Source organism: Mammaliicoccus sp. K-M42 (genome assembly GCF_022386375.1).
GTDB lineage: Bacteria > Bacillota > Bacilli > Staphylococcales > Staphylococcaceae > Mammaliicoccus > Mammaliicoccus fleurettii.
Genome location: NZ_JAJNIS010000004.1, coordinates 57,672 through 115,342, shown reverse-complemented (window position 1 = coordinate 115,342; position 57,671 = coordinate 57,672). Strand labels below are relative to the sequence as shown.

Annotated in this window: 61 protein-coding genes, 1 other RNA gene, 1 pseudogene and 1 riboswitch (2 of these 64 cut by a window edge); of the genes and pseudogenes, 50 read left to right on the top strand and 13 right to left on the bottom strand. The window is 31.5% G+C overall.

All coding sequences use genetic code 11. The annotated features are described in order from the left end of the window. From LQ668_RS04270 to whiA, 6 genes are all read left to right on the top strand, one after another. Nucleotides 1–948, top strand: the 3' portion of a protein-coding gene (locus tag LQ668_RS04270) for a tetratricopeptide repeat protein (RefSeq protein WP_078357402.1). The gene continues 489 nt to the left of window position 1, outside the view; the window shows 948 of its 1,437 coding nt (coding positions 490–1,437); its start codon lies beyond the left edge, outside the window; it ends in the stop codon at nucleotides 946–948. Between the two features lie 63 nt (nucleotides 949–1,011). After that, complete coding sequence (gene trxB / locus LQ668_RS04265; protein WP_078357403.1) at nucleotides 1,012–1,959, top strand: thioredoxin-disulfide reductase; 948 nt, start codon at nucleotides 1,012–1,014, stop codon at nucleotides 1,957–1,959. A 640-nt stretch (nucleotides 1,960–2,599) separates the two neighbouring features. Beyond that, entirely contained in the window at nucleotides 2,600–3,505 is a 906-nt protein-coding gene (gene rapZ / locus LQ668_RS04260) for an RNase adapter RapZ (protein ID WP_078357404.1), read from the top strand. Further along, nucleotides 3,502–4,488 (top strand): gluconeogenesis factor YvcK family protein, encoded by a 987-nt coding sequence (locus LQ668_RS04255; RefSeq protein ID WP_078357405.1) that lies wholly within the window; start codon nucleotides 3,502–3,504, stop codon nucleotides 4,486–4,488. The genes rapZ and LQ668_RS04255 overlap by 4 nt, the downstream gene beginning before the upstream one ends. Nucleotides 4,489–4,615: 127 nt before the next feature. Then, nucleotides 4,616–4,765, top strand: a complete 150-nt coding sequence (locus LQ668_RS04250; protein WP_170167672.1) for a hypothetical protein — start codon at nucleotides 4,616–4,618, stop codon at nucleotides 4,763–4,765. A 133-nt stretch (nucleotides 4,766–4,898) separates the two neighbouring features. Continuing rightward, the gene (whiA, locus tag LQ668_RS04245) at nucleotides 4,899–5,840 is read left to right on the top strand and encodes a DNA-binding protein WhiA (RefSeq protein ID WP_078357406.1); all 942 of its coding nucleotides are present in this window, start codon (nucleotides 4,899–4,901) and stop codon (nucleotides 5,838–5,840) included. Nucleotides 5,841–6,028: 188 nt separating this feature from the next. On the opposite strand, the gene clpP is transcribed toward whiA, so the two are convergent. Further along, nucleotides 6,029–6,619, bottom strand: a complete 591-nt coding sequence (gene clpP, locus LQ668_RS04240) for an ATP-dependent Clp endopeptidase proteolytic subunit ClpP (RefSeq protein WP_078357407.1) — start codon at nucleotides 6,617–6,619, stop codon at nucleotides 6,029–6,031. 442 nt (nucleotides 6,620–7,061) lie between these two features. Between clpP and LQ668_RS04235 the strand changes: the two genes are divergently transcribed. The 14 genes from LQ668_RS04235 (at nucleotide 7,062) to fosB (ending at nucleotide 21,741) form a co-directional block, all read left to right on the top strand. Next, nucleotides 7,062–7,307, top strand: a complete 246-nt coding sequence (locus LQ668_RS04235; RefSeq protein ID WP_078357408.1) for a glutaredoxin family protein — start codon at nucleotides 7,062–7,064, stop codon at nucleotides 7,305–7,307. A gap of 150 nt (nucleotides 7,308–7,457) precedes the next feature. Next, a complete protein-coding gene (locus LQ668_RS04230) occupies nucleotides 7,458–8,474 on the top strand; it encodes a sugar-binding transcriptional regulator (protein ID WP_107508975.1) in 1,017 nt (338 codons plus the stop codon). Nucleotides 8,475–8,524: 50 nt separating this feature from the next. After that, nucleotides 8,525–9,535 (top strand): type I glyceraldehyde-3-phosphate dehydrogenase, encoded by a 1,011-nt coding sequence (gene gap, locus LQ668_RS04225; RefSeq protein WP_078357410.1) that lies wholly within the window; start codon nucleotides 8,525–8,527, stop codon nucleotides 9,533–9,535. Nucleotides 9,536–9,649: 114 nt separating this feature from the next. Further along, nucleotides 9,650–10,840, top strand: a complete 1,191-nt coding sequence (locus LQ668_RS04220; protein ID WP_107508974.1) for a phosphoglycerate kinase — start codon at nucleotides 9,650–9,652, stop codon at nucleotides 10,838–10,840. Between the two features lie 22 nt (nucleotides 10,841–10,862). Continuing rightward, on the top strand, nucleotides 10,863–11,624 hold the full coding sequence (gene tpiA, locus LQ668_RS04215; protein WP_078357412.1) for a triose-phosphate isomerase: 762 nt from the start codon (nucleotides 10,863–10,865) through the stop codon (nucleotides 11,622–11,624). Continuing rightward, nucleotides 11,624–13,156: a 2,3-bisphosphoglycerate-independent phosphoglycerate mutase gene (gene gpmI, locus LQ668_RS04210; protein ID WP_239775911.1), complete on the top strand. Its 1,533-nt coding sequence runs from the start codon at nucleotides 11,624–11,626 to the stop codon at nucleotides 13,154–13,156. Before tpiA ends, gpmI begins: the two co-directional genes overlap by 1 nt. Before the next feature lie 32 nt (nucleotides 13,157–13,188). Then, entirely contained in the window at nucleotides 13,189–14,493 is a 1,305-nt protein-coding gene (eno, locus tag LQ668_RS04205) for a phosphopyruvate hydratase (RefSeq protein ID WP_078357414.1), read from the top strand. Nucleotides 14,494–15,001: 508 nt separating this feature from the next. Continuing rightward, nucleotides 15,002–16,345, top strand: a complete 1,344-nt coding sequence (gene aroA / locus LQ668_RS04200) for a 3-phosphoshikimate 1-carboxyvinyltransferase (protein ID WP_119634270.1) — start codon at nucleotides 15,002–15,004, stop codon at nucleotides 16,343–16,345. Between the two features lie 69 nt (nucleotides 16,346–16,414). Then, nucleotides 16,415–16,648: a preprotein translocase subunit SecG gene (gene secG / locus LQ668_RS04195; RefSeq protein WP_078357416.1), complete on the top strand. Its 234-nt coding sequence runs from the start codon at nucleotides 16,415–16,417 to the stop codon at nucleotides 16,646–16,648. 89 nt (nucleotides 16,649–16,737) lie between these two features. Further along, a complete protein-coding gene (locus LQ668_RS04190) occupies nucleotides 16,738–17,478 on the top strand; it encodes an alpha/beta hydrolase (protein WP_078357417.1) in 741 nt (246 codons plus the stop codon). Nucleotides 17,479–17,512: 34 nt separating this feature from the next. Beyond that, the gene (gene rnr, locus LQ668_RS04185; RefSeq protein ID WP_119634271.1) at nucleotides 17,513–19,852 is read left to right on the top strand and encodes a ribonuclease R; all 2,340 of its coding nucleotides are present in this window, start codon (nucleotides 17,513–17,515) and stop codon (nucleotides 19,850–19,852) included. 16 nt (nucleotides 19,853–19,868) lie between these two features. After that, complete coding sequence (smpB, locus tag LQ668_RS04180; protein WP_239740931.1) at nucleotides 19,869–20,330, top strand: SsrA-binding protein SmpB; 462 nt, start codon at nucleotides 19,869–19,871, stop codon at nucleotides 20,328–20,330. Nucleotides 20,331–20,408: 78 nt separating this feature from the next. Then, nucleotides 20,409–20,766: a transfer-messenger RNA gene (gene ssrA, locus LQ668_RS04175) on the top strand. A 555-nt stretch (nucleotides 20,767–21,321) separates the two neighbouring features. After that, nucleotides 21,322–21,741 (top strand): FosB/FosD family fosfomycin resistance bacillithiol transferase, encoded by a 420-nt coding sequence (gene fosB / locus LQ668_RS04170; protein ID WP_078357748.1) that lies wholly within the window; start codon nucleotides 21,322–21,324, stop codon nucleotides 21,739–21,741. A gap of 47 nt (nucleotides 21,742–21,788) precedes the next feature. On the opposite strand, the gene LQ668_RS04165 is transcribed toward fosB, so the two are convergent. Next, nucleotides 21,789–22,277, bottom strand: a complete 489-nt coding sequence (locus tag LQ668_RS04165; protein WP_203153677.1) for a GrpB family protein — start codon at nucleotides 22,275–22,277, stop codon at nucleotides 21,789–21,791. A gap of 456 nt (nucleotides 22,278–22,733) precedes the next feature. Here LQ668_RS04165 and LQ668_RS04160 point away from each other — a divergent pair, with 456 nt between their 5' ends. Beyond that, the gene (locus LQ668_RS04160) at nucleotides 22,734–23,795 is read left to right on the top strand and encodes a DUF4352 domain-containing protein (RefSeq protein WP_237687755.1); all 1,062 of its coding nucleotides are present in this window, start codon (nucleotides 22,734–22,736) and stop codon (nucleotides 23,793–23,795) included. Nucleotides 23,796–23,987: 192 nt separating this feature from the next. On the opposite strand, the gene LQ668_RS04155 is transcribed toward LQ668_RS04160, so the two are convergent. Continuing rightward, complete coding sequence (locus LQ668_RS04155; RefSeq protein WP_239775910.1) at nucleotides 23,988–24,425, bottom strand: GNAT family N-acetyltransferase; 438 nt, start codon at nucleotides 24,423–24,425, stop codon at nucleotides 23,988–23,990. 1,074 nt (nucleotides 24,426–25,499) lie between these two features. Between LQ668_RS04155 and LQ668_RS04150 the strand changes: the two genes are divergently transcribed. Then, nucleotides 25,500–25,919, top strand: a complete 420-nt coding sequence (locus tag LQ668_RS04150; RefSeq protein WP_107508969.1) for an NUDIX domain-containing protein — start codon at nucleotides 25,500–25,502, stop codon at nucleotides 25,917–25,919. Nucleotides 25,920–26,194: 275 nt separating this feature from the next. Further along, nucleotides 26,195–26,875 carry a hypothetical protein gene (locus LQ668_RS04145; protein WP_107508968.1) on the top strand — a complete coding sequence of 227 codons (681 nt, stop codon included), beginning with the start codon at nucleotides 26,195–26,197 and terminating at the stop codon, nucleotides 26,873–26,875. 76 nt (nucleotides 26,876–26,951) lie between these two features. Here LQ668_RS04145 and LQ668_RS04140 read toward each other — a convergent pair whose 3' ends face one another. Next, entirely contained in the window at nucleotides 26,952–28,256 is a 1,305-nt protein-coding gene (locus LQ668_RS04140; RefSeq protein WP_107508967.1) for a TrkH family potassium uptake protein, read from the bottom strand. A gap of 534 nt (nucleotides 28,257–28,790) precedes the next feature. On the opposite strand from LQ668_RS04140, the gene LQ668_RS04135 reads away from it, so the two are divergent. From LQ668_RS04135 to LQ668_RS04115, 5 genes are all read left to right on the top strand, one after another. Further along, nucleotides 28,791–29,144 carry a hypothetical protein gene (locus LQ668_RS04135; protein WP_203153679.1) on the top strand — a complete coding sequence of 118 codons (354 nt, stop codon included), beginning with the start codon at nucleotides 28,791–28,793 and terminating at the stop codon, nucleotides 29,142–29,144. Between the two features lie 15 nt (nucleotides 29,145–29,159). Further along, the gene (locus LQ668_RS04130; RefSeq protein ID WP_157946484.1) at nucleotides 29,160–29,318 is read left to right on the top strand and encodes a hypothetical protein; all 159 of its coding nucleotides are present in this window, start codon (nucleotides 29,160–29,162) and stop codon (nucleotides 29,316–29,318) included. Nucleotides 29,319–29,468: 150 nt separating this feature from the next. Continuing rightward, nucleotides 29,469–30,440: a thermonuclease family protein gene (locus LQ668_RS04125; RefSeq protein WP_238418528.1), complete on the top strand. Its 972-nt coding sequence runs from the start codon at nucleotides 29,469–29,471 to the stop codon at nucleotides 30,438–30,440. A 164-nt stretch (nucleotides 30,441–30,604) separates the two neighbouring features. Beyond that, a complete protein-coding gene (locus tag LQ668_RS04120; protein WP_078357741.1) occupies nucleotides 30,605–31,198 on the top strand; it encodes a histidine phosphatase family protein in 594 nt (197 codons plus the stop codon). A 12-nt stretch (nucleotides 31,199–31,210) separates the two neighbouring features. Beyond that, nucleotides 31,211–31,678 (top strand): GNAT family N-acetyltransferase, encoded by a 468-nt coding sequence (locus LQ668_RS04115; RefSeq protein ID WP_239773104.1) that lies wholly within the window; start codon nucleotides 31,211–31,213, stop codon nucleotides 31,676–31,678. Nucleotides 31,679–31,769: 91 nt separating this feature from the next. On the opposite strand, the gene LQ668_RS04110 is transcribed toward LQ668_RS04115, so the two are convergent. From LQ668_RS04110 to LQ668_RS04100, 3 genes are all read right to left on the bottom strand, one after another. Then, a complete protein-coding gene (locus tag LQ668_RS04110; RefSeq protein WP_319024421.1) occupies nucleotides 31,770–32,750 on the bottom strand; it encodes a ketoacyl-ACP synthase III in 981 nt (326 codons plus the stop codon). A gap of 1,098 nt (nucleotides 32,751–33,848) precedes the next feature. Next, complete coding sequence (locus LQ668_RS04105) at nucleotides 33,849–34,097, bottom strand: GlsB/YeaQ/YmgE family stress response membrane protein (protein WP_078357738.1); 249 nt, start codon at nucleotides 34,095–34,097, stop codon at nucleotides 33,849–33,851. A 170-nt stretch (nucleotides 34,098–34,267) separates the two neighbouring features. Next, nucleotides 34,268–35,527, bottom strand: a complete 1,260-nt coding sequence (locus LQ668_RS04100) for a Y-family DNA polymerase (RefSeq protein ID WP_107508964.1) — start codon at nucleotides 35,525–35,527, stop codon at nucleotides 34,268–34,270. Nucleotides 35,528–35,772: 245 nt separating this feature from the next. Between LQ668_RS04100 and LQ668_RS04095 the strand changes: the two genes are divergently transcribed. Further along, complete coding sequence (locus LQ668_RS04095; RefSeq protein WP_107508963.1) at nucleotides 35,773–36,762, top strand: LysM peptidoglycan-binding domain-containing protein; 990 nt, start codon at nucleotides 35,773–35,775, stop codon at nucleotides 36,760–36,762. A gap of 140 nt (nucleotides 36,763–36,902) precedes the next feature. Here the strand turns inward: LQ668_RS04095 and LQ668_RS04090 are convergent, their stop codons facing one another. After that, entirely contained in the window at nucleotides 36,903–37,868 is a 966-nt protein-coding gene (locus LQ668_RS04090; RefSeq protein ID WP_107508962.1) for an arsenic resistance protein, read from the bottom strand. A 521-nt stretch (nucleotides 37,869–38,389) separates the two neighbouring features. On the opposite strand from LQ668_RS04090, the gene rpsN reads away from it, so the two are divergent. Then, nucleotides 38,390–38,659, top strand: coding sequence for a 30S ribosomal protein S14 (gene rpsN, locus LQ668_RS04085; RefSeq protein WP_078357734.1), 270 nt, complete (start codon nucleotides 38,390–38,392; stop codon nucleotides 38,657–38,659). A gap of 46 nt (nucleotides 38,660–38,705) precedes the next feature. After that, a complete protein-coding gene (locus LQ668_RS04080; RefSeq protein ID WP_218702665.1) occupies nucleotides 38,706–39,899 on the top strand; it encodes a GTP-binding protein in 1,194 nt (397 codons plus the stop codon). A 71-nt stretch (nucleotides 39,900–39,970) separates the two neighbouring features. Here LQ668_RS04080 and LQ668_RS04075 read toward each other — a convergent pair whose 3' ends face one another. After that, nucleotides 39,971–40,588 (bottom strand): LysE/ArgO family amino acid transporter, encoded by a 618-nt coding sequence (locus LQ668_RS04075; RefSeq protein ID WP_107508960.1) that lies wholly within the window; start codon nucleotides 40,586–40,588, stop codon nucleotides 39,971–39,973. 137 nt (nucleotides 40,589–40,725) lie between these two features. On the opposite strand from LQ668_RS04075, the gene LQ668_RS04070 reads away from it, so the two are divergent. The 8 genes and pseudogenes from LQ668_RS04070 (at nucleotide 40,726) to LQ668_RS04035 (ending at nucleotide 48,509) form a co-directional block, all read left to right on the top strand. Continuing rightward, a complete protein-coding gene (locus LQ668_RS04070) occupies nucleotides 40,726–42,129 on the top strand; it encodes an aminotransferase-like domain-containing protein (protein WP_115337686.1) in 1,404 nt (467 codons plus the stop codon). Between the two features lie 94 nt (nucleotides 42,130–42,223). After that, a complete protein-coding gene (locus LQ668_RS04065) occupies nucleotides 42,224–42,730 on the top strand; it encodes a GNAT family N-acetyltransferase (RefSeq protein ID WP_107508958.1) in 507 nt (168 codons plus the stop codon). A 12-nt stretch (nucleotides 42,731–42,742) separates the two neighbouring features. Beyond that, entirely contained in the window at nucleotides 42,743–43,258 is a 516-nt protein-coding gene (locus LQ668_RS04060; RefSeq protein WP_078357730.1) for a GNAT family N-acetyltransferase, read from the top strand. Between the two features lie 218 nt (nucleotides 43,259–43,476). Continuing rightward, nucleotides 43,477–43,977 (top strand): GNAT family N-acetyltransferase, encoded by a 501-nt coding sequence (locus LQ668_RS04055; protein WP_078357729.1) that lies wholly within the window; start codon nucleotides 43,477–43,479, stop codon nucleotides 43,975–43,977. Between the two features lie 125 nt (nucleotides 43,978–44,102). Next, nucleotides 44,103–44,642 (top strand): hypothetical protein, encoded by a 540-nt coding sequence (locus tag LQ668_RS04050; RefSeq protein ID WP_078357728.1) that lies wholly within the window; start codon nucleotides 44,103–44,105, stop codon nucleotides 44,640–44,642. 84 nt (nucleotides 44,643–44,726) lie between these two features. Continuing rightward, nucleotides 44,727–45,920: a DUF4352 domain-containing protein gene (locus LQ668_RS04045; RefSeq protein WP_208144058.1), complete on the top strand. Its 1,194-nt coding sequence runs from the start codon at nucleotides 44,727–44,729 to the stop codon at nucleotides 45,918–45,920. A 49-nt stretch (nucleotides 45,921–45,969) separates the two neighbouring features. Then, nucleotides 45,970–46,913 (top strand): annotated as a pseudogene (locus LQ668_RS04040) (nucleoside hydrolase). 192 nt (nucleotides 46,914–47,105) lie between these two features. Beyond that, entirely contained in the window at nucleotides 47,106–48,509 is a 1,404-nt protein-coding gene (locus tag LQ668_RS04035; protein WP_078357725.1) for an MFS transporter, read from the top strand. Nucleotides 48,510–48,554: 45 nt separating this feature from the next. Here the strand turns inward: LQ668_RS04035 and LQ668_RS04030 are convergent, their stop codons facing one another. Further along, the gene (locus tag LQ668_RS04030) at nucleotides 48,555–48,971 is read right to left on the bottom strand and encodes an organic hydroperoxide resistance protein (RefSeq protein WP_107509715.1); all 417 of its coding nucleotides are present in this window, start codon (nucleotides 48,969–48,971) and stop codon (nucleotides 48,555–48,557) included. A gap of 199 nt (nucleotides 48,972–49,170) precedes the next feature. Between LQ668_RS04030 and LQ668_RS04025 the strand changes: the two genes are divergently transcribed. Beyond that, nucleotides 49,171–49,353 carry a CsbD family protein gene (locus tag LQ668_RS04025; RefSeq protein WP_203153705.1) on the top strand — a complete coding sequence of 61 codons (183 nt, stop codon included), beginning with the start codon at nucleotides 49,171–49,173 and terminating at the stop codon, nucleotides 49,351–49,353. Between the two features lie 81 nt (nucleotides 49,354–49,434). On the opposite strand, the gene LQ668_RS04020 is transcribed toward LQ668_RS04025, so the two are convergent. Next, the gene (locus tag LQ668_RS04020) at nucleotides 49,435–50,238 is read right to left on the bottom strand and encodes a DUF4352 domain-containing protein (RefSeq protein WP_239775909.1); all 804 of its coding nucleotides are present in this window, start codon (nucleotides 50,236–50,238) and stop codon (nucleotides 49,435–49,437) included. Nucleotides 50,239–50,508: 270 nt separating this feature from the next. On the opposite strand from LQ668_RS04020, the gene LQ668_RS04015 reads away from it, so the two are divergent. The 3 genes from LQ668_RS04015 to LQ668_RS04005 all read left to right on the top strand — a co-directional run bounded on the left by LQ668_RS04015 (nucleotide 50,509) and on the right by LQ668_RS04005 (nucleotide 52,404). After that, nucleotides 50,509–50,922 (top strand): universal stress protein, encoded by a 414-nt coding sequence (locus tag LQ668_RS04015; RefSeq protein WP_107509713.1) that lies wholly within the window; start codon nucleotides 50,509–50,511, stop codon nucleotides 50,920–50,922. A 112-nt stretch (nucleotides 50,923–51,034) separates the two neighbouring features. Next, nucleotides 51,035–51,772 (top strand): type I 3-dehydroquinate dehydratase, encoded by a 738-nt coding sequence (gene aroD / locus LQ668_RS04010; RefSeq protein WP_203153707.1) that lies wholly within the window; start codon nucleotides 51,035–51,037, stop codon nucleotides 51,770–51,772. 92 nt (nucleotides 51,773–51,864) lie between these two features. Continuing rightward, nucleotides 51,865–52,404: a nitroreductase family protein gene (locus tag LQ668_RS04005; protein WP_078357719.1), complete on the top strand. Its 540-nt coding sequence runs from the start codon at nucleotides 51,865–51,867 to the stop codon at nucleotides 52,402–52,404. 176 nt (nucleotides 52,405–52,580) lie between these two features. Here LQ668_RS04005 and LQ668_RS04000 read toward each other — a convergent pair whose 3' ends face one another. Beyond that, nucleotides 52,581–52,901, bottom strand: coding sequence for a thioredoxin family protein (locus LQ668_RS04000; RefSeq protein ID WP_107509712.1), 321 nt, complete (start codon nucleotides 52,899–52,901; stop codon nucleotides 52,581–52,583). Between the two features lie 141 nt (nucleotides 52,902–53,042). Here LQ668_RS04000 and LQ668_RS03995 point away from each other — a divergent pair, with 141 nt between their 5' ends. The 7 genes from LQ668_RS03995 to LQ668_RS03965 all read left to right on the top strand — a co-directional run bounded on the left by LQ668_RS03995 (nucleotide 53,043) and on the right by LQ668_RS03965 (nucleotide 57,394). Continuing rightward, nucleotides 53,043–53,396, top strand: a complete 354-nt coding sequence (locus LQ668_RS03995) for an arsenate reductase family protein (protein ID WP_078357717.1) — start codon at nucleotides 53,043–53,045, stop codon at nucleotides 53,394–53,396. A 67-nt stretch (nucleotides 53,397–53,463) separates the two neighbouring features. Beyond that, entirely contained in the window at nucleotides 53,464–53,844 is a 381-nt protein-coding gene (gene gcvH, locus LQ668_RS03990; protein WP_078357716.1) for a glycine cleavage system protein GcvH, read from the top strand. 103 nt (nucleotides 53,845–53,947) lie between these two features. Continuing rightward, nucleotides 53,948–54,352, top strand: coding sequence for a toprim domain-containing protein (locus LQ668_RS03985; protein ID WP_078357715.1), 405 nt, complete (start codon nucleotides 53,948–53,950; stop codon nucleotides 54,350–54,352). Beyond that, nucleotides 54,309–54,632 carry a thioredoxin family protein gene (locus LQ668_RS03980; RefSeq protein ID WP_078357714.1) on the top strand — a complete coding sequence of 108 codons (324 nt, stop codon included), beginning with the start codon at nucleotides 54,309–54,311 and terminating at the stop codon, nucleotides 54,630–54,632. Before LQ668_RS03985 ends, LQ668_RS03980 begins: the two co-directional genes overlap by 44 nt. 29 nt (nucleotides 54,633–54,661) lie before the next feature. Beyond that, a riboswitch (SAM riboswitch) is annotated at nucleotides 54,662–54,768 on the top strand. Between the two features lie 77 nt (nucleotides 54,769–54,845). Further along, entirely contained in the window at nucleotides 54,846–55,871 is a 1,026-nt protein-coding gene (locus tag LQ668_RS03975) for a methionine ABC transporter ATP-binding protein (protein WP_107509711.1), read from the top strand. Next, nucleotides 55,864–56,559, top strand: a complete 696-nt coding sequence (locus tag LQ668_RS03970) for a methionine ABC transporter permease (protein WP_078357712.1) — start codon at nucleotides 55,864–55,866, stop codon at nucleotides 56,557–56,559. The genes LQ668_RS03975 and LQ668_RS03970 overlap by 8 nt, the downstream gene beginning before the upstream one ends. A gap of 13 nt (nucleotides 56,560–56,572) precedes the next feature. Beyond that, nucleotides 56,573–57,394 (top strand): MetQ/NlpA family ABC transporter substrate-binding protein, encoded by an 822-nt coding sequence (locus LQ668_RS03965; protein ID WP_119634326.1) that lies wholly within the window; start codon nucleotides 56,573–56,575, stop codon nucleotides 57,392–57,394. Nucleotides 57,395–57,479: 85 nt separating this feature from the next. Here the strand turns inward: LQ668_RS03965 and LQ668_RS03960 are convergent, their stop codons facing one another. After that, nucleotides 57,480–57,671 carry the 3' portion of a hypothetical protein gene (locus tag LQ668_RS03960; protein WP_107509710.1) on the bottom strand. 42 nt of this gene lie beyond the right edge of the window, so the window shows 192 of its 234 coding nt (coding positions 43–234); its start codon lies off the right edge, out of view; it ends in the stop codon at nucleotides 57,480–57,482.

The window sequence follows — 57,671 nt, the reverse complement described above, 5'->3', positions numbered from 1 at the left end:
ATAGAAAGACAACGTGCAACAATTCAAGAAGACAAACATATCATGAATTTAAAAGCGATGTCGATGCTTTATAATAATCAATATGAAGAGGCTGAAGCGTTACTTCAAACGATATTGGAAGATAATCCGTCAGATATATATGCTTTATGTCATATGACTTTATTGTTATACAATACGGAACAGTTAGAACGCTTTCAACAATATTTAAAGCAATTAAGTAAATTACATCCAATTAACGATGAGGAATCCTTCAAGTTAGGTGTTGTTCTAAGCTATTTAGGAAGACACAAGCCTTCAAATGAGTTGCTCGTTCCACTTTTGAAAAAAGCACAAGCTTCAATGCCACAACTTCATCATGCATTAAGTTATAACTACTACCATTTAGGCTTTGAAGAAGAAGCAAAAAGACATTGGCAAAAATTTGAAGATAGTGTACAATATCATAGTCAATTACCACCTTGGAAAATTGATGAACTTAAAGAAATGTTAGATAGCCATGTATTACCGTTATTAAAAGATGAAGACTACAGGTATAGATTGTATGGCATATTTTTAATAGGTCATATGAAGCACCGTGAACTTGTAATGTCACATGAATTATGGGAAGTCTTAGAAAGTCTACCTGACTATGAAAGGTTATATATAACATATACTTTTCAAAATCTGCATCTCAATAAATTAGGTTTTATTGATAAAGGTATGAAACTCATTGAACAATCAGAATATCAACATTATGGGAAAGAATTATTTGTATCATGGATTGAGCATGCTGAGATGTTAATAGCAGATAATGAATCAATAGAACAAGTTGATCATTATGTAGCAGCCTCAGTTTATATTTATTTGAAAATGTTAAATATAAAAGTAACAAAAAAAGAAATTAAAAATTCATTCAATATAACGACGTATCGCTTAAATAAAGCAATCGATGCTATAGTGAGCATATAGTTATACTTAATAAAAATATTGATGTACAATTTTACTGAATTAATAAGAGGAGGCAGTTTATAAATGACTACACAAGTAGATTATGATGTAATTATAGTTGGAGCAGGCCCTGCAGGAATGACAGCTGCTGTTTATGCTTCAAGAGCAAATTTATCAACTGTAATGATAGAACGCGGTATGCCAGGTGGACAAATGGCAAATACAGAAGATGTAGAAAACTTCCCAGGATTTGATTTAATTACAGGTCCAGATTTATCAACTAAAATGTTTACACATGCCCAAAAATTTGGTGCTAAATATGAATATGGGGACATAAAAAATATAGAAGATAAAGGTTCTTATAAAGTTGTTAATATGGGAGACAAATCATTAACAGCGCACGCTATCATTATTGCAACAGGTGCAGAATACAAAAAAATCGGCGTTCCAGGTGAACAAGAACTAGGTGGCCGTGGTGTAAGTTATTGTGCAGTATGTGACGGTGCATTCTTTAAAGGTAAGAACTTATATGTAATTGGTGGCGGAGACTCAGCAGTAGAAGAAGGTATATTCTTAACTAAATTCGCTGACAAAGTTACAATCGTTCATAGAAGAGATGAGTTAAGAGCTCAAAAAATCATTCAAGACCGTGCATTTAAAAATGAAAAAATTGATTTTATTTGGAATACAACATTAAAAACAATCAATGAAAAAGATGGTAAAGTAGGATCTGTTACTTTAGTTTCTACTGAAGATGGTACTGAAACAGAACATCAAGCTGATGGTGTGTTTATTTATATTGGTATGAAACCATTGACTAAACCATTTGAATCATTAGGTATATTGAATGAGAACGGTTATATTGAAACAAATGACGAAATGGAAACTAACGTACCTGGTGTATATGCAGCAGGCGATGTTCGTGAAAAAACATTACGTCAAATCGTTACAGCTACTGGTGATGGTAGTATTGCAGCACAAAATGCACAAGCATATATTGAATCACTTGAAGACGAAGAACAATTAATATAATTAATAAAGAGCAGGAATTCATTATTAAAATTGAATTCCTGCTTTTATTTTTTATGAAAATCATTGTGGCAACTATAGACTTTGTTGGCATTTTTTATGCGCATGCTTACACTTCTCTCGACTTGTGTGAATACAGATATCCATGTTTACACTTCTCTTCACTTATGTGAATATGGACATCTTTACTTACACTTCTACTGACTTGTGTGAATATAGATACCCTTACTTACACTTTTTTCAATTTGTGTAAATATATATACTTAAGATTAATTGCCTTTGACATAAATGTCCTAGTATTTTAATGATAATCATTTAGCTAGCTCTTAGAAAAAACTGTTTTCTATATAAAAATAAATATTTCCAACGATTTTGTAGTGCGGACGCCTGAGGGAAAAGTATGCGAGAGAGACTACAGGCTCGAGCCATACTCCTAGGCAAGCATGCACGAACAAAATCGTAAGATATGCTTATTTATTTTGAGTTAGGATTTAAATCCCAAACACTTTTTATGTATGATTTTTCTTTTACTTGATATAGTTTAAAAAGGCGGGTATAGATTTAAATAGACCATTTATTTAATGTTTTTTATAGCATTATCATGTAAGATTAAGATACATATGATAGTTAAAGGAGAAGTGCTATGCAACTTACCGACAAAAGTAATGTAAAAAATGAATTGCTTGTAGTTACTGGTATGTCTGGTGCGGGGAAATCTGTCGCATTACAAGCATTAGAAGATTTAGGATATTTTTGCGTTGATAATTTACCTCCAATTTTATTACAAAAGTTTGTTGATTTAATGGATCAAGGTAACCCTTCTTTATCAAAAGTGGCAATTGGAATTGATTTAAGAGGTAAAGATTTCTTTGGTGACTTAAGAAAAGAATTGGATTTTATACAAAGTGAAAAAAGAGTTATCGTAGATATTATATTTTTAGAAGCAAGTGATAAAAAATTAATTTCAAGATATAAAGAAACGAGAAGAACCCATCCTTTAAGTGAAAAGGGTAGCTTATTATCTGCTATTGAAGAAGAAAGAGATCTCTTGAATGATATTAAAGGTATAAGCAATTTCGTAATAGATACGACTGAAATGAAACCGAAAGCTTTGAAAGAAGAGTTGAATGCAACATTTGAAAAAGATCCTTCTACAACATTCCAAGTAAGGGTGTTAAGTTTCGGTTTCAAACACGGAATGCCGATTGATGCGGATATCGTATTTGATGTAAGATTTCTACCTAACCCATATTATGTACAAGAATTAAGACCGTTGACTGGATTAGATGACGAAGTTTATCAGTACGTTATGAAATGGAAAGAAACAAATACATTTTATAAAAAGTTTAGTGACCTATTAATGTTTATGTTGCCAGGCTACAAAAAAGAAGGTAAATCTCAATTAACAATTGCAATTGGTTGTACAGGTGGTCAACATAGATCTGTCGCACTTGCAAAACGTTTAGGAGAAGATATTAAAGAAAACTTTGACTATGCTGTGTATACGTCACATCGCGATGCACATATTGAAAGTAAAAAGAAAAAATGAAAAAATTAAAAGTTGTATTAATTGGAGGCGGAACAGGTCTTTCTGTTTTAGCGAGAGGACTGAAACAGTTTCCAATAGATATTACAGCCATCGTAACGGTTGCAGATGATGGTGGTAGTACAGGTAGAATTCGTGATGTGATGGATATACCTGCTCCTGGAGATATAAGAAATGTGCTGGCAGCTCTAAGTGACACTGAACCTATGTTAGAAGAACTTTTTCAACATCGTTTTGAAGAAGAAAAATTTGGTGGACATTCAATAGGAAATTTATTATTAGCAGCAATGACAAATATTACGGATGATTTTGGTCATGCAGTTAAAGAGTTAAGCAAAATATTAAATATTAAAGGCCAAGTCATTCCATCAACAACTAAAAGTGTTGTATTAAATGCAGTAATGTCTGATGGTGAAATTATAGTAGGGGAATCTAATATCCCTAAAACATCTAAAAAAATTGAAAAAGTCTTTTTAACACCTGAAGATATCGAACCAATGAAAGAAGCCATTGATGCAATAGAAGAAGCGGATTTAATCGTTATGGGACCAGGATCACTATATACAAGTATAATACCTAATTTGATTTTAGATAAAGTTAAAGACGCTATTATACATACTGATGCTGAAAGGTTATATGTATGTAATCTTATGACTCAAAAAGGTGAAACAACTGGATATTCAGTTAGTGACCACGTGAAAGCTATTCATGATCATGTTGGCCAAGAATTTATCGATTTTGTAATCTGTCAAAATGAACGCTTTAATAAAGATATTTTAATGAGATATGAAGAAGAAGATGCAAAGCAAGTTCATTTTGATGGAGATAAATTAAAAGAGATGGGTGTACAATGCATACACGACAATAATTTAGTGAGCATTACGCCTCATCAATATATTAGACATAATAATAAAGTGCTTGCTCAACTTATATACGAAATAGCTTTACGAGAAATTAGTACAATACAATATAAGATAGACAAATAAATTTGAAATATAGAGGGTAGGATAATGACATCTTTTTTTAGAATGAGATTTCTGTCCCGCGCTCTATATTTTTATATAGAAATAAAGTAGAATCAATGTAAGAGCTTTCAAAAAGAGGTGATCATTGATGAAGAATGTTCAAATCATGATGGTATTAATAGGTTGTATATTTCTGCTTATTGGTTTAATTGCAAATCAACAAATAGGTATAAGTTTCTTAATAATTGGTTTAATAATGTTGTTATTTGGTGTAATCAAAGAGGCTACAAAAAAATAATCAATTGTATAAGTTGAAAAACTTGATACGCCCGGCTATTCCATGTAAGATAAAATAGATACAAAACGTATGATATGTCTTTCGGCATATCATTATTTTTATGTACATATAAATTAAGAAAGGATGATCTGCTGTGAGCTTTGCTTCAGAAATGAAAAATGAATTAACAAGAATTGAAGTAGATGACTGTTGCGCAAAAGCAGAACTTTCAGCTTTGATTAGAATGAATGGGAATTTGAGTATTTCTAATCAACAATTTGTCATAAATGTACAAACTGAAAATGCAGCGATAGCACGCCGTATATTTTCGCTCATAAAAAAATGCTTCGGAGTGGAAGTAGAATTATTAGTAAGAAAGAAAATGAAACTTAAAAAAAATAATATATATATCAGTAGAATAAAAGTAAAAGCTAAAGAAATATTAGATGAGTTAGGTATACTACAAGAAGGTATGTTTAAACAAGAAATAGATAAAGATATTTTACAAAAAGATTGTTGTAAAAGAAGTTACTTAAGAGGTGCGTTTTTAGCAGGAGGATCGGTGAATAATCCAGAAACATCTTCTTATCACCTTGAAATTTTTTCATTATATGAAGAACATTCAGCGGATTTAACAGCATTAATGAATCAATATGGTTTAAACGCTAAACAGTTAGAACGTAAAAAAGGTTATATCAGTTATTTAAAAGAAGCAGAAAAAATAGCTGACTTTTTAAGCTTAATTGGCGGATATCAAGCATTACTTAAATTTGAAGATGTTAGAATTATTCGTGACATGAGAAATTCTGTAAATAGATTAGTTAATTGCGAAACAGCTAATTTAAATAAAACAGTAAGTGCTGCAATGAAACAAGTAGAAAGCATTAAACTTATAGATAAAGAAATTGGAATCGATAATTTACCGGATCGGTTACGAGAAGTAGCGAAATTAAGAATAGATAACCAAGATGTATCTATCAAAGAATTAGGAGAAATGGTGAGTACAGGAAAAATATCTAAATCAGGTATAAACCATAGACTACGTAAACTCAATGAAATGGCAGATAAAATTAGAAGCGGCGAAACAATAAAATAAGCTAATAAGAAAAAAGCCCAGACATAGTCGATTGCCTGGACTTTTTAATATAGAATTAATGACCTTAGCAAGATGTTAGTTAATCAGAATTTGCAAATTTTAAAAAGAGTCAAGACGTAGATTAATTTCGCCTAAACTACAAAAAAACACCCAAAACTTAAGTTTCGGGTGTTTTTTGTATATTAAATTTATTTCATATCTTCTGGATGCATTACATCATCGATTAAACCGTATTCTTTAGCTTCATCAGCTGTTAAGAAGTTATCACGATCTGTGTCTTTTTCAATTTTTTCAATTGGTTGTCCAGTTCTTTCAGATAAAATTTTGTTTAATTTTTCACGAGTACGTAAAATGTGACGAGCTGCGATTTCAATTTCTGTAGCTTGTCCTTGTGCGCCACCTAATGGTTGGTGAATCATCACTTCACTGTTAGGTAATGCGAAACGTTTACCTTTTGCACCAGCTGATAATAGGAATGAACCCATTGATGCTGCCATACCGATACAAATTGTTTGTACATCTGGTTTAATATGTTGAATTGTATCATAAATAGCAAAACCAGCTGTTACACTTCCGCCTGGTGAGTTAATATATAAATAAATGTCTTTCTCAGAATCTTGTGCTTGTAAAAATAACAATTGTGATACGATTGAGTTCGCTACATTGTCATCAATAGCTGATCCTAACATAATAATGCGGTCTTTCAATAAACGTGAGTAAATATCATAAGCGCGTTCCCCACGATTTGTTGTTTCTATAACTGTTGGTATTAAATTCATCAGTTAAATCCTCCTTTGAATATCTTAATGACCATATCATACACTATAAAGTCAAACATGGTCAAAATATATGACCTACTGATGAATATTATAACTTAAATAGCTGATTTATACACAGGAAATTTGCGACAAATGTTGTCAATGTTTGCATAAATGATATAATAGTTTCCGTAATCAACAAGCTGAGTGCAGTGAATTTGAGTGACTTGCATATTAAAATGTTCACATCTTTTTCGAATGATGTTTTCTGCTTGATTAGTGGTCATAATTCTTCACTCCTTATAGTTGATACTTCTATTATATTCGTAAGATGTTAAGTGATTATAAATTAATAATTAAGATTTATCTCTCCGTAGTGTAAAGGATAACACGCAAGATTCCGGTTCTTGAAATGGGCGTTCGATTCGTCTCGGGGAGGCTTATTATAACGAAGGATGATTTTATGGATATCAAATTTTATATTGGTTCAAATTGCGGTTTATGTGACGATGCAAAAATACAATTAGATTTTTTCAGAGATGAATATGATCATGAAATTAAAATTGTTACTATTAATATAGAAGAAGATGATACATTACATGAAAAATATATGCTTAGAGTACCAGTAGTTGAGTATAACGGTGTTGTCTTACAAGAAGGAAACGTGGATTTTGTTACATTGATTGAGGCGTATGATGAATTGAAATAAAGAGTAACGCATTTATCTTGCAATCTTATAGTCATAGGTGTATTATAAAACTGTAAACAGATATTATTTTTTTGACCCGCATGGGACGAAAAACGTCTAACCTAGGTTAGATTATGCCCATCTGTTAATCTTAGAGGAGGCGACTTGTTTATGGAAGATTTATTAAAGGTACAACATAGACTCGTTCCTGACTTGATTGACAAGATGTATCGACGCTTTAATATCTTATCGACGATTGAGAAGAAACAACCTATTGGTCGAAGATCGTTAAGTGATGTTATGAATATTACTGAACGGGTATTGAGAACTGAAATTGAAATGTTAAAACAACAAGATTTACTCAGCGTTCAATCAACAGGCATGAAATTGACCGAAACAGGTGAACAAATTCTTGCTTCGTTATCACATTATTTAACACTTTATTCTAGCTTTAATCATATTGAGGATGAAATATTTAATCGATATGGTGTGAAAGCACATATAGTGAGAGGTAATTCGGATTCAGATGAGATGGTTAAAGCAGAAATGGGTAATGTTACAGCAGAACTACTAGAACAGTCATTGTATGATCGAGCTTCAGTTTCAGTAACGGGTGGTTCAACAATGGCTAGAGTTAGTGAGTCATTACATCCATTGAATAAAGACATTTTGTTCACGCCAGCGCGTGGTGGTTTGGGAGAAAACGTAGTATTCCAGGCTAATACAATTTGTGCAAGTATGGCAAATCGAACAGGTGGGTCGTATAAGGTCTTGTATGTTCCTGACCAAGTAAGTGAAAGTTCGTATGAAACGTTGTTGACAGAACCTGCAGTAATAGAGGTGCTTGATGCAATACGTCATTCAGATTTTATAATTCACGGTATTGGTGATGCGCTGAAGATGGCACAAAGAAGAAAAACATCAGAAGAAGTATTAAGCCAATTGAAACATCATCATGCAGTCGGAGAAGCTTTTGGATATTATTTTAATTCCAAAGGTGAAGTCGTACATCGCGTTAAAACAATCGGTTTGCAACTAGAAGATTTAGCAACTAAGACAAATATTTTTGCAGTAGCAGGGGGTGCTTCTAAAGCAGAAGCTATTAAGGCTTATCTTGAGATAGCACCTAAGAATACTATCCTTATAACAGATGAAGGTGCTGCAAAAGCAATGATTAACTTGGAATAAAAGGTTTAATCGCCTTTTTGAAATAACAAATATAAAGGAGGCCATCAATAATGGCAACTAAAGTAGCAATTAATGGATTTGGCAGAATAGGTCGTTTAGCATTTAGAAGATTACAAGAAGTAGAAAACATCGAAGTAGTAGCAATCAACGATTTAACAGATGACGCAATGTTAGCTCATTTATTAAAATATGATTCTACACAAGGCCGTTTCAAAGACGAAGTAGAAGTTATCGAAGGCGGATTCCGCGTAAACGGTAAAGAAATCAAAACTTTCGAAAATCCTAACCCTAAAGAATTACCATGGGGCGATTTAGATATCGACGTAGTATTAGAATGTACTGGTTTCTTCGCTGACAAAGAAAAAGCTTCAGCTCACATCGATGCAGGTGCTAAAAAAGTATTAATTTCAGCTCCAGCTTCAGGCGATTTAAAAACTATCGTTTATAACGTTAACCATGACGAATTAGATGGTTCAGAAGAAATCGTTTCTGGTGCATCTTGTACAACTAACTGTTTAGCTCCAATGGCTAAAGTATTAAATGATCAATACGGTATCGTAGAAGGTTTAATGATGACTATCCACGCATACACTGGTGACCAAAATACTTTAGACGCTCCACATTCTAAAGGTGACTTCCGTCGTGCTCGTGCTGCGGCTCAAAACATCGTACCTAACTCAACTGGTGCTGCTAAAGCTATCGGCTTAGTAATTCCAGAATTAAAAGGTAAATTAGATGGATCAGCTCAACGTGTACCAGTAGCAACTGGTTCAGTAACTGAATTAACTGCAGTATTAGACAAAGAAGTTTCAGTAGAAGAAATCAATGCAGCAATGAAAAATGCTACAAATGATTCATTCGGTTACACTGAAGATGAAATCGTATCTTCTGATATCATTGGTATCACTTACGGTTCATTATTCGATGCAACTCAAACTCGTGTAATGACTGTTGGAGATCGTCAATTAGTTAAAACTGTATCTTGGTATGACAATGAAATGTCTTACACTTCACAATTAGTTCGTACTTTAGAATATTTAGCAGCTCAAGCTAACAAATAATTTAAATAAATGAACTAAATAGGTTATGCTTATAAGTAAGCGGGGAGCACATCGCTTCTCCGCTTATTTTTAATCATGTTGTATTTTCTATTATCTAGAGGAGGAAGACAAATCATGTCAAAGAAGAATGTTAAAGACGTAGATTTAAAAGGTAAAAAAGTACTTGTAAGAGCAGATTTTAATGTACCAATGAAAGATGGTGCAATTACAAACGACAACAGAATCGTTCAAGCGCTTCCTACAATAAAATACATTATCGAGCAAGGCGGTAAAGTAATTTTATTCTCACATTTAGGTAAAGTGAAAACTGAAGAAGACAAAAAAGAATTATCACTTAAACCAGTAGCAGAACGCTTAAGTGAACTATTAAATAAAGAAGTAACATTTGTACCAGAAACACGTGGAGAAAAATTAGAAAATGCTATCGATACATTAGCTGAAGGCGATGTATTAGTATTTGAAAATACACGTTTCGAAGATGTTGATGGTAAAAAAGAATCTAAAAATGATTCTGAGTTAGGTAAATATTGGGCTTCATTAGGTGACGTGTTCATTAATGATGCATTCGGTACAGCTCACCGTGAACATGCTTCAAATGTTGGTATCGCATCTAACATTGAAACAGCATCTGGTTTCTTAATGGATAAAGAAATCAAATTTATCGGTGGCGTTGTAAGTGAACCAGAACGTCCTTTAGTAGCAATTTTAGGTGGAGCGAAAGTTTCAGATAAAATTGGTGTAATTGAAAACTTATTAACTATTGCAGATAAAGTTATTATCGGTGGCGGAATGGCTTATACATTCTTCAAAGCTCAAGGTAAAGAAATAGGATTATCACTTTTAGAAGAAGATAAAGTTGATTTTGCTAAAGAATTACTTGAACGTGCTGGCGACAAAATTATCTTACCAATAGATTGTAAAGTAGCGAAAGAATTTTCAAATGACGCTGAAATTACGGTCGTTTCTGCTGATGAAATTCCAGCTGATCAAGAATCAATGGATATCGGTCCTAAATCAGTTGAATTGTTTAGTGAAGCATTAGAAGGTGCAAACACAGTAGTATGGAACGGACCTATGGGTGTGTTTGAATTAAGTAACTTTGCTAAAGGTACAATTGGTGTATGTAAAGCAATTGCTAGCTTAGAAAATGCAACAACAATTATCGGTGGTGGAGATTCTGCAGCAGCTGCTATGGACTTAGGATTTGCTGATGACTTTTCACACATTTCAACAGGTGGCGGAGCTTCTCTAGAATACTTAGAAGGTAAAGAACTACCTGGCATCGTAGCTATTTCTGAAAAATAATCATAAAAGGAGTTTTTATATCATGAGAAAACCAATTATCGCAGGTAACTGGAAAATGAATAAAACAGTTCAAGAAGCAAAAGATTTTGTTAATGAACTACCAGCATTACCAGATACTAACGAGGTAGATTCAGTAATTTGTGCACCAACTTTACAATTAGATGCACTTGTTAATTTAACTAAAGAAGGCGTAGCACAAGGCTTACAAATTGGTGCTCAAAATGCATACTTTGAAGATAATGGAGCATTCACTGGTGAAACTTCTCCAGCAGCACTTGAAGATTTAGGCGTTAAATATGTAGTATTAGGACATTCTGAACGTCGTGAATACTTCGGTGAAACTGACGAAGATGTTAATAAAAAAGCATTAGCAGTATTTTCTCATAATATGACACCAATCATTTGTGTTGGTGAAACATTAGAAGAAAGAGAAGCTGGTAAAGCTGAATCAGTAGTAGGCGGTCAGGTAGAAGCAGCACTTAAAGGATTTTCTAAAGATCAAGTAAAATCTACAGTAATCGCTTATGAACCTATTTGGGCAATTGGTACTGGTAAATCTTCTACTTCAGAAGATGCAAACCAAATGTGTGCACACGTACGTAACGTTGTAGCAGGAGCTTTCTCTCCAGAAGAAGCAGAGGCTTTACGTGTTCAATACGGCGGTAGTGTTAAACCAGAAAATATTAAAGAATATATGGCTCAATCAGATATCGATGGCGCATTAGTTGGCGGCGCTTCATTAAAAGTTGATTCATTCGTTGCATTATTAGAGGGTGCTAAATAATGGCTAAACAACCAACAGCGCTTATCATTCTTGACGGTTTTGCTAATCGTGAAGAAGAGCATGGTAATGCGGTAAAACAAGCCAACAAACCAAATTTTGATAGATATTACAACAAATATCCACATAATGAATTATCTGCATGTGGCTTAGATGTTGGTCTACCAGAAGGACAAATGGGTAATTCTGAAGTAGGTCATTTAAATATTGGTGCTGGTAGAGTCGTATACCAAAGTTTAACAAGAATAAATAAATCGATTGAAGATGGCGATTTCTTTGAAATTGAAGAATTAAAAGCAGCGATGAACCATGTCGTTAAAAATGATTCTACATTACATTTAATGGGTCTATTATCTGATGGCGGTGTACACAGCCACTATAAACATTTATTTGCACTTTTAGAATTAGCGAAAAAACAAGGCGTTAAAAAATTATATGTACACGGTTTTCTTGATGGACGTGACGTTGATCAAAAATCTGCTCTTAAATTTATTGAAGAAACAGAAGATAAATTTAAAGAAATAGGTATCGGTCAATTCGCTTCAATTTCTGGTCGTTATTATGCAATGGACAGAGATAATCGTTGGGATCGTGAAGAAAAAGCTTATGATGCTATGTCTAATGGTGAAGGTCCTGTCTTCAAAACTGCCATTGAAGGTGTAGAATCAAATTATAAAGAAGGTTTAACAGATGAATTCGTCGTGCCATTTATCGTTAAAGACGAAGAAAAAAATGTTGAAAACACTGGTGTTAACAGCCATGATTCAATGATATTCTTTAACTTCCGTCCTGATAGAGCGGCTCAACTTAGTCAAGTTTATACAAATGAAAAATTCGAAGGTTTCGAACTTAAACGTAAACTAGAAGATTTATACTTTGTAACATTCACAAACTACAGTGACGATGTATTCGCTGAAGTTGCATTTAAACCAGTTGATATTAAAAATACTATCGGTGAAGTTGCTGAAAAGCATAACTTAAACCAACTTAGAATTGCAGAAACTGAAAAATTCCCTCATGTAACATACTTTATGAGTGGTGGTAATCATTCAGAGTTTAAAGGTGAACGTCGCGTTCTTATCGACTCACCAAAAGTTGCAACTTATGACTTGAAACCTGAAATGAGTGCTTACGAAGTTAAAGATGCATTAATTGGTGAATTAGATAAAGGTGATTTAGATTTAATTATCTTAAACTTTGCTAATCCTGATATGGTAGGACATAGTGGTATGCTTGAACCTACTATCAAAGCAATTGAAGCAGTCGATGAATGTTTAGGTGAAGTAGTAGATAAGATTTTATCAATGAATGGTACAGCTATCATTACAGCAGACCATGGTAACTCTGATGAAGTGTTAACAGATAGTGAATCACCTATGACAACTCATACAACAAACCCTGTTCCTGTTATAGTTACAAAAGAAGGGGTAGAAGTTAGAAGTGGTGGTCGTCTTGCTGACTTAGCACCAACACTACTAGACATACTTGGAGTAGAACAACCAGAAGATATGACTGGAAAAACATTAATTAAATAATAATCAATTAACATTATAAAGGAGTTTTAATTATGCCAATTATTACAGATATTTATGCACGCGAAGTTTTAGATTCACGTGGTAATCCAACAGTAGAAGTAGAAGTATTAACTGAAAGTGGGGCTTTTGGTAGAGCATTAGTACCATCAGGAGCTTCAACAGGTGAATACGAAGCAGTAGAATTACGTGACGGAGACAAAGAACGTTATTTAGGTAAAGGTGTTCTTAAAGCTGTAGAAAACGTTAACGAAATCATTGCACCAGAAATTATTGAAGGTGAATTCTCAGTATTAGAACAAGTTTCTATCGATAAATTAATGATCGCTTTAGATGGTACACCTAACAAAGCTAAATTTGGTGCTAATGCTATCCTTGGTGTTTCTATGGCTGTAGCTCGTGCTGCATCTGATTTCTTAGGACAACCTTTATATAAATATCTTGGTGGATTCAATGGTGTTCAATTACCAGTTCCAATGATGAACATTGTAAACGGTGGTTCTCACTCAGACGCACCAATCGCATTCCAAGAATTCATGATTTTACCAGTTGGAGCTCCAACATTTAAAGAAGCTTTACGTTGGGGAGCAGAAATCTTCCATAACTTAGCTAAAATCTTAAAATCTCGTGGATTAGTAACTGCAGTAGGTGACGAAGGTGGTTTCGCTCCTAAATTTGAAGGTACTGAAGATGGCGTTGAAACAATATTAGAAGCTATTAAAGCTGTTGGTTTAGAGCCAGGTAAAGATGTATTCTTAGGATTTGACTGTGCAGCTTCAGAATTCTTCGAAAATGGCGTTTATGACTACGCTAAATTTGAAGGTGAAAACGGTGCTAAACGTTCTTCAGAAGAACAAGTAGACTTCTTAGAAGAATTAGTTAACAAATACCCAATTATCACTATTGAAGATGGTATGGACGAAAACGATTGGGACGGATGGAAAATCCTTACTGAACGTATCGGCGACCGTGTACAATTAGTAGGTGACGACTTATTCGTTACTAACACTGAAAAATTATCTGAAGGTATCGAAAAAGGTATCGGTAACTCAATCTTAATTAAAGTTAACCAAATCGGTACATTAACAGAAACATTCGAAGCAATCGAAATGGCTCAAAAAGCTGGTTACACTGCAGTAATCTCACACCGTTCAGGTGAAACAGAAGATACTACAATTTCTGATATCGCAGTAGCAACAAACGCTGGTCAAATCAAAACAGGTTCTTTATCAAGAACTGACCGTATTGCTAAATACAACCAATTATTACGTATCGAAGACGAATTATTTGAAACAGGTAAATTTGAAGGAATCAAAGCTTTCTATAACTTATCAAAATAATTGGCATATAAAATGATTTATAAAGAGCACAAAAGGTGTAGACTCACCTTTTGTGCTTTTTTATTTTGAATAAATAAAGTGAGGTAGCTCGTGAACTTATCAAGACGTGGCAGACATGATAAATAGAGAGGCTTAATATTGCAAGACATGGTAAACATGATAAATAGAGCCGTTGAATATTGCAAGACATGGCAAACATGATAAATAGAGAGGCTTAATATTGCAAGACATGGTAAACATGATAAATAGAACGGTTGAATATTGCAAGACGTGTCAAACATGATAAATAGAAGGCGTGAATTTATCAAGACGTGGCAAACATGATAAATAGAGAGGCTGAATATTGCAAGACTCGCACAACATGATAAATAGAGCCTTACTTCACTACACAAAAATACATTAACTCACGACATATTCTTTAACGCTTTAAACTAGCAATATTTTGTCGTTTCATTCCATATCAAAATGTTCTATAATAGAGACAATGAATTTTTTAGGAGGATCATAGATGACGATTAATTTAAAAAGTGCTAAATCACCATGGTCTAGTTTAGATGGAGTAGAAGCATTAACACTTCATCCTATCAACCAATCTTTTAATAAAGAAGTAATTATTCCAGGAAGTAAAAGTGTAACTAATCGTGCTTTTATATTAGCAGGATTTAGTAATGGCACTTCAAAATTATCTGGATACTTAAAAAGTGATGATACGTATTGGTGTATGGAATCATTGAAAAAATTAGGTGCTACTTTCAAATTTATCGAAGATGAGATTCATATAACAGGAATTAATCATGCAGAATTGCCAGATAAGCAGCAAATATTTATTGGTTCTGCTGGTACTACTGCGAGATTCTTACCAGGTATATTAGGTACACAAGAAAAAAGTGAAATTACAGTTACTTCAACTGAACAATTAGCAGTAAGACCTCATCAAACACTTCATGAAGCATTACAACAACTTGGAGTAGAGGTTAAATATCTTGAAGAAGAAGGTCAATTACCTATTACTATAAAAGGTACAGCGCAAACAGGTGGAAAAGTTTCAATTGCTGGTAACCAATCGAGTCAATTTATTAGTGGATTATTAATGGCTGCTCCTTTATTTAATCGTCCAACTGAAATAGAATTAACTACTAATATTGTTCAAAGTGCTTACGTTGATATAACAATTGAGATGATGCACCAATTTGGAATTAATGTTGATGTCTCAGATGACTATAAACATATGAAAGTTGAACAAGGTCAATATCAACCAGCTACATTACCTTTAGAAGCTGATTTATCAACTGCTTGTTATTTTATGGCGTTGGCTGCACTAAATAAATCAACAATTAAAATTAATCATTTAAACATGGAAAGTCATCAACCTGATTTAGAAGTTGTAGATATTCTTGAGAGAATGGGCGCAACTGTTGAAAAAGGTTCTGACTACGTCGTAATTTCTGGTCCTGAACAATTAAAAGGTCATTTAACGATAGATATGAATGCATGTTCTGACCAAGCCTTAACAATTGGTACGTTAGCTACTTTTGCTAATGGTCCAATTACGATTACAGGAGTTGAGCATATTCGTCATCATGAATGTAATCGTGTTTCAGCATTAACTGAAAGTCTTTCTAAATTAGGTATCGATGTAGTTGAACATCAAGATGGATGGACTATCACACCAGGTCAAATTGAAGCAGCGACTTTAGACACATTTGACGATCATCGAGTAGCTATGTCACTAAGTTTAGTTGGTACTAAAATTGATGGAGTTAAGTTGCTAGACCCATCATGTGTTTCTAAGACTTGTCCGACTTATTTTGAAATGTTAAAATCTTTAGGTATTTCAGTTGAGTATAATTAACGAAAACTTGAGTGAATAATGTAAATATGCTATAATTCTACTGTTATAATAGACAGGAGGACCGAGTCCATGCATACATTTTTAATCGTCTTATTAATCATCGTTTGTATTGCATTGATTACCGTCGTGTTACTTCAAGAAGGTAAAAGTACTGGATTATCTGGTGCAATTAGTGGCGGAGCAGAACAATTATTTGGAAAACAAAAACAACGTGGAGTAGATTTATTTTTACACAGAGTTACAATTATTTTATCAATTTTATTTTTCTTATTAATGTTAGCAATAACTTACTTTAAAATGTAGTGGTCCGACTGTCTTGTCGGACTTTTTTGTTTGTTTACAAGTAAAAAAACGATACAATAGAACTAGATTATGTTAAAGGAAGGTCGATCATGAGAATTCAATTACCTAAACCTTTCTTCTTTGAAGAAGGAAAGAGAGCAGTTCTACTTTTACATGGATTCACAGGTAATTCATCAGATGTTAGACAACTAGGACGATACTTACAGAAAAAAGGATATACATCATATGCACCACACTATGAAGGTCATGGTAGACCTCCCGAAGAGATATTAGAATCCAGCCCATATGTATGGTTTAAAGATTGTCTAGATGCCTATGATTTCTTGGAAGAAAAAGGTTATACTGAAATAGCAGTAGCCGGACTTTCACTAGGTGGCGTTTTTAGTTTAAAATTAAGTTTAAAAAGAGATGTAAAAGGTATTATAACAATGTGTTCCCCTATGTTTATAAAAACAGAAGGCACAATGTTTGAAGGTGTATTAGAATACGCTAGAGAATTTAAGAAGTATGAAGGAAAAACACCTGAACAAATTGAACAGGAAATGAAACATTTTCATCCAACAAATACTTTGACTGAATTGCAAGATACAATTCAAGGTGTAAGAGATCAAGTTGATGAAGTGTTTGATCCTTTATTTGTCGTTCAAGGTAGACAAGATGAAATGATTAATCCTGATTCAGCTAATATTATTTACAATGAATCATCATCAGATGATAAAAATATTAAATGGTATGAAGAATCTGGTCACGTTATAACAATCGGACAAGAAAAAGAAAAAGTATTCGAAGACGTGTATCAGTTCTTAGAATCATTAGATTGGTCCGAATAAGACATCATAATATAAACGAGAAAGGAGGCCCACTATGAATCTAAGAGAAGAAGTTGAAGAAATCATCAATGATAAAGAATACAGTCCAATGACAGTAAGTGAATTTCAAGACGTAATGGGACTCAATAATGCTGATTCATTTAAAGAATTAATTAAAGTTCTAGTTGATTTAGAACAAACGGGTCAACTAGAAAGAACAAAGACGGATAGATATAAGAAGACAAGAGATAAATCAGATCTTGTTAAAGGTACATTGAGTCAACATAAGAAAGGTTTTGCATTTTTAAGACCTGAAGATGATACAATCGAGGATATTTTCATACCACCTAACCAAATTAATAAAGCAATGGATGGTGATGAAGTATTAGTAGAAGTTGTGCCATCTCGTGGTGACCATAAAGGTAAAATAGAAGGAAGAGTTAAAGCAATTACAACTCGTAATATTACGCAAGTAGTAGGTACATATACTGAAGCTAAGCATTTTGGCTTCGTATTACCAGATGATAAGCGTATCACTCAAGATATCTTTATCCCTAAAGGTAAAAATCTTGGTGCGATTGAAGGTCATAAAGTATTAGTAGAAATAACTGAATATGCGGATGGTTCACATAATCCTGAAGGGCATGTGAAGGCGATTCTTGGTCATAAAAATGATCCAGGTGTTGATATATTATCTATAATTTATCAACATGGTATCAATATTGAGTTTCCTGATAGTGTTATTGCAGAAGCTAAAAATGTACCCGATCAAATTAAACCTGATGAAATAAAAGATAGACGTGATTTAAGAGACGAACTGACAATAACAATTGATGGTGCAGATGCTAAAGACTTAGATGATGCTGTATCTATTAAAGCGCTTGATAATGGTTTAACAGAGCTTACGGTTAGTATTGCTGACGTCAGTTATTATGTGACTGAAAATAGTGAATTAGATAATGAAGCTTACGATAGAGCAACAAGTGTTTATCTTGTAGATAGAGTTATTCCAATGATTCCACATAGATTGAGTAATGGTATATGTTCATTAAACCCTAATGAAGATAGATTAACTTTAAGCTGTAGAATGGAAATTAACCAACAAGGTGAAGTGGTAAGTCATGATATTTTTGAAAGTGTGATCCACTCTGATTATAGAATGACTTATACCGATGTAAATTCTATTATTGAAAATGAAGATCAAGATATCCGAAATCAATATGCTGAAATTACACCAATGCTTGATTTAGCTCAACAATTATCACAACAATTAATCGCTAAACGTAAAAGACGTGGTGAAATTGATTTTGATATTAAAGAAGCACAAGTATTAGTAGATGAAGATGGCATACCAACTGACATTAAAGTAAGAGAAAGAAATGATGCTGAAAGATTAATCGAAAGCTTTATGTTATCTGCTAACGAAACAATCGCTGAGCATTTTAGTAAACTTGAAGTACCATTTATCTATCGTGTCCATGAAAATCCTAAAGCAGAAAGATTAAATAAGTTCTTTGAATTTATTGCTAATTTTGGTCTTGCTGTTAAAGGATCAAGTGAAGATATTCATCCATCAACATTACAAAAAATTGTTCAAGAAGTTGCTGGCCAAAAAGAAGAAATGGTTATTTCTACATTAATGTTAAGAAGTATGCAACAAGCTAGATACAGTGAAGATAATTTAGGACACTTTGGTTTGTCAGCTGATTATTATACACATTTCACATCACCAATTAGAAGATATCCTGATTTAATCGTCCATAGATTAATACGTAAATATTTAATCGATAAGTCTATGAATAGTAAAAATATTAGACATTGGGAAGAAGTGTTACCTAATATAGCTGAACATACATCTAAACGTGAAAGAAGAGCAATTGATGCAGAACGCGATACAGACGACTTGAAGAAATCAGAATACATGATACAACATGTAGGAGAAGTATTCACAGGTATTATAAGTTCTGTTGCTAACTTTGGTATGTTCGTTGAATTAGAGAACACAATAGAAGGTATGGTACACATCTCTAACTTAACAGATGACTATTATAATTTTGATGAGAAGAACATGGCTATTATAGGTGAACGCCAAGCTAAAGTATTTAGAATTGGTGACAAAGTGGAAGTTAAAGTAATTAACGTTAACGTTGATGAAAGAATGATAGATTTCCAAGTTGTAGGTATGCCAATAGCTGAAAAAAATAGAGAACGATTGGCGAGAGAAAAAACAATCAAAGCCAAAAAACGTACTACATCTAAAGAAGGTGACAAGCCTAATCATCATAAAAAAGGCAGAGCAAAAGGTAAACAAGGCGGTAGACAAGATAACAAAGACAAAAAGCCTTATTACAAAGCTAAAAATGTAAAAAATAAAGCAAGAGGCAAGAAAAAATAGAAAGTAGGTGATGGATGTGCCAAAAGTTCAAAGCAAACCATTAGCGCAAAATCGTAAAGCAAGCCATGATTATACAATAGAAGATACGGTTGAAGCGGGAATTGTCCTTCAAGGTACTGAAATCAAATCCATTCGCCGAGGTAGTGCAAACTTAAAAGATTCATACGCACGTGTTTACAACGGAGAAATGTACGTATACAACATGCATATTGCACCGTACGAAGAAGGAAATAGATTTAACCATGATCCATTGAGAAATCGTAAATTACTTTTAAAAAGAAAAGAAATCGATAAACTCTTTGGTATTACAAGAGAAAAAGGGTATGCATTAATACCACTTAAGCTCTACATTAAACACGGTTACTGTAAAGTGCTTTTAGGAGTAGCAAAAGGTAAGCGTGACTATGATAAACGACATGCATTGAAAGAAAAAGAAGCAAAACGTGACGTTGAAAGAGCAATGAAACAAAGATATTAAATAATTTTATTGATAAATCAATAAAAAATTGTTAAGATTAAATATACTTCTGCTAAAAAGAAGTATATTTCTTATTGAGGGGACGTTACGGATTCGACAGGGGTCCCCGAGCTTATGAAGCGTGTCGGAGGGTTGTCTTCGTCATCAACACAACAGTTATAATAACTGGCAAACAACAAAACTTAGCAGTAGCTGCGTAATAGCACTCTGCATCACCTAACAGCATCGCCTATGTGCTGTTAACGTGATTCAACTTTAAGTAGGATACGCTCGTCACTGCCGTTTGAAGTCTGACGAGAAGAGATTAATCAAACTAGCGTTGTAATAGGGTGTCAGCCCCCTGATACAACGCGAAACAATAAAGACTTGACTACACACGTAGAAACATTTGTATCAGGATCTCTGGACGCGGGTTCAACTCCCGCCGTCTCCATTATATAGCCCTCAGCCCTAGTGGTTGAGGGCTTTTTATTTTCGTTACCACAGTATTGCCACAGATGTGCCACAGTACCTAAAAAAATACACCCTATATCATTTGATTAAGAGTGTATCAATTATAAATATTTTACTATTTCTTTTTGCGTACTAGGCTGTACCTAAAAATGGTATTATAATTCATGGTAAAGTAGATGGTACTGTCACTTCTATTACTAAGCAATAAAGAAAGGAAATAATTATATGAATAAAGGAATTGTAGTATTAATTGGAGCTGTCATAACAGCCATATTCTGTGGATTAATAACTTATTTCACAGACAATGAATCAATGACGCCTATTTATATAGGAATTACTGTTTTTGTTATATTGGTTTTAATAAATATTATTAATAAAAAATTTGACAAATAAAAAGATAAATAATTATAAATAGCCCACCTAAATGAATAGGTGGGTATTTTATTAAAGTTGAGTTTTCTCAATATTTCTTTTGAAATGAGTAATCTAATAATTATTTATGTTAGAATATTCAGTAAATTAAAGGAGGGACTATTTCATGATTCAATCTATAAATCATGTTACCTATTCTGTATCAGATATTAATCAATCTATTGTTTTCTATAAAGATATTTTGAAAGCTAAAATTTTAGTAGAGAGTGATAAAACAGCTTATTTCATATTAGGTGATCTGTGGTTAGCACTTAATGAAGAAAATGATATACCTAGAAATGAAATTCAATACTCATATACACATATGGCTTTTACAATTGGTGAAAGTGAATTTGATGAATGGTATCAGTGGTTAAAATATAACAACGTTAATATATTAGAAGGACGTAATAGAGATGTAAGAGATAAACAATCAATATACTTCACTGATCCAGACGGTCACAAATTAGAATTACATACAGGTACATTAAAAGATAGGTTAGACTATTATAAAGAAGAAAAGCCACATATGAAATTTTATATGTAAGGAGGTTATATTATGACAATTGAAGCAAGGTTATTTGAAGAAAAAAATTAAAATAAGATAAATGAATCTTTACCGTTTATGTAGTTTTCTTTATCACCATTAAATTTAACAAATAATGCTTCTTTTAAATTGGAATATTGTTTTGCGACATCTGGATGTTCAATTAAGTATGCTTTGAATGCGAGATGTCTATTTATATCGAACTGATTATAAATATCGAATGTATGAACATGAAAAAGCCTTTCTTTTGTAACTTTATCACTTTTTGTAAAGTATCTTCTGTTTTTAATACCAAATTCACCAAGCACTTCATAATCAATGTTCTCAAAGTATGAATTATACTGGTCAACTTTGTTTATATCTTTAACAACAGGCAAAATATCGATAATAGGTTTAGCCTTTATACCCGGAATAGCTGTGCTACCAATATGGTAAATGTCAACTAAGTCTTTACCAAAAATTTGGCTAATCTTGTTAGCTTCTTTAGCGTACATGTTAGCCCAATTAGAATTATGTGGTTCAATCGTGATTTTCATAGATTGTTCAACTCCTCAATATATTTAATTATAGTACCATTACACTAAATAAATATTCTAGTTTATAGTTTAAATAAGCTGTAGATTATTTATCAAAAAGTAATAAAATTACTTTTATAAGATTATTAGGAATAATTTAAATGAATGATGAATGTCTAAGACACATATAAAAAGAGATTTTTAGAATGAAGAAGTAATAACTGAAGAGCGAACTATACAACAGCCAACATTAGAACAACCTAAAGTCGGTAATGATAGCCAGCAAAATCAAGTCAAACAACGTGACCTACAAACATTTTCACAAGAAAAGTAATGAAAGAGAGGGTGATTACAGCACTCTCTTTTTTTAAAATATAAAATAACTAGTAAAAAGTTAAGGGCAATTTAATTTTGTGCTATCATATCACTTCTTTTGTGATATGATATGTTTAATTATCATAAATGGAGGATAGAAAATTGAAAAAAATTATGTTGTTAATAATGGTGGCGGGATTATTTTTAGTAGGTTGCAATAGTTCGAACATTGAAAGAAAAGCTGAGTCGAATGATAACAAAAAGCATAAATCAACACACAGTAAACGTAAGGCAAATGAGCAAATGAAGACATTTAAAGTGGGAGAAGTTGTTGATGCAGACGGTGTTGATATAATAGTAACCAAAGTTGAATTTAATAATGATTATGATGAATATAGTGCTCCTGAAAATGGACAAGCGCTTAAAGTTTCATTTAAATTTAAAAATCATAATGATGACCAAGTTCTAGTTGATAATTCTGCATTTACGATGAAATCGAAACAAGAAAACTTTCAAGAGTGGTTTGGAACAGATGATAATCATGCAGGATTCTCTCATTTATTAAATAAAGGGAATATAGGTACAGGGTATATATATTATGATGTTCCAGATTCTCAAAGATATACGCTAGAGATGGATTTTGTGCCTTTATTCGATACGGTACGTGGTAAATGGAAAATTAGGAAATCTGATATTAAAGGGAATAGTAATACAAATTCAAGTACAAGTACAAATGAAACAACAAATGAAATGAAGGAAACAGAAGATGATAGTGAGGATTATCCTTATACTGCTGAGGAGTACAATTATTTAGTCGATGAATATAATTCTTTAACAGAAGGAGAAAAGATGAATCGTGTAAGTCGTGGTGTTACAAATAAAGAGTATAATGACTTATTAGAGAGAATTGAGAAAGAATACGATCGATTAGGCGATGAAGCAGATAAAGAATATGATGATTTTTTGAAAGAACAAGAAAAAATAGACGCTGAGTATGAAGAAGAAATGCGTAAAGAAGAAGAACGTCAAGCAAAAGAAGACGCAGCATATGAAAAAGAACAAGCAGAAGAAGATGCAGCATATGAAGAAGAAATGCGTAAAGAAGAAGAACGCCAAGCAAAAGAAGACGCAGCATATGAAGAAGAAATGCGTAAAGAAGAAGAGCGCCAAGCAAAAGAAGATGCAGAATTCGAAGAAAAAATGAAGGCTTTAGATGAAGAATAGTTACATATTAATATTATAATTAAAAAGGTTTATAAATATAAAAGTAAGACACCTTCCAAACTCTTTATAATCTGGATGGGTGTCTTATTTATTTTTGCTTAAATATCAATATTCACTACATAATTGGTGGGCTGTTTTTTTGTTATGATACAAGTGATTAAATTTTAAACTCAAATATAATATCAATTTTTTTTACAAATCAAGTTCCATCATAAACCCATCATTTGTTATTTCAAACTTATTTTTAGCATAAAATTTAGATGCTGATTCTCCACCGGTAATAAGGAAAATTTTATTTATTTTTTCTTGCTTCATTTCATCTATAATAAAATTCATGAGTTGTTTTCCGATGCCAAATCCTTGTTGATTAGGTATAACATTAAATTCATCAATAAAAAATTGATTAAAGTTATTAAAATAATAGTCAATACGACCTATACACATTGCTATTATTGTATCCTCGTTTTCGATAACATATCCTCTTGAATTAAAACCACTCATTGTCGCTTCAATTCTAAGTAAGGCTTCTTGATCAGTCCATTTATTATACCAAGGTGGACCTGCATATGCTGAAACTAAATTTTTAGCACAATCATTATAATCTTCAGTATATATTTTTCTAAAGTGCATAATTAACCTCCTTTATTAAAAACCTATATTTAGTTTAGCTTATTTTATAACTACAATACAATCCATGTTTATGTCACAAAAAAATATAAAAACGAATAAGCTGTTGGGATATAGTGTAAAAAAGGTATTAAAAATGGTCATGCTTTATGTTTAGCTATATTAGTAAGTAGAGGCTTATTTTTAGGAGGTGATCAAAGGAGACGTAGATAGAATATTAAAGTGAGCAAGTTGGATAGATGGTGGCTAATCTCATGACAATGGGGTGATGCTTATGAAATATGGTTGAGCTCCAAGAAAGGCGCAACATTGACTGATTATGAGATATTAATGGTTGTCATTTCAATCATTGGTATAGTGCTAATTAGTATAAATAACCATAAAAAATAACCATCTCTAACTTTAGCTGATTTTGATGGTTATTTTTTATAATTCTATCAACAAAGCTACCGTCTTTTTAACGTGCTCGTGAGGGCGATGCATGTATGTGTATCGCCCTTTTATATAATAAAATTACCATAATTCATAGATGCTGTCTATTGAGATTATTTTGACGATATATGCAGTTAACTATAACTTTTATAATGAATATCTAATCAGTTGTTATAAAAATTGAAAATATGCATAGAATCAAGTGCATATTTAAGTTTTTCGCTATTAGACAAAAATTGGTAATGTAGATAAAATATTAAAGTGAGCAAGTTGGATAGATGGTGGCTAATCTCATGACAATGGGGTGATGCTTATGAAATATGGTAGAGCTCCAAGAAAGGTGCAACATTGACTGATTATGAGATATTAATGGTTGTCATTTCAATCATTGGTATAGTGCTAATTAGTAAAAATGACCATAAAAAATAACCATCTCTAACTTTAGCCGGTTTTGATGGTTATTTTTTATAATTCAATCAACAAAGCTACCGTCTTTTTAACGGGCTCGTGAGGGCGATGCATGTATGTGTATCGTCCTTTTATATTATAAAATTACCATAATTTATATTCGTTGTCTAATTATAATAGATTTCATTGAGTTACCTTTGATATGCTAATATGTATATTAAGTTGGAGGGGAAGATCATGGAGAGAAATATGCTTATACCAGCAGTTTATATGATTATAGAAAAAGATGGGGAATGCTTGTTTTTGAGAAGATATCATACAGGCTATGAGGATGGCAAACTTTCATTACCTGCTGGTCATATAGAAAAAAACGAAACACCACATGAAGCAGCTATAAGAGAAGCTAATGAAGAATTGAATATAATTATTGATCCTCAATCAATTGAAATACAGCATGTTTGCTATAGATATAAAGTCAATCGGATAGACTATTATGTAAAAGTCAATGATTGGACAGGTGCACTAAGGAATAATGAACCGAATAAATGTTCAGAACTTATTTGGTTAACAGAACCTAACTATGAGGTCATTCCAATAGTAAAAGATAATATTTTAAATATACGAAAAGGTATTATGTTCAGTGAGTCTTTAGATTGAAACCTCTATCGTTATTGTGTTATAAAAATTCTGACACAAAAAAATTAATAAAAGCCCAAACGTATAAACCTTTATTGTTAGATAAGGTGAATTGTTATATAGCTCTCAACCTTTGTGGTTGGGGGCTTTTTATTTTTGTTGCCACAGTATTGCCTCATCAGAGAAACAAGTCATTATCAAACTATAGTGTATAATGTAATTTAATGTGTACTTATAGTGTGCGATTAGTTTATAATCAAATTAATCATGTTAAATACATTTAAGGGGGAAAATGAATGAAAAAATTAATTATTTTATTCTTTTCATCAATGTTAGTGTTAGCGGCATGTGGTCAGAAAGAAGATAGTTCATCTAATGATAATAATGAAGAGAATAAGCAAGATAACAAGCAAAAGGAAGACTCTAAAAAGGAAAATGCTAATAAGTCGGCATCTAATACTGAAGAACAATCAACAGAAGAAGTTACGACTGATGAACAACAGTCGTCAGAAGAAGAAAATAAAAATTTGAATTATAAAAATGTTACTGATAGAGATACGTTAGTTAAAATATTATATGGTGACTACACTGAAGAACAAAAAGTTATTGCATACAATAGTGCAGTGAGTAATGATGTTATACCACAAGGAAATGTATTAGAGGGACCTGCAAGTGCTGCATATGAAAGTTCGTTAAGAGTGGAAAGTGGTGAAGAAAAATCTATTTACGATGAATTACCTGATGATAATCAACCTTCTGATGAAATAGTTGATAGATCGAATGTTATGGATTTTGTTGAAGATTACGAAGGTGAAACTTTGGATACTGATTCTTACACATTTAAAGAACCTGAGCATAGAGATGATGGTAGTTGGGGATTTGCTTACTATACTAAAGATGGTGAACTTGCAGGTTCTTACATTGTGGACGAGTATGGCATGGTTAGTAAATTTGATGAAGATGGAATTGAAGAATAAAAAAACCTCACTTAGCGTGAGGTTTTTTTGTCTATGTTGGTGAATATATAGTAATTTGCATTTTTAACTAATTATTCTACAAATGAACCTTCTCTGTTGAATAATAATATCCTTCTTTTTTTGGATGGATAAATATAGCCATAATGATCAGAATACCTATTTTACCTATTATCATTAAAAGGATTAGTACGATTTTAGATATTGTTGTTAAATCTGCTGTAATACCTGTTGATAGTCCGACTGTACCGAATGCTGATGTTGTTTCAAATAATATTTGTGACATGCTGAATTTTGGGTTTTGAATCGATATGATAAAGGTTGTGATTAATACTAAAATACTTGATAAAAAGCCAATTGTGATTGCTTTATTAATTTGTTCGTTGATAATACTTTTCTTAAATATGTGAGGATGTTTTTGGCTTTTTAATTGTGAGTATATATATACTAATATTATTGTAAAGGTCGTGACTTTTATTCCGCCACCTGTACTCATGGGACCTGCACCTATGAACATCAACATATCGAATATTAAAAGGGTGGAATCATGTAATTGTCCAATATCTACAGTATTAAAACCAGCTGTTCGTGTTGAAACGGATTGAAATACTGATTTATATATTTGTACAATCCAGTTATCGTTTTTTAATGTATTATTTAATTCTAATAACCAAAATGATAGGGATCCGATAAAAATTAATATTCCTGTAGTAGTTAGCACGATTTTTGAATGTAATTTTAATTTAGTTATTCTTTTTGATTGCCATAAATCTAATATAACGATATATCCAATGCCTCCTATGATGATTAACAATGGAACGATAACGTTTACTATTAAATTATCGCTATATGGAATCAGACTTTTAGAAAATAGTGAGAATCCTGCATTATTAAATGATGAAATTGATGTGAATATGCTAATGAATCCACCTTTTGCTATGCCGTGGTCAGGGATAAATACTGCGGATAATATGATTGCACCAATTAATTCTACTATTAAACTAAAAATGACTAATCGCATCGTTATTTTTAAGAGACCAGAATCATTATCCTCGCTCCATGTATATAATAATAATTCTCTATTTTTAAAAGAGATATTTTTTCTTGTTAAAATCAATATAAAAATGGTTAATGTAACAATACCTAAGCCACCTATTTGTATTAATAATAAGATAACTAGATAACCTAAATCATTGAATTGGCTAGGTATATCCACTGTTGAAAGTCCGGTTACTGTAAAAGCACTTGTAGCAACAAAGAAAGCATCTATAAAGTGGATAGATTTTCTTCCTGTTATCGGTAAATAAAGCAATATGGAGCCAACAATTGTTGTAGTCAAAAAGAGTGTAAGATAAAGTATCGTTAATTTAGATATAGTGTTCATGTTATATCACCTTTTATATGAGATAAATTGATATTAATCCTATATAACAAGAAAGGCAATTATAAAGTTGAAATTATTAATTCGATCAAACAAAAAATCTCTCAATCATTACGGTTGAGAGATTTTCTTACTTATTATATTTGTTGAAAACTTATATTTTTTCATCTGAAAAACAGTTCACTTAAAAATTTTAATATAGCAAATAGGGTTAATAGTACACCAAACGAAAATAGAAAAATGTTAAAAATACTTTTTCCTTCCCATATTATTACTAGCAATCCTACTATGGTTATTATAATGCCACATAATAAGTACATATTTCCTCCGATTGTTTCTTCTAAATATTTCAAATTTATTTATTATTAATATTTTATCATAAGTATTAGAAAATTTTTATATGAAAGAATTGTGATCTAAAGATAAGATGATATTTTAGATGCGACTTGCTACATCAGGTTGCCCTTATTGCACAATTATAATACTATTGTTTTATAATTGTTATTACATAAATTTGATAATATAAAGGGTGATCGAATGGTTCGTGTATTTATTGGGATTGTTGTTATATTTAATGCTTTGTTAGTAATACTTGGTGTTAGTTTTGATATATATACTTCAAATTTAGGGGTTAGAGATGTTTTTTATGATTCTTTAATGGGTAAATTTAGACATCAGAATAAAGCAGGTACCACAATTGGTCTTGGCATGTCCTATTTATCACTGATATCTTTATTTCTTATTGCTTCAATCAAAAATTGGAATAAAGGGATGAAAGTGGGTATACCTTCATTAATTTTCTTTTTAGTTACGATGATAATTGTTTTTGTTCAAGTGTTAAGAGGGCTGAAATTTGTAATTGAATTTATTTTTACTAGAATGATTATCTAATCTGTGGAGGTATTTATGAGAAAAAAATATAAGAAGAATAAAGAGAACAATTTTAGTTTTTGGGATTTTTTTGAAGGATTCTTTATAATTTGGGATTTGATTAAAGGTGCAGTTTTTATTATTCCAAGGATGTTTGGATGGGCTATAAAATTACTTTTTAAAATATTTGATTAAAACATCGTAAAGGTGTTTTTACTTTTTTGCACATAGATTGTAAATATAATCCTTTTTTATTAAATTAAGCGATATTTTAAAATATTAATATTAATTTCTGAAAAATTTGGTATTATTAAAATAATGATGACTTAATTAGGAGAGAAAATAATGAAAAAGGGTTTGTTATGGTTTGTAAGTATTATTATCGTGATGATTATCATAGGTGGTTGCAGTGAAGATAATACGGAAAATGACCAAGTTAGTAAGGAAAATGAAAAGTTAAAAAGTGAACAGAAAAAATTAGAAGAAACAAATAAACGTCTTGAAGATAAAGTGAAAAAATCTGAAGAGAAAAATGAATCAGATAAGAAAGAACAAGTTAAAGAAGAGGAAACAGTAGAAAGTTCAGAAGAGAAAGTTGAAGTAGAACAAACTGAAAGTACTTCTACTGATATAAAGAAAGAAGAACAAAAGTCATATACGCCAGGTACAACTGATAGAATACCAGTTGAGCTTGCATCAACAGTTGATGGGGATACGGCTAAGTTTATTTATAATGGCAGCAAAGAATCATTTAGATTCCTGTTAATTGATACACCTGAAACGAAGCATCCTCGAATCGGGAAACAACCTTTTGGGCAAGAAGCTTCAGATAGAACGAAAGAATTACTCACTAATGCAAATAAAATTGAAGTCGAATTTGATGTAGGTGGCGAGCAAGATAAGTATCAACGATATTTAGCATACATATATGTTGATGGCGAAATGGTTAATGAAATATTAGTTAAAGAAGGTTTAGCAAAAGTAGCATATGTTTATCCACCTAGTACACGTTATTTAAATCAGTTAGAAAGTGCACAAGAAATAGCTAAAGAACAAAAATTAGGTGTTTGGAGTCTTGGAAGTGCGTTTGAAGAAGATCATTCTTCTGAACAATCAACATCAAGTACATCAGATGTTCAAAGCGAACCTGAGACAACGACGGAAACACCAAGTGTAGAAAGTAATAGTGGTAGTGAATCTTATCCAAACTGTACAGCACTTAGAAAAGTATATCCAAACGGCGTACCAAGCACACATCCAGCATACGACTCGAAACATGATAGAGACAGCGATAACTTTGCATGTGAAGCAAGTTAATAAATAAACACCCTCAAGAGCCTGAGATAAATTTATTATCTCAGGCTCTTATCATTGTATTGGTATTATATGTATTAACTATTTTGAGTTCATGTTATTTCGTGAACTGTCATTTTATAAATGGTACAATTGATTTTAAATCATTTTATAGAGAGGTCATGATTATGACAAATTTATATTTTTTAAGACACGGTGAAACGGACTGGAATGTAATGGGGAGGATTCAAGGTAGGACTGATATTCCGCTTAATTCTAATGGTGTTCGTCAAGCTAAAGAGAGTAGTGAATTTTTAACGAATTTAAATATAGATTACATTGTAACGAGTCCATTAAAAAGGGCGCAAGATACAGCGAAAATTGTTCAAGAGAAGGTTAATGTAGATTTAATTGTAATGGAAGAGTTTATAGAATTATCTTTCGGTGATGCTGAAGGTATGACGTTAGACGAACGTTTAAAATTATATCCTGATCGCGTTTATCCAAATCAAGAAGAAGAATATAGTTTTAAAACACGATTCTCTAAAGGGTTAGATATAGTACAAAATAAATATAGAAATAAAAACGTACTTATTGTATCTCATGGAGCGCTTATTAATGCGATCTTGTATCATTATTCTCATGGAGAAATTGGTACAGGGAAGATTAAACTTACAAATGGTGGGATTACATCACTTGAAATGACTGATGAGAAAGTAGAGATTCTTGAATATAATAAAATAAATCATTTATCTCAATATAATCGAATAGGTGAAATCTAGGAGTGTGACATCATGAAAATCAGAATGTTTGAAACAAAAGATGCTCAAGAAGTATGTGACTTGATCATACATACGTTGAGAACGACAAATATCAAAGATGAATCTATTGAAGAAATAGAGAAGGTAGTTAGGACGATTACACCTGAATCTATAATAGAAAGAGCGAGCTTCACGAATTTTTATTTATTTGAAGATAATTTTAAAATTATAGCAACTGGAGCTATTGGTCCGTATTGGGGTAGTGAAACTGAAAGTAGTTTATTTACGATTTTTGTTTCTCCACAATATCAAGGGAGAGGTATTGGCAAATTAATTCTTGAAACACTAGAAAATGATTATTACTTTAAAAGTGCAAAGCGTATTGAAATACCCGCTTCTGTAACTGCAGTTCAGTTTTACAGAAAGTATGGATATGATTTCAAAGATGGTATTAAAGAAAAAGACGACGAAGGTATCCATAGAATGGAGAAGTTTAGGTAATATTGTTTGTTAAGATATATTTACTTAATGAATAAATCACAAAATAAATAATACCCGCTCTTTTAATAATTAAGAGTGGGTATTATTTTTATTATATTGACCATTTAATTAAAACAGATGAATAAGTTAATCCTCCACCAAATCCTACTAGCATTAGAAGATCATCTTTTTTAATCTTGTTTTCTGAAATTGCTAGGTTAATGGATAATGGTATTGTTGCTGAAGAAGTATTTCCATAGTGTGCAAGACTCATTAAAGTTTGGTCTTTTTGAATTTTAGACTTTTCACAAATAGATTCAATCATTCTAGCATTTGCACTATGAGGTACAAACCAATCTAAATCATCTATTGTATAACTAGATTTATCGAGTGTATTACTTACAATTTTAGGGACCGTACTAACAGCCCATTTATAAACGCCTCTTCCGTTCTGAACAACGAAACCGGGATTTTCCAATTCTTCGTTAAACATTTCTTTAGATAATTCTGAGCAATATAAATTACCACCTTTATTACCATCAGAGCCAAAACTACTCGTAATAAAACTTGGATCATCTTCGGAATATTCAACTAAAAATGCACCAGCGCCATCGCCAAATAATATGCATGTGTTTCTATCCGTATAATCAGTTATTTTTGATAATGTTTCAGAACCTATGACTAAAATCTTTTTATTTTGACCTGAAGTTATAAGTCCATTTGCTATATTTAAACCATATGTAAAACCTGCACAAGCAGCATTAATATCTATTGCACCAGTATTCTCAAGTCCTAATTTAGCTTGAATATATGACGCAACACTTGGTGTTTTGTAATCAGGTGTTAATGTTGCGTTGATAATCATATCCACATCACTTAAATCAATATTATAATTTTGTTGTAAATCTAGTACTGCTTTATAACTTAAATCACTGGTATATTCATTATCTTTGGCAATTCGACGTTCTATAATTCCTGTTCTTTGTTGTATCCATTCATCTGATGTGTCTACAATTTTTTCGAAATCTTGATTGTTCATTGCTTTTTCAGAAACATAAGCACCTTGAGCTGTTATTTTTGCGTAAGAAATCACTTTTATCACCTTATTTATCTCTATATTTAGTACCTAGTACTATTATTACATACTTATACTAAGTATTAAACACGTGAATATATTTAATTATAAGTTTTATGTGTATAATAATCTGTTCTCGGGTAATAGAAGTAAAGTAGGTTAATAACCAAATAAAAGCTATGTATGAGGAGTTGATATAGATGGGTAATGTGGTAAAACGTATTCTAAGATATGTAGGTACAGCGCTTATATTTAGATTTATTCGTAAATTATTTAACAAAGGTACGAATAAAGGTTAATTAATGATAAGAATTATTAAACTTTTTTGAAAGTATTGTAAATTCAATGTTTACTTATACAATACGCCGGGTATTTAATGAGTACAAAGCTATTTACCTAGAGTGGTTTTGAAAATATTTATTCGTATATATGTAAATTAATAAACACATCATAGTTTTACTGTGATGTGTTGGACTGTCAGCAGAGGAGACTTTGTTGACAGTTTTTTTGTATAGGATTTCTGATTTTAATATATTATAAGTAGTGTTGTAAGGGACAAAATTCTGAGAAATGTCCGTAAGAGGTAGTGTAAGGGACATAATTCCGAGAAATGTCCGTAAGAGGTGCTGTTAGAGACAAAATTCTGAGAAATGTCCGTAAGAGCTGTTGTAAGGGACATAATTCTGAGAAATGTCCGTAAGACTAGTATCTAAGGAGCACAATTTGGAATTCTGCCAGTAAGAACAGTCTAAGGAGCACAATTCGGAATTCTGCCAGTAAGAACAATCTAAGGAGCACAATTTGGAATTCTGCCAGTAAGAACAGTCTAAGGAGCACAATTCAGAATTCTGCTAGTAAGAACAATCTAAGGAGCACAATTCAGAATTCTGCCAGTAAGAACAATCTAAGGAGCACAATTCGGAATTCTGCCAGTAAGAACAGTGTAAGGAGCACAATTCATAATTCTGCAAGTAAGCGCAGTCTAAGTAACCGAATCTAAGTATCAAACGACATATGAACTACATGCGACACAATCAAGTCCATTCCCACAAAGCTCACTTTCTCCATACATAAAAAAGAACCGAGACAATTAAATGTCTCGGCTCTTAAAGCAATTTATTTTCTGATTGCTTTTAAAATAAATGAAAGTACTAAGATTAAGATGATTGAACCGATTAATGCTGGAATAATTGCAATTCCACCAAATACTGGTCCCATATCTCCTAATAATGATCCACCAATTGCTGAACCGATAATACCTGCAATAATGTTACCAATAATTCCACCTGGAACATCTTTACCTAAAATAACTCCTGCAAGCCAGCCGATTAAACCGCCGACGATTAACATTAATATAAAGCCCATAATAATTACCTCCTATTTTTGCACTTCTTCTTATATATCCAAAGTGAAGGATGTTTAAACGCATCTTTAAAATATAAATTGGAAAAATACACATTTAAAGTAATTATTTGGAAAATATTTGATAAATTCAATATTTTACTGCTGTTTGTATATGACATATCTTTAAAATATTAAGCTTTATGGCCTGCGATTAAATCTTTTCTTTCTAACAATGTACCACTGTTTAATAAGCTTGAACCTCGCATTACAATATTCTTTCCATATTTCATACGTATAAAATCTAAATGATTCTCTATTGTTTCTGTCTTAACTTGAAATGGATCGTCAAATAAAGATAATTGTTTAATTTGATTTGGAATAAACTTACCAAATGAAATAGCAATTGTTCGATAAAGTCGATTAGGTTCTAATTGTTTCGATAAATAGTCCCATAATAAATTTACGATGACGTAAGTATTCATAAACCCATTCTTATTTGTAAATTGTTTACGAACACCGCCTATATCAGCATAGCCAACACTAACACTTATTCGAGTAGGGTATAAGTTTAACTTTCTGGATCTATAATAAACTTCATCTACTTGTTCGTTTAGTACAGTTTTGAGTTCATTCATACTGTAATCACGCATGAGTATTTGAGACTTTCCTAAAGATTTATCATATGCCTTATGTGGCTGCCTAATCATACTTTCGTCTATACCATTAGCATGTAAATGTAAATCAACACCAATAACGCCAAAGTCCCGCTTCAAATATTCAACTGGATAGTTAGCTAAATGACCTACTGTAAATATACCTTTTTTGTTGAGCTTAGCTTCTGTACGTCTATTGATACCCCACATTTCTCTTAAAGGTTGAATTGACCAAACTTTATTAGGAACATCTTCGTACCGCCATTCTGATATACCGAGTTGGGTATGTTTAGCATCAATATCCATAGATAGTTTAGCAAGTAACATATTCGAACCAATTCCAATCGTACTGCGAATATGGGCAAGATTAAATATACGTTCTTGCAACTGCATAGCCAGTGAAAAAGGAGAATGAGCAAACAAATGATAAGATTCTGAAACATCCATAAAAAACTCATCTATACTATATTGATGAAAATCTTCAGGTGCTACATAATCTAAAGCAATTTTACTAATTTGAGTTGATAGTTGAATATACTTTTTCATAGATGGATTAATAACATAAATATCTTTACGTTGAGGAATTTCAAATAAACGAGATCCCGTTTTAATGCCAATTGCTTTTAATGGTGGTGTAGCAGCAAGTACGACAGAACCTGGACGTTTCGTATCAGCAACAACAGCAAGCTTCGTTGTTAATGGGTCTAGACCCTTTTCAATGCAAGACACAGAGGCAAAGAAACTCTTCAAATCTACACATAAAATATCCCGATTTAAGCAATAACTGTAGTCATACATAAAAATCACCCCAGTCATATAGTATCTTTATTATACGAACATATGTTCTGTTTTGTAAAGTGAAAAGTCGTGTAAAAAGTAATATATTTATCATGTTGATAAACGGGTAGATGAGCAATTTGATGTTTTGAATGGAACGATATATTGTTTGTAATAAATATTTAATATAGCGAAATAATCTTCAACTATATTAATTAATTATATTTTGTAATACAATATAACAATAAAATCTAAGGGGGATTATTATGAAGTATAAGTTTGGAACAGCTTTAATTTTGACATCTAGTTTATTACTTTCTCAATCTCATTTTTATGTAAATGCGGATGAGAAAAATAATGAACAGACTGAGAACACAAGCAAATCAATTAGTTTTGAACAAGCACAGAAGATGAACCCAAAAGAATTAACTAACATATTAACAGACGAAGATTTAAAATTACATAATAAAGTTGCTGAAAAGCATTCAACAGATATGGAAACGAATCGCAATACAAATGAAGCTTATCAAAACGTAAATAGTTATATTGATAAAAATAATATTAAGCCTTCAACGATTACGCAAGATTCTAGAATGAATAGTTTGCCAAAATATGATTACAAGTCAGATAAATTTATTGGCGTGATTATTCATGAAACAGCAAATTCTAATAGTACGATCGATGAAGAAATTAATTATATGTATAATAACTACGAAAGTGCCTTTGTCCATGCTTATGCAGGTAGTAGTGAAATTGTACAAACAGCCTCAAGTGATTATTTAGCATGGGGGGCTGGTGCAAAAGCAAATCCCTATTTCTATCAAATAGAGTTGGCACAGTCTAGTACATTCGATCAGTTTGCTAAATCTGTAAATAACCAAGCATACTTAACAGCAAAAATGTTAGATCAAAATGGACTGAAACCATCATTAGCTGATAATAATGAGGGGACAGGAACAGTTATAAGTCATAACGCAATAAGTCAATATTATGGTGGAACAGATCATACTGATCCTATTAATTACTTTAGCCAGTGGGGATATGATATGAATCAGTTTTATAGTCTAGTTCAAAAGCACTATAACCAGTTGAATGAATCAAGTGATACAATTACTGGAGATACACATACAGTCGTATCAGGAGATACATTATATAATATTTCTCAAAGAAGCGGCGTAAGTGTAGCTGAAATTAAAGAACTCAATGATTTAAGTTCAAATGACTTAACAGTAGGACAAGTATTGAATTTGAAATAAATAGGATAGAAAACTAATTTATATACAAAGTTTTGTTAAGCCTATATCAATAAAACAATTAAAACTGTCGACAAAGCTCAGACTTTGTCGACAGTTTTTTATGTATATATTTAGTGTTCATATGCAAATAAGTTTGTACTTTATTTAACGATTAATCTAGGTATTAGCTTAATATAAACAAGTTCTCCTATAAGTTCGACTAGCGTTTGAGTAACAACAACAGTGGTAACGGTTGTTGACCATTGTATAGGTAGCGATAAAGCTAATGGTAAAACGACTAATGCATTACGTGTGCTTGAGCTAAAGGCTAATGTTCTTTTTAAGGTTACATTTAAATTGAAAATCTTCCCTGACAGATATCCTATGAAAGGTGCTAAAATCATAAAGCATAAATAGAGCGGTACAACTGACAGTACAACTTGTAAATCAGTAACAATTTTCGAAATTTGAGAACCAATAACGGTCGTGAACACTAAAGCCATCAATGGTACAGGTATCCATTCAGAAAAAGTTAATATATTCATCATTTTATTAGATTTTTTGCTTAAAAATTGCAGGATAATGGCAATTAATAAAGGTAAAATAATTAATAATATAAATGTTTTCAAGAAAGGTTTAATATCAATATATTGAGAAAAATCTTGATTTAAAAATATCCAAAAATAGATAGGTAATAATAATACTTGTAAAATAAATAATATCGGAGTAGAAATCAACATGAGTTCAGCATTACCGTGTCCTAGTTTAGTAAATACAATAACGTAGTCAATACAAGGCGTAAGTAGTACTAAATAAATACCGATAAGAAGCGGTGTTGATGTAACATTAAAAACTACAACCAGTAGAAAAACAAGTATAGGAATTAATATAAAATTTGATAAAATAAGTGCGAAAATAAACCTTGAATTCAATAATTTATTTCGTAAAGTTAAAAAAGGTATTTGAGAAAACATACCAAACATTAAAATAGCGATAAGAAATGAAATAGAAGGTTCAAAAATTTGTTGAGTATTTTCAAAAAAGAGGCCACAAAATATGCCTAGTAATATAAAAACAATATATATATAAATCTGTTTAGTTTCTAAAAATGATTTTAACTGAGACATAGAAACCTCCTATAGTAATCTTTATTCATATAAATCATAATATGTACTACTATTTAATTCAATCGGAGCAAATGATAAAGAGCGCTTTTATAAGTTAATAGGACAGAAATAAGACTTTTTAGAAAAAATGAGATAAGATGTAGATTAATTAGTCCCAGCCGCTTCTAAAACAAACTTATACTTTTTATGGTAAAGAAGATTTGAAATATGATACGAATAGTCAATTACATGGTTTTAATGTATGGAAAGTTGAATAATTTATATAATCTTGAGTGAAACAGAAATCTATTTAGTAAATTAGATTTCTGTTTCACTTTTTTTATTCAAAAATAACTGAAGAAAAAATAAAAATTTTTACTTGCCAAAAATAAAATTATGTATTATATTTAAAACGTAGTCATTACGATTTACCTCTGAGAGATGAAATGACTACTTTACTTACGTTAATATGCGATTTCAAGACTGGGCCAATTTGTTGTCTCAGTCTTTAATCATTAATGAATAAAAAGGAGTATATAAAAATGGCAAAAAAATCAAAAATTGCAAAAGAACAAAAACGTATACAAATGGTAGAGAAATACAGAGAGAAACGTGAAGAGTTAAAGGCTAACAATGATTATGAAGGATTGAAAAAACTTCCTAGAGACGCATCTCCTACACGTATTACACGCAGATGCCAAGTAACTGGTAGACCAAGAGGAGTTTATAGAAAGTTTGGTATGTCTAGAATTGCTTTAAGAGAATATGCACATAAAGGTCAAATACCTGGTTTGAAAAAATCTAGTTGGTAAAAATAAAGATGAACATGAAAAATAGTTGTATTGGGAGGGAAGTATTTTGAATAAAGTACCAGTTACAGTATTGAGTGGTTATTTAGGTTCTGGCAAAACAACACTATTGAATAATATTTTGAAGAATAGAGAAGGTTTGAAAATTGCAGTAATCGTGAATGACATGAGTGAAATTAATATAGATAAAGATTTAGTAGTAGAAGGTGGAGGCATTTCTAGGACAGATGAAAAGCTAGTCGAGTTATCAAATGGCTGCATTTGTTGTACGTTAAGAGAAGATTTGCTTATCGAAGTTGAAAAAATCGTAAAACGAGGAGATGTAGATCAAATCGTTATAGAATCGACGGGTATTTCTGAGCCAGTACCTGTCGCACAAACTTTTTCGTATATAGATGATGAATCAGGTATAGATTTAACAAGTATATGTCGATTAGATACAATGGTAACAGTTGTTGATGCTCATAGATTTGTAAATGATATGTATTCAGAAGACTTATTGAAAGATAGAGATGAAGGTGTCAGTGAAGATGACGAAAGATCTATTTCTGATTTATTAATTGATCAAATAGAATTTTGTGATGTGCTTATTTTGAATAAAGCTGATTTAGTAGCAGACAAGGACTTAGAACAACTTGAAATCATTTTAAGAAAACTACAGCCAAGTGCCAAATTTATTAAAACAAGTTTTGCAGATGTTTCATTAACTGAAGTTGTTAATACAGGATTATTTGATTATGAAAAGGCGAGCCAATCAGCAGGATGGATTAAAGAATTAACTGAAGGTGGACATGCTAATCATACGCCAGAAACTGAGGAATATGGTATTTCATCTTTTGTATATAAAAGAAGATTACCATTTCATGCTGAGAGATTTAATCAATGGATGGAAAATATGGAAAACAATATTATTAGAGCGAAAGGTATAGTCTGGTTAGCACAGTATAACCATGTTGCATGTTTGTTTTCACAAGCAGGTTCATTCGTTAATATTCATCCAATTACATATTGGGTTGATGCTATGAACGAACAACAAAAAAGAGAAATATTAGATGAAAGACCAGAAGTAAAAGCAAACTGGGATCCTGAATACGGTGATAGAGAAACACAATTTGTTATCATAGGCAGTGATTTAAATGTAGATGAAATAACAAAATCATTAGATAAATGTTTAGTTAATTCACATGAAATAGATGCAGATTGGTCACAATTACATGACCCATATGTATGGCAGTTGTCTTGATTAATATGAGTAAAGAGAGCGGAATAGAAATCTTTTCAATAAATTAGATTTCTATTCCGCTCTCTTTAATTTTAAAAAATAATAGATAAAATATTTTTGATTATAATTAGACTAACGATTAATACGATAATGCTTGAAAATTTATTCAATATTATAATATATTTTCCGGTTTTATCGATAGAACCGAGTAGTTTCCCAAGTATAGCTAACAAAATAAACCACAGCCAAGAAACGACAATAGTGGAGATACTAAACAAAAGCTTATCTGTTCCTGAATATACGGTTGCACTTGTACCAATAACACCAATAGTATCCATAATAGCATGAGGGTTTAACAATGATACGGATAAAGCGAACCCTATTTGTTTTTTAGCGCTCATAGAATTATACGTTTTTAAGTGATCTGGCTTTTCATGCCATAACGACCAAGCCATATATAATAGAAATACAAGTCCGACAATATATATCACAATTTGTAAAATTGGAAGTGACATTAATATTAAAGAAACACCTAATATAGCAAGAACTATTAAAAAAGTGTCACATAGACCAGCTGTAATGATTACAGGCAAAGTACCGATTAAGCGTTTTTGATTTGCTCCTTGATTAAATACAAATACATTTTGTGCACCTAAAGGTAAAATGAGTCCTAAGGCTAATAAAAATCCATGGATTATAGGTTGTATCATAATAAACACGCTTTCTTTAATGATTTTCTTTTAGAGTAAAGGCTTAATTTCAAACTTATATATATATGTTATAATAATTTGAAATTTTAAAAACAACCAGATTATAAATAAAATACCAACCAGATATAGGAGTAAATATGAGTGTATTCCAATACAAAAAGATAATTGATGATATTACAAATCGAATAAATGATGGTGTTTTAAAGCCTGGTGATAAGCTATCATCTCAAAGAGAAATTGCGCAATACTATAATGTGAATAGGTCAACAGTAGTTGAAGCCCTAGATATTCTAAAAAGCTACGGTATTTTAGAAACAATAGAAAAAAGAGGGATCTATGTATCTCAAAATAAGTGGAATACTTATATAACGAGTAATATTCGTTGGCAAGATTATATTGGTAATAGTGTATCTAAAAATAATCAATATTACATCCAAAAAATTAATGAGCTAGAATTCGACAAAGAAATTATAAGGTTAGGAACAGGGGAGTTATCACCAAATTTAATACCTAACCATTTATTTAAAGAAATATTAGTTAAAGATGACCCTCTACATACTAATTATGAAGAACCTAAAGGAAAATCAGAGTTAAGAACAGAAATTGTTAAGTATATGAAAAAAAGAGGTGTCGAATGCGATATCAATAATATTTGTATAACATCAGGTGCTTTACAAGGTTTGAAATTAATAGCAGATGGCCTATTAGTACCTCAATCAAAAATTATTATTGAAACACCTTCTTACATTAATTCAGTACGTACATGGCATAATATTAGATCACAAATTGTGCCATTGAATATTAAATATATAAAACAAAATATCAACAACATTTTCAAAGTTAGTAGTGATTATAAAAATAGCATATTTTATTGTATTCCGACGTTACATAACCCTACTCAAAATACTTATACAAAAATTGAAAAACAAAAAATAGTTAATCAGTGTCAAAAAAATGGAATTCCTATTGTTGAAGATGATATATATGCTGATTTATCTTTTGAGTCAGAAACACATCTACCAATGAAAGCTCTAGAAAACAGTGATAATGTACTATATTTAGGAAGCCTCTCTAAAACCGTAAGTCCTGGATTACGTATAGGGTGGATTGTAGCAAATAAAAATGTAATTAGTCATTTGTCAGATTTGAAGATGCAAAACGATTATGGCGCAAGTTCAATATCTCAACATATAGCAGCGAAATGGTTAAGTGACTATCATGATAATCATATCAAAGCGTTAAAACTTCAACTAGAAAAGAAAAAGAATTTATTTTTAGAATCATTAAAAACGCACTTATCTAAATACGGAGAATGGAAAGAACCACGAGGCTCCTTTTATATTTGGTTTAAATTGAACAATTCAGTAGATGTTAAAAAAGTCTTCAATGAGGCTATTAAAGAAAATATCCTCATACAACCAGGCGAGATTTATGACACAAATTCCACAAATTATATTCGTTTTTCATATTCATATATAAATGAAAATGAAATAGATAGTAGTCTTAAAAATTTAAGTGAAATTATTGAAAGAGTAAAATAAATGCATTTTGATGAGTACCTACCTTAATTGGTGGGTATTTTTTATGCTTAATGGTATGATATAAAATAAAATTGATGTAAAAAGGGGAATTCAGATGATCATAGAAACAGAGCGACTTAAACTCGTACCACCAGCAAATACATATCTTGATAAATTATTTGAAGTACATCGTGATCCTTTAAATCAAAAATATAATCCAGCAGGTCCAGTAGAAGATAAAGAAGCATTTAAAGAAACATTGTCAGAGTGGATTAAGCACTATAAAGAATACGGATTCGGATATTACGTACTAATAAAAAAAGACTACTATGAGCCATTTGGTATATGTGGATTACAATTTAAAAATATAAAAGGTCAAACTTATTTGAATATATATTACAGAATAGAAGCGGCGCAAACGAAACAAGGACTTGTAGCAGAAGCAAGCCAAAGAATAATAGAGCATGTAAAAGAAATCACTGAGAATCAATATAAAATAGTAGCATTAACTAAAAAGGAAAATACAGCATCTATAAAAACAGCAGAAAAATTAGGACTCAAACACGACCCAGAACTAGATGATTATGACGGAGCAGGAAACGTATATTACTTTAGTGAGTAAAGGAGTGGTGAAATGGTAGTGCGTCTATTAAATAAAAATGATGTTATTGAATTTAGAGATTTAAGATTGCTAAGTTTACAAACTGATGCACAAGCATTTGCTTCTTTATATGAAATTGAAATAAATTATCCGTTAAGTAAATTTGAAAAACGTCTAGAATCAAACGAGTTGAAATTTACAATCGGTGGATTTGAAGATGATAAATTAGTGTGTGTATTAACTTTTTATAGAGAAACTGTTAAAAAACTTAACCATAAAGGAAACCTTGTGGCAATGTATTGTCATCCTGATTACCGTAGTACTGGTATAGCTAGCAGAGTTGTCAATAAGTTGATTCAACTGGCATCAGAGTTAAATGAATTAAAGTTTATAGATTTAAGTGTTCTTTCTAATAATAATCGAGCGATAGAATTTTATAAAAAAATGGGGTTTCAAAAGTATGCTACAGAACCAAAAGCTATTTTTGATGGTGTAAGTTATTATGATGAAGATATGATGAGATATGAATTGGTAAATACGGACCGATAAAATAAAATAGCGGTCCAGAAATGAGAAATACGGACCGATAAATAAAAATAGCGGTCCGGAAACACGAAATACAGGCCGATAAATAAAATTATCGACCCGAAAATGCATTATCTTATCTATAACATAGTAAACTTATAAGAATAGTTTGGTATTAAAAAGAGAATTGTGATAAGATATTCCCAATCATAATAATACATAAACTAATTGGAGGATATCTAATGGATTACTATTTACGAGATTTAAAACGTTCAGATATAGAAGATATTCATGCATATGCTAATAAACCTGAAGTGAGTCAATATCAATCATGGGAGCCTCAATCTTATGAAGAAACTGAAGAATTTGTGGAAATGTTATTAAACCGAGATGAAAATTGGATGTACAATGTCATTGTCGATGCTGATACTGATAAAGTTATTGGTGCGATACAACTGGTTAGTGACACAAAAAATCAAAGTGGAGAACTTGGTTATATTGTACATCCAGAATATTGGGGTAACGGTATAGCAACGGATATTGGAAGAACTATTATAAAATATGGATTTAAAGTTCTTAAATTAAATAGAATATGGGCTTCAACTGATATACGTAACTCAGCTTCAGAAATCGTTTTACAAAAGTTAGGTATGAAACATGAAGCGATATTAAGACAAGATATAAAATTAAAAGATGGTTATAGAGATTCATTAATATATAGTATTTTAAAAGAAGAATATTAAAAGGTGTTATTAAAAGGTTCGATACTCGTTAAACAGTAATCGAACCTTTTTCATTTCTAATATATGATTTAGCAATTTCGAAGTGGGTATAAAATAGAACAAGGTTTTTATAGAGAGGTGAAAGTATGATAAATATTATTCAAGCTATTGGTTCTATTGGTACGTTTATAATGGCCATTTTATATTTTATATCTGTTATGATCCAAATTCGTCAAATTAAAATATCTTTTATTCCTTATTTATCATTTGATCAGATTATTTTAGAAAAGAATAAGCGTGGGATTAAAGTGAGGAATTTGACTGCTTCTGACCATGAGTATGTGAACACGGCATTTAAATTATTAAATTTAGGTGGCGGCTCTGCGAAAGATATTGAAGTTATATTAAAGTTAAATGATGAAGAAATACTTCAAAGGAAACGTATTAACATTTTACCTAACAATCAGTTTTATTTAATTCCTATTAATCAAAAAGTACTCTCTGAGTTTAGTGATACTATTGAAAATAATGGTTATGAAACTAACATGACGATTGAGTTGAAGTATAATGGTCAGGTATCTAAAAAACGCTCATCTAATGAATATAGAATCTCGATTGATAGTTTTGTTAATTTAGATGATAAAGAATTATATGAATTAACTTTTGAAAGAATTGGTCAATTATAGTGAGTGATAATTTAGTTCAATACTATTATTTTGACTAATTCATGCTATGATAAAATAACTAATCAATCTAAGAGGAGAGAAAAAATGAGCAGTATACTTTTTGTGTTGTTGTGGGTAGTTATATCCATTGCCTTTATTGTTACTTTGGCTATCACAGTAATAAAATATGCCAAAGAAAAACAGTATAGCAGCTATTTAGCAAGTACAATCGTGCTATTTGTAGTTGGTGTTATAAGCTTTGTTTGTATTTTTGTGAGTTTGTCTTTTGATAAAGAATATTCATACAAACAATTATTCAAAGAAGACAAGCCAAAGGAAGTTAAACATATATCTGATACACCTAAGAAAGACTTGAAAGATTTAAAGTTAGGTGACAAAATTATCGCTAATGGTTTAGAAGTAACGGTCACTAAGGCTGAGTTTGTTCTGCCTGATGATGGTTATTCATATTCTCAAAACGGCAAAATATTGAAAATCAATTATAAATTCAAAAATTTAGAGAAAGATAAAAAATTTATAGATAATTCTAATTTTAATTTAACAATTGATGGAGAAGTACAGCCACAGTTTAATGGTATGAAAGATAATAAAGGTGGTTTCCAACATCAACTAGAAAAAGGTGAGACTAAATCTAGTTATTTATATTATGATGTAGCGGATATGGATAAGTATCAAGTAAATATGGATTTTAAATCATCTAAAAAAGAATATAAAGCAAATTGGACTATAGCTAAAAAAGATATTAAAGAAGATTTGAATAATGAAAGAACAACTGAAGAAGTGGTGCCACCACAAGAACCACAAACAAATGAACAACAAACTGTTGAACAACCTAACAATTCTGCAGAAGAACAGAAAAAATTAGATGAAGCAGAGAAGAAACGTCAAAAAGATGCTGAAGATAAAGCGGCTAAAGATAAAGAAGCAAAAGAAGAAGCGGCTAAAAAAGCTGCCGAAGATAAAGCAGCTAAAGAGGAAGCAGATAAAAAAGCTGCTGAGCAAGAGAAGAAACAACAAGAAGCAGCTGAAGAAAAAGCAGCAGCACAAAAAGAACAAGATCAAGCAGCTGCTCAAAAAGAACAGGCAGCAGCAGAACAGAAACGACGAGAGCAAGAACAAGCTGCAGCGGAACGAGAAAAACAACAACAGCAACAAAAAGACCAAGCAGCACAACAAGAAAAACAACGAGCAGCACAAGAGGCAGCACAAAAAGAAAGAGAACGAGCAGCACAGCAGAAGCAATCTCAGCGTGATTCAAATTCGTCTGAAGAACGATAATTGAATTAGAAGAATATTTATATTTGAAATAGTAGAAAGAGGTAAACTAATGCAGACAGTATATTTTAACCATGATGGTGGCGTCGATGATTTAATTTCATTATTTTTGTTATTACAAATGGATGATGTGAATTTAATTGGTGTTAGCGCTATTGGTGCAGATTGCTATGTTGAACCAGCAACGAATGCGTCCTGTAAAATTATTAATCGATTTTCATCACAGCAATTAGATGTTGCATCTTCGCAAGAAAGAGGTAAAAATCCTTTTCCTAAAGATTGGAGAATGCATGCATTTTTTGTAGATGCAATGCCGATTTTAAATGAAGATGTAGATATTAAGTCTACTATTTCTGAAAATGAAGCTTATGAAGATATTATAGAGAAAGTCATGAATAGTTCTGAAAAAGTCACAATGTTATTGACTGGCCCTTTAACTGATTTAGCTAAAAGCTTAAAAGTTGAACCTAGAATAGAAGAACGTATTGAAAGAGTAGTTTGGATGGGTGGAACTTTGCTGGATAAAGGAAATGTAGAAGAACCTGAACATGATGGAACAGCAGAGTGGAATGCTTTTTGGGATCCAGAAGCTGTTCAAACAGTATTTGATACGAATTTACCGATTGATATGGTAGCACTGGAAAGTACAAACAAAGTACAAACAAAGTACCATTAACTCCGGACATTCGTAAACGTTGGGCAAACGAAAGACAATTTGAAGGTGTAGATTTTCTAGGTATTTGTTATGCGCTAGTACCACCGTTAACACACTTTGTTACGAATTCTACGTACTTCTTATGGGATGTATTAACAACTGCGTACGTTGGCAAGCCAGAACTTGTAGAGAAAGAAGAACAAAAATTATCTGTAATCACTCATGGACCTAGTCAGGGTCGTACTTTTAAAAGTGAAGAAGGAAGAATCGTTAATATTGTGAATGATGTAGACCGAGATGGATTCTTTGATTTTATGACTGAATTAGCTAAAAAAATATAACGAATTAAACACTCCGTTGAATAGATTACTTTAATGTAAATTTATTCAACGGAGTGTTTTATTTATTATTAATTTTAAACATGATTTGAAGAGTATTGTGAGATGTTTTTTATAAATTTCAGTTTTTTTGATTAAAAACATTTTAATAGGCTATATGAATATATAGACAAAATGGGGAGTGTTTATAAAATTATGAAATTCAAGAAAAAGAACGTTAATGTTGTAGACGCTAGTAAAACTAAAAAAACTGTCGTCGCAACAGGGATTGGTAATGCAATTGAGTGGTTTGACTTCGGTCTTTATGCTCAATTAGCAGTTATTATAAGTATGAACTTCTTTGGTAATATGCCAAAAGAAATTCAACTTGCATCAACATTTGCAGTATTTGCATTTGCTTTTATTGTTAGACCAATAGGTGGTATATTCTTTAGCCATCTTGGAGATAAACATGGACGTAAAGTTGTGCTATCGACAACTATTATTATGATGGCACTATCAACACTAGCTTTAGGTCTTTTGCCTACTCAACATGAAATAGGGATTTGGGCACCAATCTTATTATTAATTGTTAGAATGGTACAATCATTCTCAACTGGTGGTGAGTATGCAGGTGCAATGACATACATAGCCGAAATTTCGCCAGATAAAACAAGAGGTAAGTTAGGAAGCGGACTTGAAATCGGAACGTTGTCTGGAAGTATATTAGCTGCAGCACTCGTAGGTATTATGTATGCTGTACTGAATGATGAACAAATGGCTTCATGGGGGTGGAGAATTCCATTCATTATTGCAGCACCATTAGGAATCATTGGTGTGTATTTAAGAAATAATTTAGATGAAAGTCCAGCTTATGAAACAACTCTCGAAGAACAAGAAGAACTTGAGTATTCTTATAAAGATATATTTAGAAAATATTGGAGAGATATAATCGTTTGTTTCGCTGGTGTAGCATTCTTAAATGTAGCAAACTATATGGTTTTATCATATATGCCTTCGTTCCTTAATGGTACGTTAGATTTAGGCGGTACGATGAGTAGTATGCTAAGTATTTTAACTATGGCAGCAATGATACCGGCAGTATTCTTCTTTGGTTGGTATAGTGATAAAGTTGGAAATAAAAACACAATTTTATTTGGCCTAATAGGATTTAGTTTACTCTCAGTATTAGCTTTCTGGTTGATGAGTATTCCATCCATTCCAGTGGTAATTGCAGGTTTATTCATTATTGCATTATTCATGTCTACATTTGAAGGCGTTATGCCATCAGTGTTACCAAGTATATTCTATACAAAAGTAAGACTAAGAACGTTATCTCTTGTATATAATATAGGTGCAGCAATTTTTGGTGGTTTAACACCATTTATTTTAACCACTTTAGTAGAAACAACTGGTCAAAAAATTGCACCGTCATATTATTTAACATTTATAAATGTAGTAGGATTAGTCATATTCTTGTTTATGTTCAAAACAACTTCAAACAAATCACTAAGAGGATCATATCCGAATGTTGATAATAAAGAAGACTTACAAGAAGTATATGAAAATCCAAAAGATGCATTATGGTGGAATCAGGAAGAAGAAACAAACAAATCATAAGAAAAAAGCATCGGGTGATTTCACCCGATGCTTTTTTTATAATTATTAAACAGCTTCAACATTTAATTTAACGTCTATATTATTTCTAGTCGCTTTTGAGTAAGGGCAGAAATCATGAGCATCTTTTAAATATTTTTCTGCGTCTTCTTGAGATACATTTTTAACTTTAGCATCAATATCTACTTCTAGTTTTGGGCTTTCAGCATTTGGGTCATCTACTAAACGTACAGTTAAAGTAACTTCTGGTTCAGCGTCACGTACTTTGTTTTGTTTTAAAATCAAATCGAAAGCGCCATTGAAACATGAAGCATAACCCGCAGCGAAAAGTTGTTCAGGGTTTGTAGCGTTACCATCAGCTTGTTGTGGTGGTAACACGTCTACATCAATTGCTTTATCATCTGTATAAACATGACCTTTACGACCACCTGTGTTTGTTGCTTTTGTTTCATATTGAGTTGCCATAAAAAAATACCTCCTTTAGTATATATTAAATGTTTACCCCTAATTTAATTTTTAAATCATAGTTTCATAGATAAGTGATTAATTAAGGAAGTTTTTAATTACCATTCAATTAAATAAGATGTTTATAAAGTATGTTATTGGGTATAAATAATATAGAATGGATAATCATTCAATTATGATTTATGAAGGGTGATATAAAATGGCAGACGAAAGCAAATTCGAACAAGCAAAAGGTAATGTTAAAGAAACAGTTGGTAATGTAACAGATAATAAAGAGTTAGAAAATGAAGGTAAAAAAGATAAAACTTCTGGTAAAGCTAAAGAAGCGGTAGAAAACGCAAAAAATAAAGCAAATGATGTTATCGATAAATTTAAGAAATAATAACTAATTGAATTATTATTTCTTTATAGTATAAAAAGAGCAGGAATTCATTTTAAAAAAATGAATTCCTGCTCTTTTTGATTATTTTATGTCGTCTTCATCAATTTCCCATTTCATTTTGTAACGTTTATCTGATGAGCGTAATTGTAATTGTACGTCATATTGATCCGCTTCTGGTACATCATAGTATGCATAACCTGTATCTGACTCACCAGGTTTTAAACTAAATGAAAATCCATCATTTTCATCATCCATACCATAGAATTTTGAAACTCTACTACCATCAGCTGTAATTCCGAAGTTAGTATCACCAACGATTAAACTTGAGTTATTAATATTATCTAGTTTGTAAGAAACTTTTAATATTTTATCTTTAGAAGGTTTACTATATTTATTAGTTGGTTCAACAAATTCAGCTTTTTCTACTGTAATTTTTGTACCGATTGCACTAATTGAGTTTCCTACTGTTGTGTTTCTAGTAACAGTAGATGAATCATCATCTTCATCTGTAGATTCTTCAGTAGTTTCCTCTTCAGTAGATTCTTCTTCAGTAGTTTCCTCATCTGTAGATTCTTCAGTAGTTTCCTCTTCAGTAGATTTTTCTTCAGTACTATTATTTGTGAACTCATCAATTTGGTCTTTAATTGGGCCAGCAGCACATGCACCCAAAATAACTGCTAAAATAATGAATACTATTAAACATCCACCACAGCCAAAGAACCAAGGTTTCATACTAGAGCCTTTACCATCTCCCGATTGGCGTTGCTCTTGCTGATGATTATTACCATCAGTAGAATCATTAAATGGATTATTTTGTTGTGCGTTTTGTTGTTCTGAGGTGTTTTGGTTGAAAGGATTCTGATCTGATTGATTAGAATTAGCCATAATATTTCCCCCTTTATGTATTATTTTTTAATAAAAAACAATTGTCTATGTATGATTTCAAAACCTTATACACAAGTAAATAATCAATGTAAAACAATTGTTTTATTTATTAATTATTTTTAGTTTATAGTAAATTGGGTAATAAATCTAGGTCTATTATAAAATATACAAAATATTTATAGTAAATTAATATTTTATTATTTTTCAGAATGTAAAAAATTGAAAATAGGGCAACACTTAGTTTAGAATAGAGTAAAAGGAGTGGTAATCATGTATAAAAATATTTTGTTTGGCATTAATACAGAAATGAAAAATGAAAAAGTTTTAGAACAGATTGCTAAACTTGTTGGAGAAGGGTCAGAAGTCACACTTTATAACGTTGTTAGCGAAAAAGATTTAAAAGCTTCTGTACGTACGGGTGTCCATTTAGATGAACTTAAAGAAAAAAGACAAGAATCGATGAAGCATATATTTGATTATTTTAATGAACAAAATATCAAATATAATCTTCAATTTGTTCAAGGGAATCCTAAATCAGAATTGGTAAATAAAGCTAATACTGGAGATTTTGACATTGTTGTTTTAAGTAATAGAAAAGCAGAAGATGAAGATAAACTCGTGTTAGGAAGTGTCAGTCATAAAGTTGCTAAACGAGCTGCAATCCCGGTATTAATTGTAAAATAAGTTTTAAAATTATGATGGGTAGCTATTTATATGATATATTCAACCATCGTTTCATAGAAAAATTTCCTCGACTAATGTAAAATATAAATAGAAGAACATTGGAGGAATGACTATGACTGAAGAACAAACAAAAACGTTTCCATATATCGTTGCGACAATATCATTAGAAACAGCATATGATATTAAAAAAACAGTTGAAGAACTCATTTCAAATAAAGATTCAATTGATATCGTTGAATTTAGAGCAGACGCTTTAAAAAACACTTCAATTGAAAATATTAATGAAATATTAGAGAAATTTAAAAAAGAATATCAACTTGCACCGATATTATTCACTTATCGTTCAAAAGGGCAAGGTGGAAATGGTGATTTTGATCATGAATCATATTACAAATTAATGCAAGACATTATTTGTAATAAAAAAGCTGATTATGTAGACATTCAATTAGATACTTACGAAGATAATTTAATGAATTGCATAACAAAAGCACAAAATAATGAAGTTAAAATAATCATATCTCATCATGATTTTAAATCGACGCCTGATGAAGAAGAAATGTTTGTAACTTATGAAAAAATGGCAGAATTAGGTGCAGATATCGGGAAGCTTGCCGTAATGCCACACAATGAAAAACACTTATTATCTATGCTTAATGCTCTGAACAGAGCTTATCATAAGCTGGAAATTGATGTGATTGGTATTTCAATGGGTGAACTAGGAAAAATGACTAGAATCACTGGTGGATTATTTGGTTCTAAATTCACTTATGGCTTTGTAGGTAAAGAAGCAGCACCTGGACAAATTCATGTTAAAGAAATTAAGAAACAATTAGATTTATATCAACATTAATATATGAGCTTAAATTCTATTATATTAGAATTTAAGCTCATTTTTATGATATAATTGATAATAATTATCAATGGGAATTGGGAGTGTAAATAATGGAATTAAAGAAAGCGATTATAGAAAGAAGAAGCGTAAAAAAATATGACTATGAGATGTATATTGATGAAGAGAAATTATTTTCTTTAGTTGATTTAGCAACTTATGCTCCAAATCATGGAATGCGAGAACCGTGGAGATTAGTATATATAAATAAAAAACAAATACCTGAATTTGCTGAAAAAGTAGCACAATCTGCATTTGTAAATGATCCTGCTAAACAAGAAAAATATATAAACAAAGTGACTAAAGTCGGTGGCATGTTTGTTATACTTTCGAAAAGAGATTCAAGACAAAAAGAAAATCTTGAAAATCAAATGGCGATAGGTGCATTTATTCAAAATTTAATGTTACTCATACACGATGAAGGAATGGGTTCATGTTGGAAAACACCTGAATTTATATTCAAACCAACATTCCGTAAAATCGTTGGAGTAAATGATGATGAAGATGTTAATGGATTTTTATATGTTACAGAAAAAGACCCAAGTGTAAATGTAATGACAAGAAAAAATAATTCACTTATTACAGAATGGTAATAATATAATGTATTAGGCTAAGTTGTAGATTAAGTAGAGAGTTAATCGAAGAGATCGGGCAAGTTGTAGATTAAGTAGAGAGTTAATCGAAGACATTCTCAAAATCATCACCATACAGTAAGAGGCCGAGACAATTAATTTGTCTCAGCCTCTTACTTATTTAAATCAACTATTTATTATTTTAAGTTTTCAGCTAAAAATGCTTTTACATCTTCAGGTGTTTTGGCATTTGCTGAATGTAAGTGAGCAAGTTTTTTGTTATTTTTAAATACTAATAAACTTGGAATTCCCATTACATCATTTTCTGTAGCCGCTTCTGGAACTTGATCGCGATTAATTTGATACCAGTTGAAATTATGATATTCGTCGATGATAGGATCAATCCATTGGTTCATTCTTGTGCAATCTGGGCACCAGTCTGCAAAGAATTTTACAACTACTGGTTCTTCGCTTTGTGTGATCTCTTCGAATTCTGCATATTGACTAATTGTTCTCATTTTTATTATGCTCCTTAGAAATTTTTCTTATAATTAAAGTATATCGCATTTTCAATATTTTAAAAATTATTTAACTCATTACTATATGTTCGTTAGTAATATTGTTATAATAGATTTAAATAGACATATGGAGGTAAAGACATGATAAAATTTTATCAATATCCTAATTGTACAACTTGCAAAAAGGCAGCAAAGTTTCTAGAAGAGAATGGTGCTAGTTTCGAACCGATTGATATTACACAGTTAACACCAACAGCTAAAGAATTAAAGGATATCATTGATGGAACAGATATTACTGTGAATCAATTATTTAATACTCGAGGCGCTAAATATCGCGAGTTGGGTTTAAAGGATAAAATGAATGATTTGTCTGACAACGAAAAATTCGATTTATTAGCTTCAGATGGTATGTTAATCAAAAGACCTTTAGCAGTTTTAGGCAATAAGGTTACTTTAGGTTTTAAAGAAGACGAATATCGCCAAACTTGGTTGTAAAAATAGTTGCTTGAATAATCGCTTTATGTCATGATTATAGGTGAAATACATATAGGAGGGGATTACTTTGACAGTACCTAGTGAGTTAAAATATTCTAAAGAACATGAATGGGTAAAAATTGATGGTGATGTTGTAACAATTGGTATTACTGATTTTGCTCAATCAGAATTAGGGGACATTGTGTTTGTTGAGTTACCTGAAGAAGGTGACGAATTAACTAGTGGAGATTCATTTGGTAGTGTAGAATCTGTTAAGACAGTTTCTGAACTATATGCACCACTATCTGGAAAAGTCGTTGAAGTAAACGAAGAACTAGAAGATAGCCCTGAGTTTGTTAATGAATCATCATATGATAAAGCATGGATGGTTAAAGTTGAGTTATCTGATAAAGCTCAATTAGATGGATTACTAGATGCAGACGCTTATAGTGAAATGATAGGTGAATAATATAATATTAAACTCCACGATGCAAATGGTATCATGGAGTTTTTTTAAATCTTGAATACGAAGTTGAACTATAATATTAATTCATTTGTAGAAGGTGATGGCCATGGCGATGATTAAAAAAGTAATAATCGTAGAAGGTATTTCTGATAAAAAACGAGTGAAAGAAGTATTAAATGATCATGTTCATATTATTTGTACACATGGAACAATGGGTGTAGAAAAAATGGACGAACTTTTAGAAGAAATTTATGGTTCACAAGTATATGTTTTAGTCGATCAAGATAAAGAAGGTAAACGTATTCGAAAATGGTTTAAGAAGTATGTGAGTGAAAGTCGTCATATTTATATTGATTCGACATTTTCTGAAGTAGCTCGCTGTCCAAGACAATATTTAGCGAATGTGTTAAACTATCATGGATTTACAGTAAACAATGATTTTGTATTGAAAGGGAAGTATCGTTACCATGAAACACACAGAAATATTGAACGATATATACAAGCATTTTGATAAGGATTTACATTTATTATTTGGCTATACACCTACATGTGGAACGTGCAAAATATCTGAGCGTATGCTGGATATAGCGAACGAAGTAACACAATTACCAATCAATAAATGTGATTTAAATTTTTATCCAGAGTTCTGTAGAGAATTTGAAATCTTATCAGTACCTGTATTATTCATTATGAAACAAGATAAGGTCATAGAAAGAATATACGCTTTTCAGTCTGTTCCTTATATTGTTGAGAATATTCAAAAAGTTATTGACGATAAAAACTTATCATGATAGTATGAATTTAATTAAATACGTAGTAACTCTTATCAAGAGTGGTGGAGGGATGTGCCCTTTGAAGCCCGGCAACCGTCATATATATATGAAATGGTGCCAATTCACAAAAAGTGTAAACTTTTGAAGATGAGAGAAAGACATATTTCTAACGCCTTTCTCTTGATAATTAGAGTAAGGCGTTTTTAATTTAAAGATTAGGAGGCAGCAGATTTGATTGAGTTAAATAAAGTTGTTAAAACTTTCAAAACAAAAAAAGGTGACATTACAGCTGTTGACCATGTCGACTTAAAAATAGATAAAGGAAGTATATATGGTGTAATTGGATTTTCTGGAGCTGGAAAAAGTACATTAATACGAATGTTTAACGGTCTGGAAACGCCAACTGAAGGTGAAGTTATAGTTGATAGTGCAAATATTGGCAAACTTTCTAAACAAGACCTTAGATTAAAAAGACAAAAGGTAAGTATGATATTCCAACATTTCAATTTACTATGGTCTCGTACGGTTAAAGATAACATTGCATTTCCTTTAGAAATTGCAGGGGTATCTAAAAGTGAGATAAACGAAAAAACAAAAGCACTTATCAAAAGAGTGGGTCTTGAAGGTCGTGAGAATGCTTATCCATCACAATTATCCGGTGGGCAAAAGCAAAGAGTTGGTATAGCTCGAGCTTTAGCAAATGATCCGCACGTATTATTATGTGACGAAGCAACAAGTGCATTAGATCCTCAAACTACTGATGAAATATTAGATTTATTAGTAGACATAAACAAAGAGCTCAATTTAACAATTATACTTATTACACATGAAATGCATGTCATTAGAAAAATATGTGATCATGTTGCAGTCATGGAAAATGGTAAATTTGTCGAAGAGGGAGAAGTTATCAATGTATTTAATGACCCTCAAACATATGTTACACAGCGTTTCGTAAAAGATGACTTAAAAGCTGATGATCTTCAAAGAACATTAGAAGATTTCAGAAAAGAACAACCAAACGGAGAAATTTGGAAACTGAATTTCGTTGGTGGAACGAGTTCAGAACCTGTGTTAGCAAAAATTATTAAAACATATAATATCGATATTAATGTCATTGAAGGTGATGTTAAGTTGACTCAAAATGGCACATTTGGCCATATGATCGTTCATTTACCTCAAGGTGATTATTCTAAAGATCAAATTAAAAAAGAACTTAATGATCTTGGTGTGAAAGTAGAGGTGAATGTAAGTGAATAAATCATTTGGAGATATTATAACTGAAATGATTACAATGCCTAATGTTAAATGGGATGCCGTATGGGAAGCATTATATGAAACACTATACATGACGGTAATATCAACAGTATTTACATTAGTATTTGGTTTAATATTAGGAACATTACTATTTTTAACATCAAGAGGGACATCAAAGAGCTCTCGAATATTTTATTCAATCGTATCATTCGTCGTTAACTTATTCAGAGCTATTCCATTCATCATCTTAATTCTACTATTAATACCTTTTACAGATATTTTATTAGGAACAATCAGTGGTCCAAAAGGTGCACTACCAGCATTAATCATAGGTGCATCACCTTTCTATGCTAGATTAGTAGAAATAGGTATGAAAGAAATCGATAAAGGCGTTATTGAGGCAGCTGTATCAATGGGTGCTACAACATGGACAGTAGTAAGAAAAGTGTTAATTAAAGAATCATTACCTGCCTTAGTTTCAGGTATTACAGTGACAGCAATTGCATTAGTGGGATCAACAGCAATTGCAGGTGTAATTGGAGCAGGTGGGTTAGGTAACTTAGCTTACTTAACTGGATTTACACGAAATCAAAATGATGTCATTTTAATTTCAACAATATTTATATTAATTATTGTATTTGTAATCCAATTTATTGGAGATATTATTGTTAAAAAAATTGATAAACGTTAAAGGAGTGTTTCACATGAAAAAAGTTTTTGGTTTATTATTCATTTCACTATTAGCAGTAGTGCTAGTTGCATGTGGTGGAGGAAGCGGCGATGACAAAGGTAAAAAAGAAACAATTAAAATAGGTGCATCACCAGCACCACACGCTGAAATATTAGAAGAAGCAAAGCCACTTCTTAAAAAAGAAGGTTATGATTTAGAAATTAAAACAATTAACGATTACACAACACCTAACAAATTATTAGATAAAGGTGAACTTGATGCAAACTTTTTCCAACATACACCTTATTTAGATACTGAATCTAAAGAAAAAGGATATAAAATTGAGTCTGCAGGAAATGTACACTTAGAACCAATGGCAGTTTATTCTAAAAAATATAAAGAATTAAAAGACTTACCGAAAAATGCTACAGTATACGTTTCAAATAACCCAGCAGAAGAAGGAAGATTTTTAGCATTCTTTGAAAAAGCAGGATTAATCAAAATTAAAGACGGCGTTGATCCAATAGATGCAACATTCGATGACATTACTGAAAATAAGAAAAATATTAAATTCAACAACAAACAATCAGCAGAATTCTTACCGAAATCTTATCAAGCAAACGAAGGTGACGCTACAATTATCAATTCTAACTTTGCAATTGAACAAGGATTAAATCCAATAAAAGATTCAATCGCAGTAGAAGGTAAAGAATCACCTTACGCTAACCTTATCGCAGTACAAAAAGGACACAAAGACGATAAGAAAATCAAAGCGTTAATAAAAGTATTACAATCAAAAGAAATTAAAGACTTCATCGATAAAAAATATGATGGTGCAGTAATTTCAGCAAAATAAATATATTAAAAGAGCATCTAGCTATTCGGCTAGATGCTCTTTTAATTTTATTGAGCTAGTTTTCGTAGTCTTGACCGCTAATAATTTATACCATGCCATTAGCGAAATAAATAACAATCATGAAGACTGCTATTGCGTATAAAATAATGCCAATTGATCTATAGTTTCTTACATTAAATGTAGCGATACTAGCAATTGTCAATGCGGTTAAAAGTGTGTTGTATAAACTACTTATATTTATGACGCCTACTAAATTTAATAATAATATAAAAGCACA

Excerpts from the sequence above, each read along its gene's own strand:
- LQ668_RS03980 (WP_078357714.1), top strand. The coding sequence starts at position 54,309 with ATGAAACACACAGAAATATTGAACGATATATACAAGCATTTTGATAAG.
- aroA (WP_119634270.1), top strand. The coding sequence starts at position 15,002 with ATGACGATTAATTTAAAAAGTGCTAAATCACCATGGTCTAGTTTAGAT.
- LQ668_RS04030 (WP_107509715.1), bottom strand. The coding sequence starts at position 48,971 with ATGGCAACTCAATATGAAACAAAAGCAACAAACACAGGTGGTCGTAAA.
- LQ668_RS03965 (WP_119634326.1), top strand. The coding sequence starts at position 56,573 with ATGAAAAAAGTTTTTGGTTTATTATTCATTTCACTATTAGCAGTAGTG.
- LQ668_RS04140 (WP_107508967.1), bottom strand. The coding sequence starts at position 28,256 with ATGAACACTATATCTAAATTAACGATACTTTATCTTACACTCTTTTTG.
- LQ668_RS04165 (WP_203153677.1), bottom strand. The coding sequence starts at position 22,277 with ATGAAAATCACGATTGAACCACATAATTCTAATTGGGCTAACATGTAC.
- LQ668_RS03985 (WP_078357715.1), top strand. The coding sequence starts at position 53,948 with ATGGCGATGATTAAAAAAGTAATAATCGTAGAAGGTATTTCTGATAAA.
- LQ668_RS03995 (WP_078357717.1), top strand. The coding sequence starts at position 53,043 with ATGATAAAATTTTATCAATATCCTAATTGTACAACTTGCAAAAAGGCA.
- LQ668_RS04220 (WP_107508974.1), top strand. The coding sequence starts at position 9,650 with ATGTCAAAGAAGAATGTTAAAGACGTAGATTTAAAAGGTAAAAAAGTA.
- LQ668_RS04025 (WP_203153705.1), top strand. The coding sequence starts at position 49,171 with ATGGCAGACGAAAGCAAATTCGAACAAGCAAAAGGTAATGTTAAAGAA.
- LQ668_RS04045 (WP_208144058.1), top strand. The coding sequence starts at position 44,727 with ATGAGCAGTATACTTTTTGTGTTGTTGTGGGTAGTTATATCCATTGCC.
- LQ668_RS04130 (WP_157946484.1), top strand. The coding sequence starts at position 29,160 with ATGAGAAAAAAATATAAGAAGAATAAAGAGAACAATTTTAGTTTTTGG.
- fosB (WP_078357748.1), top strand. The coding sequence starts at position 21,322 with ATGATTCAATCTATAAATCATGTTACCTATTCTGTATCAGATATTAAT.
- rpsN (WP_078357734.1), top strand. The coding sequence starts at position 38,390 with ATGGCAAAAAAATCAAAAATTGCAAAAGAACAAAAACGTATACAAATG.
- trxB (WP_078357403.1), top strand. The coding sequence starts at position 1,012 with ATGACTACACAAGTAGATTATGATGTAATTATAGTTGGAGCAGGCCCT.
- LQ668_RS04035 (WP_078357725.1), top strand. The coding sequence starts at position 47,106 with ATGAAATTCAAGAAAAAGAACGTTAATGTTGTAGACGCTAGTAAAACT.
- LQ668_RS04000 (WP_107509712.1), bottom strand. The coding sequence starts at position 52,901 with ATGAGAACAATTAGTCAATATGCAGAATTCGAAGAGATCACACAAAGC.
- eno (WP_078357414.1), top strand. The coding sequence starts at position 13,189 with ATGCCAATTATTACAGATATTTATGCACGCGAAGTTTTAGATTCACGT.
- gpmI (WP_239775911.1), top strand. The coding sequence starts at position 11,624 with ATGGCTAAACAACCAACAGCGCTTATCATTCTTGACGGTTTTGCTAAT.
- LQ668_RS04060 (WP_078357730.1), top strand. The coding sequence starts at position 42,743 with ATGGTAGTGCGTCTATTAAATAAAAATGATGTTATTGAATTTAGAGAT.
- LQ668_RS04150 (WP_107508969.1), top strand. The coding sequence starts at position 25,500 with ATGGAGAGAAATATGCTTATACCAGCAGTTTATATGATTATAGAAAAA.
- LQ668_RS04055 (WP_078357729.1), top strand. The coding sequence starts at position 43,477 with ATGGATTACTATTTACGAGATTTAAAACGTTCAGATATAGAAGATATT.
- secG (WP_078357416.1), top strand. The coding sequence starts at position 16,415 with ATGCATACATTTTTAATCGTCTTATTAATCATCGTTTGTATTGCATTG.
- LQ668_RS04075 (WP_107508960.1), bottom strand. The coding sequence starts at position 40,588 with ATGATACAACCTATAATCCATGGATTTTTATTAGCCTTAGGACTCATT.
- LQ668_RS04255 (WP_078357405.1), top strand. The coding sequence starts at position 3,502 with ATGAAAAAATTAAAAGTTGTATTAATTGGAGGCGGAACAGGTCTTTCT.
- LQ668_RS04105 (WP_078357738.1), bottom strand. The coding sequence starts at position 34,097 with ATGGGCTTTATATTAATGTTAATCGTCGGCGGTTTAATCGGCTGGCTT.
- LQ668_RS04015 (WP_107509713.1), top strand. The coding sequence starts at position 50,509 with ATGTATAAAAATATTTTGTTTGGCATTAATACAGAAATGAAAAATGAA.
- LQ668_RS04235 (WP_078357408.1), top strand. The coding sequence starts at position 7,062 with ATGGATATCAAATTTTATATTGGTTCAAATTGCGGTTTATGTGACGAT.
- rapZ (WP_078357404.1), top strand. The coding sequence starts at position 2,600 with ATGCAACTTACCGACAAAAGTAATGTAAAAAATGAATTGCTTGTAGTT.
- LQ668_RS04020 (WP_239775909.1), bottom strand. The coding sequence starts at position 50,238 with ATGGCTAATTCTAATCAATCAGATCAGAATCCTTTCAACCAAAACACC.
- rnr (WP_119634271.1), top strand. The coding sequence starts at position 17,513 with ATGAATCTAAGAGAAGAAGTTGAAGAAATCATCAATGATAAAGAATAC.
- clpP (WP_078357407.1), bottom strand. The coding sequence starts at position 6,619 with ATGAATTTAATACCAACAGTTATAGAAACAACAAATCGTGGGGAACGC.
- LQ668_RS04250 (WP_170167672.1), top strand. The coding sequence starts at position 4,616 with ATGAAGAATGTTCAAATCATGATGGTATTAATAGGTTGTATATTTCTG.
- LQ668_RS04065 (WP_107508958.1), top strand. The coding sequence starts at position 42,224 with ATGATCATAGAAACAGAGCGACTTAAACTCGTACCACCAGCAAATACA.
- LQ668_RS04070 (WP_115337686.1), top strand. The coding sequence starts at position 40,726 with ATGAGTGTATTCCAATACAAAAAGATAATTGATGATATTACAAATCGA.
- LQ668_RS04005 (WP_078357719.1), top strand. The coding sequence starts at position 51,865 with ATGGAATTAAAGAAAGCGATTATAGAAAGAAGAAGCGTAAAAAAATAT.
- LQ668_RS04095 (WP_107508963.1), top strand. The coding sequence starts at position 35,773 with ATGAAGTATAAGTTTGGAACAGCTTTAATTTTGACATCTAGTTTATTA.
- tpiA (WP_078357412.1), top strand. The coding sequence starts at position 10,863 with ATGAGAAAACCAATTATCGCAGGTAACTGGAAAATGAATAAAACAGTT.
- aroD (WP_203153707.1), top strand. The coding sequence starts at position 51,035 with ATGACTGAAGAACAAACAAAAACGTTTCCATATATCGTTGCGACAATA.
- LQ668_RS04135 (WP_203153679.1), top strand. The coding sequence starts at position 28,791 with ATGGTTCGTGTATTTATTGGGATTGTTGTTATATTTAATGCTTTGTTA.
- LQ668_RS04190 (WP_078357417.1), top strand. The coding sequence starts at position 16,738 with ATGAGAATTCAATTACCTAAACCTTTCTTCTTTGAAGAAGGAAAGAGA.
- LQ668_RS04230 (WP_107508975.1), top strand. The coding sequence starts at position 7,458 with ATGGAAGATTTATTAAAGGTACAACATAGACTCGTTCCTGACTTGATT.
- gap (WP_078357410.1), top strand. The coding sequence starts at position 8,525 with ATGGCAACTAAAGTAGCAATTAATGGATTTGGCAGAATAGGTCGTTTA.
- LQ668_RS04155 (WP_239775910.1), bottom strand. The coding sequence starts at position 24,425 with ATGCACTTTAGAAAAATATATACTGAAGATTATAATGATTGTGCTAAA.
- LQ668_RS04100 (WP_107508964.1), bottom strand. The coding sequence starts at position 35,527 with ATGTATGACTACAGTTATTGCTTAAATCGGGATATTTTATGTGTAGAT.
- LQ668_RS04145 (WP_107508968.1), top strand. The coding sequence starts at position 26,195 with ATGAAAAAATTAATTATTTTATTCTTTTCATCAATGTTAGTGTTAGCG.
- LQ668_RS04090 (WP_107508962.1), bottom strand. The coding sequence starts at position 37,868 with ATGTCTCAGTTAAAATCATTTTTAGAAACTAAACAGATTTATATATAT.
- LQ668_RS04120 (WP_078357741.1), top strand. The coding sequence starts at position 30,605 with ATGACAAATTTATATTTTTTAAGACACGGTGAAACGGACTGGAATGTA.
- LQ668_RS04050 (WP_078357728.1), top strand. The coding sequence starts at position 44,103 with ATGATAAATATTATTCAAGCTATTGGTTCTATTGGTACGTTTATAATG.
- LQ668_RS04125 (WP_238418528.1), top strand. The coding sequence starts at position 29,469 with ATGAAAAAGGGTTTGTTATGGTTTGTAAGTATTATTATCGTGATGATT.
- LQ668_RS04115 (WP_239773104.1), top strand. The coding sequence starts at position 31,211 with ATGAAAATCAGAATGTTTGAAACAAAAGATGCTCAAGAAGTATGTGAC.